Raw genomic sequence first — 56,233 nt, 5'->3', positions numbered from 1 at the left:
ACAGAATGCTACTAAAGGTAAACGTGAACGTGTAGGTCGTATCCTGCAGATGCACGCTAACTCACGTGAAGAAATCTCTACAGTATATTCTGGAGATATCGCAGCAGCTGTTGGTCTTAAAGATACAACAACTGGTGATACACTTTGTGATGAAAAAGTTCAAGTTATCCTTGAATCTATGGAATTCCCAGAGCCAGTTATCCACTTATCTGTAGAACCAAAATCTAAAGCTGACCAAGATAAAATGACGAACGCTTTAGTTAAGTTACAAGAAGAAGATCCAACATTCCACGCGCATACAGATCCTGAAACAGGACAAGTTATCATCGGTGGTATGGGTGAGCTTCACCTTGATATCTTAGTTGACCGTATGAAACGTGAATTTAAAGTTGAATGTACAGTTGGTGCGCCAATGGTATCTTACCGTGAAACGTTCAAAACAGCTGCTGCAGTTCAAGGTAAATTCTCACGTCAATCTGGTGGTCGCGGACAATATGGTGACGTTCATATCGAGTTTACACCTAACGAAGTCGGCGCTGGTTTCGAATTCGAAAACGCAGTAGTCGGTGGGGTTGTACCTCGTGAATATATCCCGTCCGTAGAAGCTGGTCTTAAAGATGCTATGGAAAACGGTGTACTTGCTGGATATCCATTAATCGACGTTAAAGCGAAATTATTCGATGGTTCATACCATGATGTCGATTCATCTGAGATGGCCTTCAAAGTAGCTGCATCACTTGCGCTTAAAGAAGCTGCTAAAAAATGTGATCCAGTCATCCTTGAACCAATGATGAAAGTTGAAATCGTAATGCCTGAAGAATACATGGGAGATATCATGGGTGACGTTACAAGTCGTCGTGGACGTGTAGAAGGTATGGAAGCACGCGGTAACGCTCAAGTTGTTCGTGCATTCGTTCCTCTTGCTGAAATGTTCGGTTATGCAACTAACTTACGTTCTAACACTCAAGGACGTGGTACTTACTCAATGGTATTCGACCATTACGAAGAAGTTCCAAAATCAGTTTCTGAAGAAATCATCAAGAAAAATAAAGGTCAATAACCCTGAAGTTATCTAGTTTGATTTTTACTGTAAAATGATTTATAACTGAGTTATAGCTTTACCTCATGAGGGTGAGAATCCCTCATGAGATATAAATATAAACTTATATCTAAGGAGAGATTTCAAAATGGCTAAAGAAAAATTCGACCGTTCGAAAACCCATGCCAATGTTGGTACAATTGGTCACGTTGACCACGGTAAAACTACATTAACAGCTGCTATCGCAACTGTATTATCAAAAAAAGGTGGCGGTGAAGCTCGTTCTTACGATCAAATCGATAACGCACCTGAAGAAAAAGAACGTGGTATCACAATCAACACGTCTCACATCGAGTACGAAACTGAAAAACGTCACTATGCACACGTTGACTGCCCAGGTCACGCTGACTATGTTAAAAACATGATCACTGGTGCTGCACAAATGGACGGCGGTATCTTAGTAGTATCTGCTGCTGATGGTCCAATGCCACAAACTCGTGAGCACATCCTGTTATCACGTAACGTAGGTGTACCTGCACTTGTTGTATTCTTAAACAAAGTTGATATGGTAGACGACGAAGAATTATTAGAATTAGTTGAAATGGAAGTTCGTGACTTATTATCTGAATATGACTTCCCAGGCGACGACATTCCTGTAATCGCTGGATCTGCTTTAAAAGCATTAGAAGGCGTTGAAGAATACGAAGACAAAATCGTTGAATTAATGAACGCGGTTGATGAGTACATTCCTACTCCAGAACGTGATTCAGACAAACCATTCATGATGCCAGTTGAGGACGTATTCTCAATCACGGGTCGTGGTACTGTTGCGACAGGCCGTGTTGAACGTGGTCAAGTTAAAGTCGGTGAAGAAATCGAAATCATCGGTTTAACTGAAGAGCCATCTAAAACAACTGTAACTGGTGTTGAAATGTTCCGTAAATTATTAGATTTCGCTGAAGCTGGTGACAACATCGGTGCGTTACTTCGTGGGGTTTCTCGTGAAGATGTACAGCGTGGTCAAGTATTAGCTAAACCAGGTACAATCACTCCACATACAAAGTTCAAAGCTGAAGTATACGTATTATCAAAAGAAGAGGGTGGACGTCACACTCCATTCTTCACTAACTACCGTCCACAGTTCTACTTCCGTACAACTGACGTTACTGGCGTAGTTAACTTACCAGAAGGTACTGAAATGGTAATGCCTGGCGATAACGTTGAAATGAACGTTGAACTTATTTCTCCAATCGCGATTGAAGACGGTACTCGTTTCTCAATCCGTGAAGGTGGACGTACAGTTGGATCAGGTGTTGTATCAGTAATCGAAAAATAATTCACATTAGATGAATTTTAAAAGCCGAAGAGGACGCTCTTCGGCTTTTTTTGTTATATTATTTTAATTCAGTGATGTTTTCTATGAGGGCAAGAAAGGTCTGAACACCGTATAGTAAGCCATCTTCATCTAAATCAAAATTCGGATGATGATGTGGATAAACTGCATTTTTATCTTCATTCATAACACCTGTGTAAAAATAAGTGCCCGGTCTCTGCTGCAGGAAATAACTGAAATCCTCCCCTCCTAAAGATGTAGGCTGAATGATTACTTCATCAGCAAAGCCTGCTGACTCTACTTTTTGTTTGAGCCATAGTGTTTCTTTTTCTGGATTAATAAGAGCAGGGTATCCATCTTCATAATTGAAGGTGATGCTGACTTGATAGCCCACTTCTATGGCACCAATCAACTGCTCCATTCTTGTTTTTACCATTTGTTTAGTATAGTCGCGGTATGTTCTGACTGTACCGGATAAGTATGCAGAATCTGCAATGACATTAAAGGCATCACCTGACTTAAATTCACCGATCGTTAAAACTGCTGTCTCAATAGGGTTAACAGAGCGGGAGATGATGGTCTGAAACTGAGCGATAAGCTGACTAGCTGCAATAATGGCATCTTTTGTCTCATGAGGGGCAGCTCCGTGACCTCCCTGTCCTTTAATGTTCAAAGTGAATCGATCGGCATTGGCATACGCAGGACCTGGACAGAAGCCGATTGTGCCTGTCGGTAGGTAACACGCTGTATGCGTACCAAATACATAATCTACATCTTCAAGTACACCTGCTTCGATCATGGACTTAGCTCCACCTGGAATGAGCTCTTCTGCATGCTGATGAATGAGAACAATACGCCCGGCTAATTGATTGCGATGCTGAACTAAGATTTTCGCGGTGATAAGAAGCATAGCTGTATGTCCATCATGACCACAGGCGTGCATGACACCTGCTACTGTAGATTTGTAAGGAACGTCTTTTGAATCCTGGATAGGGAGCGCATCGAAGTCGGCACGCAGCGCTACTGTAGGACCTGGTAATGAGCCTTCTATATAGCCGACTACACCATTGCCACCCACATCTCTCTCTACTTCAATATTCAATTGTTCTAAATAGTCTGCAATATAACGTTTAGTCTTCTCTTCCTTAAATGACAATTCGGGATGCATATGCAGATAGCGGCGTATATCAACTAACTCCTGCTGATAATCCTCTAAATTCCAGTTCATTGATTCACCTCTTGGAAATAATCTTCGACAGACTGCAGAAAAACTTTTACAGCATTCATAAGACCTTGTTCATCGATATCAAACTTAGGATGATGATGTGGAAAATCAGCTTTAAAATTCTCATTTCGTGTCCCTGTATAGAAAAATGCACCTGGTACGCGCTGCAGATAATAAGAGAAGTCTTCACCACCGAGGGCAGGTTCAAGTTCTACTAATTTTGTAATACTGTCTACTTTTTTTGCCGCATCGACAATCATCATCATTTCTTCTGCTGTATTGACAACAGGTGGATAGCCTTTCAAATACTTAAGGTCATAAGTGATTCCAGTAGTCGTCACCAGACCCTCTAGACATTTTTTAAGTTCATTATAGATAAGAGACTGTGTTTCAGCATCAAATGTTCGGATTGTACCGCTGATTGCTGCAGTATCAGGAATAACATTATTCTGTTCTCCAGCCTTCAGCATTGTAATAGACAAGACAGCTGGAGAAGTTGGTTTGACTTGACGTGAAACAATATATTGAAGGTCATTGCACAGTCGGATAGCTGCAGCCACTGGATCGACTGTAGTATCAGGATGAGCAGCATGTCCGCCGCGTCCTTGAAGGGTGATCCAAAAATCATCAGGAATGCCTGTTACGGTTCCTACCTTATAGCCGAGGTGACCGACCGGCAAGCTACTTGAGACATGCTGACCAATAATAGCATCGACACCTTTCAGGCAATCATCTGCAATCATCTGAATAGCGCCACCCGGATCTACTTCTTCAGCATGCTGGTGAATAAAAACCAGATTACCGGGGATAGCATCGCGATGCTCGCTTAATATTTTAGCGGTAATCAGTAGAACAGCAGTATGAGCATCGTGGCCACAGGCGTGCATGACACCGTCGACAGTAGATTTGTAAGGTACTTCTTTTTCATCCTGAATCGGCAGTGCATCGAAGTCTGCACGGATAGCTAGAGTAGGGAGTGAGGGGTCTTTAATCATTCTTCCTACAACACCTCGTCCTCCGACACCGGTTTCTACATCTATATTAAGTTGCCGTAAATAATCAGCTATATAAGCAGGCGTCTTTTCTTCCTGGAAAGAAAGTTCAGGATGCATATGAAAATGTCTGCGAAGTTTAATGAGTTCATCATTATATTGATCAGCGATTTGAATCAGCATTGAGTATACCTTCCTCTTCTAATATAGTTAAAAACATTTTAAGTGTAGTTGCCATCGCGTCCTCATCTATATCGAACATCGGATGATGGTGTGGAGCAGCAGCGGGATGGCCAGCCCCGGTCATAAAGAAAGCACCGGGACGTTCTTGAAGATAATAAGAGAAGTCTTCTCCTACCATAAGAGGTTCCGTTTCAATGAATTTAAGACCAAGTTTTTCGGCCGCTCGTTTCACGATACGATATTCACGTTCATGATTAACAACGGCTGGATAACCATCTGTATAATTGAATTCATAATGAATACCTTTAGCCTTTGCGAGACCTTGCAATTCCTGTTCGAGTGCTGTTTTAATGGTGGCTTTAACGGCTGGATCAAATGTACGAACCGTACCACTACACCGTGCCGTGTGGCTGATGATATTGAAAGCATCACCCGCCTCAACTTTTCCGACTGTGATTACAGCAGCATCAACTGGATTAATCGTGCGTGAGACAATGGTTTGAATCTGATTGATAAACTGTGCCATCGCAACAATCGCATCAATCGAAGTATGAGGTTTAGCACCATGTCCGCCTTTACCAATAAGAGTAATATGGAACATATCGGGACTGGCCATCAAGGCATCCGGTCTTGAATGAATTTCATGGCTATTAAAAGAACTCCATAAATGATTGCCATAAATAACATCGACATGGTCAAGCACACCATCTTCAACCATAGGTTTAGCTCCACCAGGTGCAAGTTCTTCAGCGAATTGAAAAATAATGATAACGTTTCCATTCAGAGAGGATGATTGTTCGCTCAGGATGGACGTTAGGGCTAATAAAGTAGAGGTATGTCCATCATGACCACAGGCATGCATAACACCAGGAACTGTAGATTTATAAGGAACCTCTTTCTGATCTTGGATGGGTAATGCATCAAAATCTGCTCTAAAAGCTACTGTTTTGTCACTAAAACCCTTAATTTTAGCTACAATACCACTACCACCTACATGTTCATATATGTTAAGATGAGGACAAGAACGTAAATGTTCGAGTATGTATTGGTAAGTCTGTGTTTCCTTAAAAGAGAGTTCTGGATGCATATGGAGATAGCGACGTTGTTCGACTAGAGTGGACAACTGTTGGTTTACAACTTCATCAATGTTCATTAAGTCACTCCTTTTCTTTAAAGTGTAGCAGACAATCAGACGTATTGAAACATGACTCGTATAAAACAAGGAGGAACTATTATGTCTAAAGTTTTACAACAGTTTTTAACAGAGAACCTGGATTACTTGAAGGATAATGGTCTATACAATGAAATCAATGTGGTTGAGGGGGCAAATGGTCCGAAAATTAAAATTGATGGCAAGGAACTGATCAACTTATCATCTAACAACTATCTTGGTCTTGCAACGAATGAACGTCTGAAAGAAGTAGCGAAGAAAACAATTGATTCTCACGGTGTAGGTGCAGGTGCGGTCCGTACTATCAATGGAACATTGGATGTCCATGTAGAGCTTGAGAAAAAAATTGCTGAATTCAAAGGGACAGAAGCAGCGATTGCATTCCAGTCAGGTTTCAACTGTAATATGGGTGCCATCAGTGCTGTTATGAATAAGGAAGATGCTATATTATCAGATGAATTAAACCATGCATCTATCATCGATGGCTGTCGTTTATCTAAAGCGAAAATTATCCGTGTTAAACACTCAGATATGGACGATTTACGTGCAAAAGCAAAAGAGGCTACTGAGTCAGGTCTGTACAAAAAAATTATGTATATCACAGACGGTGTCTTCTCAATGGATGGTGATGTCGCATTATTACCAGAAATCGCAGAGATTGCTGAAGAATACAACTTAATCACTTATGTTGATGATGCACATGGTTCAGGTGTCATGGGTAAAGGTGCTGGTACAGTTAAACACTTCGGCCTGCAGGATAAGATTGACTTCCAGATGGGCACATTATCTAAAGCAATCGGTGTTGTCGGTGGTTATGTAGCTGGAACACAGGAACTCATTGACTGGTTAAAAGTAGCAGGCCGTCCATTCCTGTTCTCAACTTCACTGACACCAGGGGATGCTGCTGCTATCACTGAAGCGATTGATATTCTCATGGAATCAACAGAACTTCACGATAAATTATGGGAGAATGGTGACTATCTTAAAAAAGGTCTGAAGGAACTTGGCTTTGATATCGGGCATTCTGAAACACCGATCACACCTTGTATCATCGGTGAAGAGAAAAAAGCACAGGAGTTCTCAAGACGTCTGATGGAAGAGGGCGTATATGCTAAATCAATCGTCTTCCCAACCGTCCCTAAAGGAACTGGGCGTGTGAGAAACATGCCAACAGCAGCACATACGAAAGAAATGCTTGATGATGCACTGAAAATTTATGAAAAAGTCGGTAAAGAATTAAATATTATTCAATAATTTTATATACGGAAGGAAGAAAAGTATGAAACGTATTATGATTACAGGTGCTTTAGGTCAGATTGGAACGGAACTTACAATGAAACTCCGTGAAATCTATGGTACTGACAATGTACTCGCGACAGACTTACGCCGCCCAGAAGAAGGCAGCGCTATTCTCGCTGGACCATTTGAAGAACTTGACGTGACAGATGCAGAAAGAATGGATCAGATTGCCGCAGAATTTAAACCGGATACATTAATGCATATGGCTGCATTATTATCAGCAACAGCTGAAAAAAATCCTGTCTTTGCCTGGAATCTGAATATGGGAGGACTTCTGAACGCGCTTGAAGTTGCTCGTAAATATCAGCTTCAATTTTTCACGCCATCATCTATCGGTGCTTTCGGACCGAACACGCCAAAAGATAATACACCGCAAACAACGATTCAGCGTCCTACAACGATGTATGGCGTCAATAAAGTATCAGGAGAACTTCTCTGTGACTACTATTTCCATCGATTCGGCGTTGATACACGTGGTGTTCGTTTCCCAGGTCTTATCTCACACGTTAAAGAACCAGGCGGTGGTACGACGGATTATGCTGTTGAAATTTATTTCAAAGCTGTGCGTGAAGGTAAGTATACATCGTACATCGGAAAAGATACTTTTATGGATATGATGTTTATGGATGATGCGATTGATGCTATCATCAAATTGATGGAAGCACCGGCTGAAAACTTAAAAGATAGAAATGCATTTAATGTAACTGCGATGAGTATTGATCCTGAAATGGTGGCAGCAAGCATCAGAAAACATATGCCGGACTTCGAACTGGATTACGATGTTGATCCTGTACGTCAAGCAATCGCTGAAAGCTGGCCGAATTCAATCGATGCATCAGAAGCTAAAGCACAATGGGGCTTCAGTCCTAAGTTTGACCTTGATACAATGACTGAAGAAATGCTTGAGGCTATAAAAAAGAAATAAATTTTAGAAATATCTGAAAATTAGTTTGACTTTTATATGTGAGTCATATAATATTCAATTTAACCAAAAAATTAAATAGTTCTTATCAAGAGTGACTGAGGGATTAGGCCCGATGACGTCCAGCAACCTATCCAGTGGAAAAGGTGCCAATTCCTACAGTACATATGTACTGAAAGATAAGTAGAGATACTGATGGCGACGTTTTTCCCTGCGAAGGGAAAAACGTCTTTTTTTCTTGATAAGAATCGAGGGAGCGAAAGATGGATTTTAGTACTTATTTTTTAATGGATGAAGTGGCAGTTGCACAATATGCGAGAGAGAAAATTGATAAGTTTAACGGTAATCAGCTGTCTGTAACTGAAATTGGTGACGGTAATCTCAACTATGTCTTCAGAGTATCAGACGGTGAGCAGTCGGTTATCATCAAGCATTCAGGTGTCACAGCACGCATTTCAGATGAATTCGTTCTGTCAACAGATCGTACTATCAGAGAAGGCAGATTAATCGAAGCACATAGCCGTTATGTCCCCGATCAGCTGCCTGAGATCATCTCGATCGACTTAGTGATGAAATGCGTTGTGATGGAAGACTTGAAAGACTATGCCATATTACGGACAGCGTTACAGCAGGGAGATATATGTCCGCATCTAGGTAAATCACTGGGACATTATTTGTCAGAAACATTGATACGCACTTCCGATTTTGTTTTACCTGCTAAGGAAAAGAAGTCACTTCAAAAAGAAATGATAAATCCAGAATTATGCGAAATCACAGAAGACCTTGTCTATACTGAACCATTTTATAACAACTTCAGCCGTAACGAAATCTCTTCGGAGCTGGAATTGTTTGTGGAGAAATATATTTATGGTGACGCGAGTCTGAAAGCAGCTGTGGCTCAAGCTAAACTGAAGTTTCTGAATAAAGCAGAAAGTCTGATACATGGTGATCTGCACTCAGGCTCAATTTTCATAAAAAAAGACGGACTGAAAGTGATTGATCCGGAATTCGGATTCTTCGGACCCGCCGGCTATGATGTCGGCAATGTTATTGCTCATCTATTCTTTGCTTATGCAAATGCACAAGCATCAGGACGAGAAGAACAAGCGATATGGCTAAAATCTGTAGTAGATGAGATCTTGGCTACATTTAGAGAAGAGGCGCTGACGATTCTTACCGAGAATACATATGATATCGCGCTGCGTGATACTGCTTTATTTGCAGCTTTTATCACTGAAATAGAACGGGATGCTTATATTGTTGCGGGACTCGAACTGATCAGAAGGATCGTTGGTCTTGCCAAAGTATCGGATATCACCCAGTTACACGCTGAACGAGTGAACACCGAAAAGAAACTACTGACCTTTGCTAAGTTTCTCATTCAGCATCCTGATAAAGTGAGGATTTATTCATCATTGTTCAAAATCTATGAAGCTGGTGAGGAACAGGTAGCATGAGAGCAATCAATTATGATGACGGTCAACTGACCTTACTTGACCAGACAAAACTACCAACAGAAACAGTATACAAAACTTATGAATCGGTTGAAGAAGTGGCACGCGCTATCGAAGAAATGGTGGTGAGAGGGGCGCCTGCAATCGGTATTACAGCGGCATACGGCACAGTGATAGGAGCCAGAAAATTTGTGTCAGGTGACTTCAAGGTTTATATGCAAAAAGTGATTAAGCGACTATGGCATACGAGACCGACAGCAGTTAACCTGCACTGGGCACTGGAAAGAATGGAACAAATCATAACAGATGATGTTGACGACAGTATTCAGCTGCTTGAACAAGAAGCGCGCCTAATAGAAGCGGAAGATACTGATATTAATCTTGCGATTGGTAATACATTGAAACATCTCGTACAGGATAAGACGGCATTCTTGATTCATTGTAATCCAGGCCGACTTGCAACTAGTGATTACGGTACCGCGACCGCACCCTTTTATCTGGCGCACGAAGCGGGTGTTAAGTTTAAAGTCTATAGCGACGAAACCCGTCCTAGATTGCAAGGTGCATTAACTGCATATGAACTATCAGATGCAGGGATTGATGTGACAGTCATCACGGATTCAACCGCTGCAACTTTGATGCAGCAAGGGAAAATCACTGCTGTCTTTGTGGGCTGTGACCGTGTTGCTGCTAATGGAGATGTCGTCAATAAGATTGGCACATTGCCACTCGCTATTGCTGCACAGTACTATGGAGTGCCTTTCTACGTGGCAGCACCAACACCGACATTTGATCTTAAGGTAGCAAATGGTGCAGATATCCCAATCGAAGAACGTCATGCGAGTGAAGTCACACATCTAGCCGGCCAATCACTCACGAGTGTACAGTCTGTCTATAACCCGGCTTTCGATGTAACACCACATGAACTGATTACAGCACTGGCAACAGAACATGGATTGATTGAGGCATCTCAAGAAGCAATTGAAGAACTATTTAGAAAAGGGGAACGATAATTGCAGTTTAGAAAAGGAGGTCAACGTATTGTCTGAAATAATAGCCACTTATCATTTTAATAAAGTGATTAATCATCCTGAAGCGTTTGCCGAAAAACTGGCGGTAGGCCTGACAGTGGGTAGCTGGACAGATTTGACAACACTGGATCAATCGCATCTACAGGGTTTTAAAGGACGTGTTGTAAAGACAGAGATATTAGCTGATATCACTGAAGTGACGATTGGTTATCCTGTCAAAAACGTAACCCCGGATTTCTCCTCCATACTGACGACCGTATTTGGTAAACTGTCGCTGGATGGTGAGGTGAAGTTAGTGGAACTCGATTTAGGTGATTATGCTACTTATTTCCCGGGTCCTGCTTTTGGGGTGCAAGGTGTTAGAGCACTTCTTAAAGTTGAGGAACGTCCACTTGTGATGAGTATTTTTAAAGGAATTATCGGCCGGGATGTGACTTTCTTTCGTCAGCAACTGAAAGAACAGGCGTTAGGTGGAGTCGATATCATTAAAGATGATGAGATTCTGTACGATGTGCCGGAACTTCCTTTTGAAGAGCGTATTCAGGCAGCGGCGGAAGTGCTGGAAGAAGTGCAGCAGGAGACAGGTAAAAGGGTGCTTTATGCAGCTAACTTATCGGGTCCTGTTTTTCAGCTGCCAGAGAAAGCCAAGCGTGCTAAAGAACTAGGTGCGACTGCATTGCTGTTCAATGTTCATGCTTACGGGCTGGATGTATTGAAAGGGCTGCGCGAACTGAATCTCGGCTTACCCATAATGGCGCATCCTTCATTCAGTGGAGCAATCTCTGGAAGTCCGAATTATGGATTAAGCTATGGTCTGCTGCTCAGTAAATTGACTCAACTAGCTGGCGCTGACTTTATTCTTTTCCCGGCACCTTATGGCTCCGTACCTATCAGTGAATCTGAAGCAAGACGGATCGTCACCGAATCATCTGAAGCATTTCCAGTACCTTCTGCAGGTATTCATCCGGGACTGGTGAAGCGACTGATAGATGATTACGGCCGTGATATCGTCATTAATGCTGGTGGGGGTGTTCATGGACATCCGCGTGGTGCAGCTGCGGGTGGTCAGGCATTTATTGAGGCAATAGCTGCTTATGATGGAGAAGAACCAGGCATAGCCTATAAGGAGGCAATTAAATTATGGGGTACATCATAGCCTGTGACTTTGATGGCACTGTAACATCGAGTGATACGATTGTAGCGATTATGAAGCGCTTCGCACAGCAGGACAGTGAAGCAGTTCTGCAAGGTATACTCGATCGTCGTATCAGTATACAGCAAGGTGTGACGACGCTCTTTCAAATACTAGAGAGTTCAGATAAAGAGAGAATCATTGATTTTGTTCTATCTGAAGTTAAAATTCGACCAGGTTTCCAGCAGTTACTTGATACGGCGAAGGCATTAGATATTCCTTTTTATATCATCAGTGGAGGGATGCATTTCTTCATCGATCCCATTATTGCTCAGTTTAATGGTATTAAGTCCGTCTACGCGAATGATGTTGATTTCAGCAGTGTCCACATGCAGGTAGAATGGCGCTATCCATGTGATAAGTTATGTGAGTCCGGGCAATGTGGGACGTGCAAACCTTCTATTGTCAGAACGCTTAAAGATGATCGTGTCATTGCCATTGGTGATAGTATCACTGATATAAAGTTGGCAGAAGTGGCAGATGTCCTCTTTACGACGGATAAGTTAACCTCATATGCTGAAGATAATGACATTCCGCATATCGCTTTTGAGACATTTAGAGAGATAGCAGAACGTTTAAAGGAGGTCACCACATGACATGCGACGTCAGACATAACCTATCAATCGTCAAAGAACGTTTAGCAGCTAGAAACCTTTTTCCTGGAACGAGCGGTAATCTAGGTATCAGAAATGATGACAATACATTACTTGTGACAACAAGCGGTGTAGATAAATACATCACGAACAATCAGAGTTTTGTTCACGTCTCAGCGACGGGCGAACCGCTTGAAGAATTGAAGCCTTCACTTGAGACGCAGCTGCATGTCGAAATATTCAAGAGGACGAAGGCGAGAACTTCTATTCATATTCATACAGTCAGCAATAATGTTATTTCAGAAATCTATGGTGATTGTGGCTCTATTGAATTCCGCCATCAGGAACTCATCAAAGCGTTTGGGTTATGGCAGGAAGATGATGTCCTTCGTATTCCGATTATTGAAAATCCCAGTGATATCAATCAATTGGCACATCTACTTGTACCGCATATTCAATCGGACTATGGCATTGTCCTGATTCGTAACCACGGTGTCAACGTCTGGGGACGGACGAGTACAGAAGCGTTGAAATTATTTGAAGCAGCAGAATTTTTATTTGAATACCAGCTGCAGTTAAATGCAGCGAGACATTATATAAAGGGAGAGATGTAATATGGCTTATTTAATTTTACAGAGCACACAGGAAAGAATTGAAAATCAGCAGGATATTAAAAATTATCTGGAAAATAATAATGTGATCTATGAACACTGGGATACTTCGCGTCTGCCGGAACATTTACAAGAGAATTATGCTCTGACAGATGAAGACAAGCAGAGAATTTTAGATGCCTTCGAGCCGGAGATCAAGGCCATCAGTGAACGACGAGGTTATCAGGCTAGTGATGTAATCAGCTTATCTGAAACGACACCAGACCTGGACCAGCTGCTGAATAATTTTCAACGTGAGCATCATCATACAGATGATGAAGTGCGTTTTGTTGTGAGTGGTAACGGTGTATTTGTCATTCAAGGACAGGAACAGTTTTTTGAGGTCCATTTAACACCGGGCGATCTGATTTCAGTTCCACCTAACGTGAGGCATTACTTTACTCTCGATACGAGTCGTAAAGTGGTAGCTGTTCGTATTTTTGTAGATGAAGCAGGATGGGTACCTGTCTACGATAAAGAATAATCATGGAAAAGGCATGCAAACTGAGTTTGCATGCCTTTTCTATTGCTCAACATTTGCATCTCTGTCATGAAATACTGTTATTATTTGACTCATGTTTTATGAGGTATAGAATGAATATAAATAAAAAAGAAAAAGGATGATCAAGATGAAGAACGCAGTAGAAGTAATTCAACGTGAGCAATTAAAGGAAAAACCGACAGAATCATTAGGTTTTGGCCAGCATTTTACCGATTATATGTTTGTGATGGACTATTCGGTAGATAAAGGGTGGCATAATGCTGTCATTCAACCTTATCAAAACATTGAAATTTCTCCGTCAGCACAAGTTCTTCACTATGGTCAGGCAGTATTTGAAGGAATGAAAGCTTATCGTCAGGGTGAGTCGATTGTACTTTTCAGGCCTGAGGAGAACTTCAAACGCATGAATCGTTCCAATGCGCGTTTGAATATTCCAGAAGTGGATGGTGAATGCCTACTTGAGGCATTGAAGCAGCTTGTTGCACTTGAAAAAGACTGGATACCTGAAGGTGAAGGAGAATCGCTATACATCCGTCCTTTCGTGATTGCCACTGAACCTCACCTCGGTGTGCATGCAGCACTGGAATATAAGTTTATGATTATTTTATCTCCAGTCGGTGCTTACTACGGGGATGAACAGCTGATGCCAACGCGTATTTATGTAGAAGATGAATATGTGCGAGCTGTAAGAGGAGGCGTCGGTTTTGCTAAAGCGGCAGGTAACTATGCAGCAAGTCTTGCCGCACAGACAAGAGCTTCTGAGCTGGGTTATCAGCAAGTGCTCTGGTTGGATGGTGTAGAGCAGCGTTATATAGAAGAAGTAGGTAGTATGAACATTTTCTTTGTAATAGATGGCAAAGTTGTGACCCCTGAACTGAACGGAAGTATTCTGCCGGGTATTACCCGTAAATCGATCATACAGCTTGCGGAGCATCTGGGCTATGAAGTTGAAGAACGCCGTATTTCTATAGAGGAAGTACTCGATTCAGAACATATTTCAGAAATATTCGGTACAGGCACAGCGGCTGTCCTCTCCCCAGTCGGCTTTATTAAATATAAAGAACGTGAAATTAAAATTAGCGGTGGGCAGACCGGTAGCATTACTCAGCATTTGTACGACCAGTATACTGGCATTCAGGCAGGTACTATCCCTGATCCATTCGGCTGGCGCGTTGAAGTTCCTGTGACGGATAAGGTCTAATCAATGGCTAAGTTAATTGTATTTGATAAAGATGGAACGCTTATGGAACTCGGCAGTTTCATAGTTAAGCTTGCTGATGATTTAATCAATGAATTTTCATCACGTACAGATATTCATGTCCCTAAATCAGAAATTAAAGATGCATTCGGTATAGTGGATGATAAGCTGGATCAACTTATGCAATCTACAAGTGCTAAATCGATAGTCAATAAACTGCGTCTGTTACCGAACGGGGACCAGCTGGCTGACTGGACGAATCAGAAGATGGAATATCTATCCTCTGATAGTGAACTCACTGATATTAAAATTATCGCAGGCGTGCCTGATTTATTGAAACGTCTAAAGCAAGCAGGCTATCAACTTGCGATTGTCTCAGCAGATGATACAAAATCCATGGATTTATTCATCGATAAGTTCGATATCCGGTCATATTTTGATTTAATTGTGACAAGCGATAACTCATCATATCAAAAACCTAAAAAAGCACTGATGGACGAAATTCTGTTAAAGCTAAATGTCAGTGCTTCTGAAACGGTGATGGTCGGTGATACGGAGATGGATGTGCAGTTAGGACGAAATGGCCAGGTTTCTCAAGTAATCGGTGTTTTAAGTGGTTCGGGCGATGAACAGGATTTAAGAGATGCCGATATGATACTGGACAGTGTGGCTGATATTAAAATAGAACAAATAAAATAGACCGCTAAAGACGGTCTATCGTTGTTGAGAGGCGCGGTGCGCAGCAATAACTTTAGCGATTTTATCTATAACTGGATCAAGTGAGTCAATATCATTGAATACATCGTACTCATTGATATGAATGCGGACAACTGGACAGGCATTGAAGCCGTCAATCCATTTTTCATAACGAGCAAATAAGGCGCGCCAATAGGCTTCATCCGTTTCAATCTCCATCTGCCGGCCGCGTTCTGTTATACGTTTAATCACAGACTCGTAATCACATTCTAAGTAAATCAGACAGTCAGGGCGTGGGAAATAGGGTGTCATGACCATCGCCTCGTAGAGCTGATAATAGGTCTCGAAATCTTCAGGCGTCATTGTACCGCCCTCTTCATGCATCTTGGCGAATATATCGACGTCCTCATAGATTGAACGGTCCTGAATAAAACCGCCACCGTATTCAAACATTTTCTTTTGTTCTTTAAAGCGTTCTGCTAGAAAGTAAATTTGCAGATGGAAGCTCCAGCGGTCAAAATCCTGATAGAACTTTTCAAGGTATGGATTGTTATCTACTTTTTCAAATGATGTCTTGAAGTTCAGTTTCTCTGCTAAGGCTTTAGTTAATGATGACTTGCCGACACCTACTGTGCCAGCAATAGTGATAATCGCATCGTTTGGAATTTTAGGCATGTGTCTCTCCGATCAAATTCATTATTTGTTTCAATATTTTCTCGTAGTCTTCAGGGTTATGGACGAAATCAAGGTGTGTAGTGTCTATATAGAGTGCTTGCGGCGTTGACTGATAGATAGACTGATAATCCTCTGTCAGTTTCAGTAAATAATCATCTGCAATCGCTTCTTCAAAATCTCGTTTACGCTTATGAATACGCTTTTTCAGTACGGGCAGCTCAGCCGATAGAAAAATAGTGATATCCGGTTGACGTAAATTTTCTGTCATAACCGCATAAATTTTCTCGAATATTGCATATTCCTTAGCATCAAGTGTGTTACGCGCAAATATTTTATTTTTCAGGACATGATAATCACTGACGACTGAGCGATTGCCTAAGTCGTTAATCTGCTTATAGCGGTTGCACAGAAAAAACATCTCTGTCTGAAAGCTCCACTTACTGATATCTTCATAAAAATCGCTGAGAAAAGGATTTTCTTCGACTATTTCGAATAAGGTTTCCATCTTGAGCGTATCGGCCAGCATATGAGTAAGTGAACTTTTACCGACACCTATAGGCCCTTCAACTGCAATATATAATGACATAATTTTCTCCTACCGATAAAATGTATATGTTATTGTATCACAAATAGAAATAAGGTGGATTAAGATGAACCATGAAACTTTTATGAAATTAGCACTGGAAGAAGCAAAAAAAGCTGAAGCAATCGGTGAAGTGCCCATTGGTGCTGTTGTTGTACAGCACGGAGAAGTGATCGGACGAGGGCACAATTTAAGGGAGACGGAGCAGAATCCTACTTATCATGCCGAGATGATTGCTATTAATCAGGCAGCAGAGCATCTAGGCTCATGGCGTCTTGAAGACTGTGTTCTCTATGCGACATTGGAACCATGTGTCATGTGTGCCGGGGCAGTTGTGATGAGCAGAATTCCGGTCGTCGTATATGGTGCAACTGATCCAAAAGGTGGTTGCAGCGGCAGCTTGATGAATCTGCTTAGAGAAGAGCGGTTCAATCACCGGGCAACAGTTATCAGAGGCATCTGTCAGGAGGAATGCAGTTCAGTTCTCACAACATTTTTCAGAAACATACGCAAAAACAAGGCGGCGAGACATAAAGGTGTAGTAAACTTGAAAGTGGAATCAACAGAAGAGGAGATGAAAGAATGATCAGACTTATCGCAACAGATATGGACGGAACATTGCTTAATTCGGCTCATGAAATTTCACAGGAGAATATCGATGCGATTCGTTACGCTCAAAGTCAGGGTGTGACAGTTGTTATCGCTACAGGACGGGCCTTTTATGAGGCGAATATGCCGGTTAAGCCGACAGGACTTCGTGTACCTTATATTTGTCTGAACGGCGCGGAAGTAAGAGATGAAGAATTTAATATTACACATACTTCACATTTGAATCAGCACCAGATTAAAGAAGTGACAAAGATTTTACGTAAGTATGATATTTTCTACCAGGTTTATACGAACTTTGGTATTTATACAGAAAATAAAGAGAAAGATCTTGAAATTTACCTTGATATTTCGATTCAGACGGGTAATGCCCCTGATGAGAAGAAAATCCGTGAAGGAATTGAGAGACGTCTCGCACAGGGCACCTTGAAGGAAGTTGATGACTACAGCATCATCTACGAACGTGATGGTGAGATTGTGATGAAACTTCTTGCTTATTCAAATGATCAGGATAAACTTGAAGCGGCAAAAGCAGAATTGAATGAATTTCGGAGTATCGCTGTTTCGGCATCCGCACGTAGCAACATTGAGATCACACATGCTGAAGCACAAAAAGGTGTCGCACTGGAGAGTATTGCAGAGCACCTGAATATCCCGCTGTCGCAGACGATGGCATTAGGGGATAATTTAAATGATATTTCTATGCTCACAAGTGCAGTCTTCTCGGTGGCAATGGAAAATGCTGCACCGGAAACTAAAGCAGCTGCAAAATATTTAACTGCAACGAATGAAGAAAGCGGTGTTGGGAAAGCCATTATGAAATTGTTAAAACAAGAGAATGAATAAATATGAAAACAGACATTTCTGAATCTCAGAAATGTCTGTTTTTGTATCTCATATTAAACTTCGATTACTTGGATGACACGTGCAGGCGCACCTGCCACCACTACATTATCCTGGACATCTTTTGTAACAACACTTCCACTGGCAATCACCACATTATCACCAATTGTAACGCCTGGATTAATAATGGCACGACCGCCTATCCAGCAATTATGACCAATTTTAACAGGCTTTGCAAACTCAAGCCCGCTATTACGTTCCTGTGGATGCACAGGATGTGTCGCTGTATAAATATGGACGGAAGGCGCAATCATGCAGTTGTCACCAATCTCTATAGCTGCCACGTCCAGTAAAGTTAAATCGTAGTTCGAATAAAAATTTTCACCCACATGAATATTATAACCATAATCAACTCTTAGGTTACTTTCAACATGAATGTGTTCGCCAGTCGAACCGAAAATAGTTTTGATTCTTTTCGTTCGTTCTTCTTGCAAGTTTTCTGGTACTGCATTGTAGCTGCGAATGGCCAGCTTAGCCTGAAGACGATCGCTTACAAGCACTTCATCCTGGGGATCGTATAGCTCACCTTTAAGCATCTTTTCTTTTTCAGTCATAAGTTGCTCCTTATTTACTGTATTTGAGGCGTGCAAATGCATCGTGCTGGTGAATAGATTCTTCATTTCGACATTCGATTTCAAATCCTTTGATGAAAGGAATTTCAACTAAATCAGCTGCAATTAAGCGAAGTAAATCTTCAACAAAACGTGGATTTTCATAGGCACGTTCTGTCACTGATTTTTCATCAGTGCGTTTCAAAATCGGATAGAGCATACTTGATGCGTTGATTTCCATCGCTTCAAGGATCTGCTCCTTATAATCAGTAGGCAATGAATGTTCAAGGTAGGCTTTGACAGTAATAACACCACGCTGATTGTGTGCGGAGTATTCACTGATTTCCTTTGAACATGGACAAAGTGTTGTGACTTGCGCCTTAATCGTCACTGATTGACTGATGATTTCTTCATCGGCAACCATCATCGCAAATGTTGTATCAGCATGACCGACAGCTTTTAAGTTTGTAATCGGACTATAGCGATTGAAGAACCAGATGCCCTCTACTTCGACAGAGGCATTTTTTTGTTTCATCGCTGTCTGCAAAGTGATCAGTACTTTTTTAAGTGTATCAAAATCAAGCGTCAGTCCATTGTCATAATGCGATTCCACTGATTCAAGTATACGACTCATATTGATGCCTTTTTCATCTTTAGCCAGGTGAGTAGACAGGCTGAAGTTACCGACTGTCTGAAAATCACCGATGCGTACCGGATAAGTTAAATTTTTAATGCCGACATGATCAATTTCAAATAAAAAATCTTTTTTAGAGCTTTGTAAGTCTGTCATCAGCTCTTTTTCTGTAGGTTTAGTGCCTTTGATAGGATCAACGGAGCCGAAATGTCTCCAACGGCCTTCTCGGGTATTTAAATTATATTCATTCATTTACTAGTCTCCTAAATTCTTTATAAAGGGTAGCTGTAGAAACTTTCTGTCTTCATCCACATATCATGTGCTGCTTCCGCCTGTTGTGAATCTGCAGCAAGACTTGCGAGCATGGGACCTGTCTGTGAAGCATGAGCTTCCAGTACCTTCATTTTTCTTTCTTCGTAACCTGTAATATCGACTACTACGTCAGGTGCGCCTAATTCATCTAATGTGTCGTGGCTGAATGCGACAAGATGCAGTTTAGGTCGGTCTTCGTCAGGTAAGCGGCGAACAGCTTCTACGACTGCATCTGCCGTTGCTTCGTGGTCCGGATGGACGGCATAGCCGGGATAGAATGAAATGATCAGTGAAGGTTTCAGTTCATCAATTAATGCACCGACCATATTAGCTAAGTCTTCTGTTTTCTCAAATTCAAGCGTTTTATCACGATATCCCATTTTACGTAAATCTTTGATTCCGATTGCTTCTGCTGCACGTTCCAGTTCTTTTTCACGAATGAACGGCAGTGATTCGCGTGTGGCAAAGGGAGGGTTGCCTAGATTGCGACCCATCTGTCCAAGTGTCAGACATGCATAAGTGACAGGAACGCCTGCATCTGTAAACTGTGCAAGTGTGCCTGAAACACCGAATGCTTCATCATCGGGATGGGGAAATACAACTAATACTTGTGATTCTGTCATGTTCGTGCACCTCTTATATATGAAATGGTGTTCTGCTGATTTCCAGAGCGGCAGCTAGTTGACCGTCATAATTATGTCCAGCCATCAGAAAAGCACCATCTTCAGCGATTTCGTAATGCGTGAGTCCTTGAACGTATACCCAGCCACCTTCAAGTTTGAGACCAACACGGTAAGGATCTTTCTTACCGCCTGTAATCTTACCTTGAATATAAGTGACTTTAATATTGCGTAAAAATGTTCCTGCATTGAATACCTTTTCGTCAAAATGAGAAGCATAAGCACCATTCGTCGTTTCGACATGTAAATAGACAGGTTCATCCGCAAAGTCATTAAGAAGCTGTTGTACAGCTTGCTCATTAATTAATTCCATTGAAATTACTCCTTAATAGTGTCCTTCTATTAGTTTACTAAAATATATGCACGAATTATAGATATTTTATTTACAAAGAAGAGTGCACCATATGGTCCACTCTTCTTTGTAGTCATTTTACACTTCTTTAGTCTGAACGTCGATTTTTTCGACTTTGTTGTAAGCGCCATGTTGAACAGGTCCTACAAATTCATTCATTTTCCAGCCGTGCTTAATTGCAGATGCTACAAAGGCTTTAGCGTTAATCACTGCTTCGCGAGGTGATAAGCCATTAGCTAAGTGAGCTGTAGTAGCTGCTGCAAATGTACAACCTGCACCATGATTATAAGATGACTGGAACTTGTCAGTCGTCAGAAGAGTATAAGTCGTACCGTCAAAGTATAGGTCGAGTGCTTCTGCACCTTCCAGCGCTTTGCCGCCTTTTATGACGACATGCTGAGCACCACGCTCATGAATGATACGTGCTGCCTCCTTCATTTGATCGACTGATGTCAGTTTACCGAGACCAGAAAGCTGACCCGCTTCGAATAGATTAGGAGTAACAACTGTCGCCAGCGGTAATAATTCTTTAATCATAGCATCAGTATTACCTGGGTTTAAGACTTCATCTTCGCCTTTACAAACCATAACGGGATCCACAACGAAGAATTCTGCGTCTGAATCTTTAAAAGCCTGTGCTGCACGACCGATGATTTCTTCAGTTCCGAGCATACCCGTTTTAATAGCGTCGGGTCCGATAGATAGAGCGGTTTGAATCTGTTTATCCAGTAACTCAATTGGTAAAGGCGTTACATCATGACTCCATGATTCAGGATTCATAGTAACCACCGCTGTCAGTGCGACCATACCATAAGTATTCAGTTCTTGAAATGTTTTTAAGTCGGCCTGCATACCAGCGCCGGCACTTGTATCAGAACCTGCAATTGTAAGTGTTTTTTTAAGTGACATTTTACATACCCCATTCTTTTTTCTGATTATTATTATCATAGCATGAAAGCGGGTATGACAAAATAAAATGCTTACATTTTATGCTACAATTCAGAGTGAGGTGAGGAGAATGAAGTGGGAGACCATTTTTAAAGAAATTAAAGAAAAGCATGATTTCTCAGCTATGGATGATTTTCTGGAGAATGCTTATGCAACTAAAGAAATTTATCCGGCACGGGACAATATTTATAACGCCTTTAAATATACGCCTTTTGATCAAGTGAAGGTTGTCATTCTAGGACAGGATCCTTATCATGGCCCGGATCAGGCACATGGGATGGCCTTTTCCGTAAAAAATGGTACTAAAATACCGCCATCTTTACGGAATATGTATAAGGAACTGGTAGATGATGTGGGCTGTGAACGTCATACTGGTGAGCTGACAGGCTGGGCGGAGGAAGGAGTCCTTCTTCTTAACACTGTTATGACTGTAGAAAAAGGACAGGCCAATTCTCATAAAGGAATTGGCTGGGAGACCTTTACAAATGAAATTATTCAAGCTGTTTCAGATTACCGGGAAAATGTTGTATTTATATTGTGGGGTAAGCCGGCGCAGTCTAAAATACCGTTGATTGACACGGCAAAACATCATATTATTAAAAGTGTACATCCAAGTCCGCTTAGTGCATTCAGAGGTTTCTTTGGTTCAAAACCTTATAGTAAAACTAATGACTATTTAAAGGCACATCATATTGAACCGATTAACTGGTGCAAGGAGGTTGTAATGAATGAAAGCTCAGATCATTAATCAGATCATGACGGAACTTGAAAAAGCACGTACATCAGAAGATAATGAATTTAGTAAGCACATGTATGCAATACAGACGCTGGCTTCATTGGGTAGTTGTCATACGTATCAAAATGAAAACCCTGGTATAAAAGCTCATAAAGAAGAGATTTCGCCTGCAGAGCTAAAATTGATGGGTGGACAACCGCTCAAATCGATTAAAGCAGAAACAGATGATGGTCTTGGAAATGGCAAATCATTATTTGATTTTTAGGAGGAAAATATGAAGACGTTTTTAATTATCGGTGCACTGAATGCAATGTTAGCAGTAGCCCTCGGTGCTTTCGGTGCCCACGGGCTGGAAGGTAAGTTGACACCGAAATATCTGGATATCTGGAATAAAGCAACAATGTATCAGATGTATCACGCTCTCGGTTTAATATTAATCGGCATTTTAAACGGTACGACATCGCTTAATCTCAATACGGCCGGCTGGCTGATGACAGCAGGAATAGTGCTATTCAGTGGATCACTGTATATTCTCGCTGTAACACAGATTAAAGTACTCGGTGCTATTACACCGATTGGTGGCGTACTCTTTATAGCGAGCTGGTTCCTGCTCATACTCGCAGCATGGAAAGCATAAAAAATAGACACCCTATAGGGTGTCTATTTTTTATTTATTGTTGTTGCTTGAATTGTTACGTTTGTTCAGTTGACGTTGTAAAATCGGTAAAATAATTGGACTTAATTTGATTAATAATTGGATAAAACGTTTCATAGTGAATTCTTCCTTTCAAGAATAATTAGTTTTCTTAATTATATCCTGTTCTAATGAGTGTTAAACATGCTTTTTAAGCATGAAGTAGAATGGAATACCGACTGCCACAATAATAAGGGAATAGAGCGCGCCTAGGAAATCACTTTGAAGCGTACTGACGATGATGAACAGACCACCTAAAATCGCAACAATTGGAACGATAGGATAAAGTGGAACTGAATAAGCACGCGGTCCTTTAATACGCTTCCGCAGAAGGAATAATCCAATAAAGGCCATGATATAAAAGACATAGATGACAAAGATACAAATCTCTGATAAATAATCGGCATTGACTACTTTAGGAATAGCGAGTGTTAATAACACAAGCAGTACGCCTAGAATATAGACGATGCTCAGTGCGCCGACTGGTGTATTTGTTTTAGGACTGACATAGCCGATGATTTTTGAAAAAGGTAGCATGTGGTCATCAGCCATTGCAAATGGCACACGTGGGAATGTCATGATTTTCCCGTTCAGACAACCGAAAATCGAGATAATAACACCGATATTGACAAACTTCGCGCCGATTGGACCGAACAGCAGAGCGGCAGCTTGAGCCGAACTTGTATTACCCATACCGATGAGTTCGGTAGCTGGAATCACATGAAAAACGGCAATATTGATAAAAACATAGGCTAATGTGACAACAGATAAACCGATTAACATAGCGAGTGGCAGGTTACGTTTTGCGTTTTTCATTTCACCTGTTAAGTTCGTCAGCATAATCCAGCCGTCATAGGCAAATAAAGTAGCGAGTACAGCGCGACCGAAATTGACTTGTCCGTCTTCTTTAATTAAATGTGTCACATCCTGATTGAAGATATCGGCCTTTCCCCATAATAAACCGAAAATGATGATTGCGAAGACGGGAATGAGCTTGGCAATTGTCGTGATATTCTGCATCGCCCCTCCGAGCCCAGTCCCTAATATATTCAGTACGACCAGGAAAGTCAGAGATGCCAGACCGATCCATACACCGAGACTCTCATTTAAGCCAAAAAAATTAGAAACTAAAATACCGAAAAATAATGTGAGAGAAGCGATGATGGCGGGACCATAGATGACAGTTTGTACCCAGCCGGTTAAAAAACCCCAGAACTGACCATAAATATCACGAATATAGGCATATAATCCACCCGTCTTTGGAATTTGTGCGCCGACTTCTGCGATAGTAAGGCCGGCTGCCAATGTTAAAATCCCTCCGACAACCCAGGCCCAGATTGCCATGTTACTGGAACCCGCATGACCGAGAACGACTGATGGTTTTACAAAGACACCCGAACCGATAATGGTACCGATAACGATAGTAATCGCCGTTAACAGACCGATAGATTTCTTAAGTGACTCTTGTTGACTCATGATGATACCCCCTTTTATAAATCTTTCATCCTAAATATAGCATGAAAAAGGGGAGTTAAATACTCTTTTTGAATACGCATACATAAAAAAACACTTTTAAATAAGAAGTCATCACTTGTTTTAGAAATAAATACAGAAAGTTTTATGAAAAGGGTTGAACTGGATAAAAACTTTGTTATGATTGTAATTGATAATGGTTATCAATTAAAGAGGAGTTCTTGTTATGAAATTGCGTTATTTAGTTCTGTTACTCGTTGGGCTGTCTGTTTTCTCCATCTTTATCGGAGTTGTTGATCTTGCACCTAAACATCTGCTTAACCTGACAGCCAACGAAAAAAATATACTCATCAATAGTCGTCTGCCTAGAACCATCTCTATTATTTTAGCGGGCACTGCACTTAGTGTAGCAGGTCTGCTGATGCAGCAGTTGACGAGAAATAAGTTCGTCTCGCCTACCACTGCAGGTACGATGGATTTTGCCAAACTAGGAATATTAGTAGCGATGATTTTCTTCGCTGATACGCCTATACTTATTAAGCTTATTTTTGCTATTACGGCGGCCGTCATTGGAACGCTGGCATTTATGTTTATTGTTAATCGTATTAAGTATAAGGATGCAATATTTATTCCACTGGTTGGTTTAATGCTCGGTAACATCGTATCCAGTTTTGCAACTTTTATGGCGCTCCGTTTTAATGCTATGCAAAGTATCGGTAATTTTTTTGTGGGTGACTTTTCAATGATTACTTCAGGTCGATATGAGGCTCTTTTCATCATTATTCCGATGGTTATTGTCATTTACTTTTTTGCGCATCATTTCACTATTGTCGGAATGGGCGAATCGTTTAGCCGGAATCTGGGGATATCGTATGACAAAATCATGAATATCGGGGTAGTCATCAGTGCGATTGTATCGGCAACAGTGGTGGTTACTGTCGGTGTACTCCCGTTTCTCGGCTTAGTCGTACCTAATATCGTCTATCTCTTTGTCGGAGATCACTTGCAGAAGACGTTGCCTTTTACAGCACTGCTTGGAGCCATTCTCGTGATGGTAGCTGATATTTTCAGTCGTATCATTATTTTTCCTTATGAGATTCCGATTGGTCTGACACTAGGTATTATCGGCAGCGTATTATTCATGTGGCTGCTTTTGAAAAGGAGAGCTGATTATGTCACCAAAATCTAAGAAGGTATGGACCTTATTGCTTGTTGCGGTGATTTTAATCGGTCTTTATATTCTGATTCAACTCAACATGAATGCACTAGGGTATGTGCTGCCTGCACGTCTGCGCAAAATAGCAGCGATTGTGCTGGTTGGTGCAGCAATCGGAGTTTCATCACTGATATTTCAGACGCTGACTGAGAATCATCTGCTTACACCGTCAGTGATCGGTCTTGATGCGGTCTACTTGTTTCTACAGACGGTCATTATCTTTTTATTTGGAGCAGTCAGTTCACTGCTGATGAACACTTATGTTAACTTCTTTCTTTCTGTTCTGCTCATGATTATCTTTACACTTGGACTGTTCAAGCTGGTTTTCCGGAAAAATACATCGGTCTATTTTATCTTATTGTTCGGTCTGGTCATGGGAACATGTTTCCAGAGTCTGTCGAGCTTTATGCATATGGTGATGAATCCGGACGATTTTTTAATGCTTCAGGACAAGATGTTTGCAAGCTTTAATACTGTGAATGACAAACTGTTGGTTCTCTCAGCACTGCTGATTGGCATACTGTTATTGATAATATATCGCAAGAGTGCAGAACTCGACGTACTGAGCCTCGGGAAAATCCATTCTCTTAACCTTGGACTGGATATCGATAAGCTGACGCGGATGATGCTGCTGATTATAGCTGTACTCGTCAGCATCTCGACAGCACTAGTAGGACCTATTACATTTCTCGGCATTATCGTCTGTAATATCACTTATCAGTTCATTCGTACTTATGAACATCGTTTATTAATCGTGAGTACGATACTGATTTCAGTGATTACACTCGTTATCGGTCAGATGATGACGCAATATATCTTTGATGGCACAACTGAAATTACGATTATGATTAACTTTGTCGGCGGTCTCTATTTTATTTACTTGCTATTTAAGGAGGGTGCACATGATTAAAATCAATCAATTAAGCATCGATATCGGAAAAAAACACATTATCAATAATGTCTCAACAGAAATCAAAAAAGGGGCTATTACCGCTATCATTGGGCCCAATGGTGCAGGTAAAAGTACACTGCTCAATGCAGCCACGCGGCTTATCGATGTAACAAAAGGAACGGTCGAGCTGAATGGCACGGAAATTACTAAGCTAAAAAGCGATCAAGTTGCACGGCAATTAGCGGTGCTCAAACAAAGTAACCATACAAATCTTAAATTGTCTGTCAGAGATTTAGTCAATTTCGGACGATTCCCATACTCAAAAGGACGATTAACGCAGGAAGATATAGGGATTATTGATGAGTCACTTGATTATATGGGACTCACCAGTCTGCAGGATACCTATCTGGATGAGCTATCAGGTGGGCAGAGACAGCGTGCTTTTATCGCCATGACACTCGCTCAGGATACAGACTACATTTTTCTGGATGAACCATTGAACAATCTGGATATGAAGCATTCTGTTCAGATGATGCAGCTGCTTCGCCGGCTAGTGCGCGAAAAGCAGAAGACCATTGTCATTGTCATTCATGATATTAACTTTGCTTCTTGTTATGCAGATTATATTGTGGCGATGAAGGACGGAGAGATTCTGCTGGACGGGCCGAAGGATAGTGTTATCACGCCGGAAGCACTCAAAAAAGTATATGACATGGATATTAATATTGAATGTATATTTGGTCAGCAGATCTGTGTCTATTTCGATGATGAGAAAACTGTTGACGACTTCGTGAGAGAAGCGCAGCTGATTTAAAAATAAAACATTGAGAGGAGTGGTGCCGGGGAATGCATATTCAGATTTTTACGGGCAGAACTAATTCGGGGAAAAATACAAAATAAGGAGATTACCATGAAGAAATACGCATTGTTATTACTTACTTTTACATTTGTTTTAATTTTAGCAGCATGTGGAACTAAACAGGAAACATCAGAATCAACAGAAGAAAAAGCAGCAGGTGACAGCACTGTCGAGATTACAAATGAATTTAAGATGATGGGCGAAAAAGAAGATGGCAGCGATGCGAAGGAAGTATCGGAAAAAGTAACTGTGCCAAAGAACTCAGAAAAAGTGGCTGTCTTTGATTATGGTACACTCACAACTATGAAGGAGCTGGGATTATCTGATCATGTAGTAGGTCTTCCTAAAGGTGAAGGCAATCGCTCAGTCCCTGAATTTCTGTCAGATTTTAAAGACGATAAATATGCAAACCTCGGTTCATTGAAAGAACCTAACTTTGAGAAGTTAGCAGAACTGAATCCCGAAGTTATTCTGATTTCAGGACGTCAGGCAACAGCAAAAGTGATGGATGAAATGAAAAAAGCAGCACCTGACGCGAAAATCGTCTATATGGGCACAAATGATACAGCTTATATTGATAGTGTAAAAGCGAATACAGAAAACTTAGGGAAGATGTTCGATAAAGAACAGGAAACAACAAAGCTCATTAAAGACTTAGATGATAAAGTTGCTGAAGTGAAAAAAATGACAGCAGACTCAGATGATAAAGGTCTTTTCGTATTAGCAAATGAAGGTGAATTATCAGTGTTTGGTAAAGGCGGCCGATTTGGATTTATCCATGATGTACTCGGCGTTAAAGAAGCGGATAAAAATATTAAAGCAGAAGGTCATGGTCAAGTAGTGAACTATGAATACTTCAATAAAACAAATCCTGATATTATTTATGCGATGGATAGAGGCGTAGCAGTAGGTGGTAAATCTTCAAGCAAGCAGGCTTTATCTAACGAAGTCATTAAAGAAGTGAATGCAATTAAAAATAATAAAATTATAGAACTTGATCCATACTTATGGTACTTCTCAGGTGGAGGTGTAACTACAACTATCAAGCAGATTGAAGAAGTGGAAAAAGGCTATAAATAGACTTTAAATATAAGAAGACCGGGAAATTCAGATGAATTTCCCGGTCTTCTTATACTTAGATTTAAACTTCGAATAGTGGCGATAAATCTTCCTGCTGTAAAATGTTGCCGACGAAGAATTCACCAAATTCGCCGTAGCGTGCTGATACTTCATCAAAACGCATTTCGTAAACTAATTTTTTGAACTGAAGAACATCATCAGCGAATAGTGTCACACCCCACTCATGATCATCAAAACCGACTGATCCAGTGATGAACTGTTTCACTTTACCTGCGTAGCCACGGCCAATCATACCGTGTGAACGCATTAAGTCTTTACGATGGTCCATCTCAAGCATATACCAGTTATCATTGCCTTCACGACGTTTATCCATCGGGTAGAAACAGACATATTCATTACGTGGAATTTCAGGGTAGAGACGCGCGCGCACATGAGGATTCTGGTATGGATCTTCATCTGAATCGCCTGCCAGGTAGTTACTGAGCTCGATTACTGATACGTAAGAGTACGTCGGAATCAGATAGTCACTGATTGAGAGTTTATTAAATTCTGTTTCCAGCGCTGTTAATTGCTTCATTTCAGGGCGGAGCATCCAGAGCATGAGGTCTGCTTTTTGTCCTGTAATATTATAAAAAGCATATGAACCTTCTTTTGCTTCGTGGTTCGCTTCAAGCTTCGTTAAATATTCTTTTAATTCTGTAATCATCTGTTCACGGTCTTCTGCTTCTACTAACTTAAGACTTGTAAAGTCGATTGCATAGAATAAGTGTAAGCTATACCAGCCGTCTAAAGTTTTTGCTGCTTCAATCATAGTATCTCTCCTCATTTTTTATTCCTCTTCACTATAACATAATTAGCGGAAAATTCTGCCTTCATACTTTTACAAATTGATGACGTGAATTCTCTATACAAATGTTCTATAATAAGAATGTAAATTGTATGAAACAATACTAGGAGGCTATTATGGCTAATTTATTAGACGTATTAAAAGAAAAATTAGAAGGTAAAAATGTGCGTATCGTATTTCCTGAAGGGAATGACGAGCGTGTTCTTGCAGCAGCAGTTAAGCTGAATGAAACAGCATACGTAACCCCTGTTGTGTTAGGAAATGCAGATGAATTAAAAGCAACTGCTGACAAAGCAGGTGTGTCTGTAGCTGGACTTGAAATCATCGACCCGGCGACAAGCGAATTACGTTCAGAACTTATCGCTTCATTCGTTGAGCGTCGTAAAGGTAAAGCAACAGAAGAACAGGCAGAAAAAATGATGAACGATGGCAACTACTTTGGTACGATGCTTGTTCATACCGGAAAAGCAGCAGGTCTTGTGTCAGGCGCTGCGCATTCAACAGCTGATACAGTACGTCCTGCATTACAAATCATTAAAACGAAACCAGGTGTCGCAAAAACGTCTGGCGTCTTCTTCATGTTACGTGATGATGAACAGTATGTATTCGGAGACTGTGCTATCAATCCAACATTAGAGGCATCTGATTTAGCTGAAATTGCTGTTGAAAGTGCTAAAACAGCACAAAGCTTCGGTATGGATCCTAAAGTGGCAATGCTGAGCTTCTCAACAAAAGGTTCAGCTAAAACCCCTGAAACAGAGAAAGTAGCTGAGGCTACTCGTTTAGCTCAAGATAAAAAAGCTGAAGCAGGTCTTGATAATGTTGTAATCGACGGAGAGTTCCAGTTCGATGCTGCATTTGTTCCTTCAGTCGCTGCTAAAAAAGCACCTGAGTCTCCAATTCAAGGGGATGCTAATGTTTTCGTATTCCCTAGTCTTGAAGCAGGTAACATCGGTTACAAGATTGCTCAGCGTTTAGGTGGATTCGATGCGATCGGTCCTATCTTACAAGGTTTAAATGCACCTGTTAATGACTTATCACGTGGCTGCTCAACTGACGATGTTTACGATTTAGCAATCATCACAGCAGCTCAAACGCTTTAATGTCCAAGTTTCAGGACGAATGGCAATATATTGATCACACGACAGGACTGCAGCCTATGCAGTCCTTCAGTTTTGATGACACCTTCTGTCATTTAGTCGGACAGCAGGACTGGAATAGCGTTGTGCGAACATGGGTGCATCAGCATGTCGTTATTCTAGGTATTCATGACAGCAGGCTGCCTTACTTGAAAGAAGGTGTTGATTATCTGATTGATCAGGGGTATGGCGCCATCGTCCGTAATTCCGGTGGTCTCGGCGTGGTTCTCGATGGAGGAGTCCTCAATATCTCTCTCATCTTTAGGGGAGGACAGTCTTTTTCTATAGATGGTGGCTATGAACTGATGTATGAGCTGATCAGGGAGATGTTCAAGGATTACGGCGTGGTTATTGAAGCGAAGGAAATTGAACATTCATATTGTCCGGGTAGCTATGATCTGAGTATTGATAATAAGAAATTTGCCGGGATTTCACAGCGTCGTGTGCGAGGCGGCGTAGCTGTACAGATCTATCTCTGTGTAGAAGGCAGTGGTAGCGAGCGAGCGCAGTTGATGAGAGAGTTTTATCAGCTGGCACTGAAAGGTGAATCAACTAAATTCATTTATCCCGATATTCATCCGGATGATATGGCAAGTCTAAGCGAACTGCTCGGTTTTGAACTCACTGTTGAGGAAACACTTTTTAAATTACTTGCTGCTATGAAGGCACTGAATGCAGAATTATCAATGGTAGAGATGACAGATGAGACTTGGTCGTTGTATAATGATTACTTTGATAGAATGATTGATCGCAATAAAAAAATGATAAAAAATATGGAGGACGTGAATAACAATGCGCAATAAGTTTCAAGTCTGTGATGACTGTCAGGCTGTTAACCTGCGAACGCTTTTACCTAAACTCGAAAAAATCGATCCAGATGCTGAAGTAGAAGTCGCATGTCAATCCTACTGTGGTCCCGGACGAAAGAAAACATTCGCATTTGTGAACAATCGTCCATGTGCTGCTCATACAGAAGAAGAATTGATGGAAAAAGTCAAAAAACGACTTGCACAAAAACGCGATCCGGAAGAAGAAGCACGTCTTGCTAAACGGAATGAAGAGCGTAAGCGTCGTATGGAAGAACAGGAAGCTAAAATTAAAGCGAAACGTATGAAATAAGAAGAAGACCTGGTCTTCTTCTTTTTTTGTCCTTTACAATTCACTACATTTTCTTTAGCGCAAATTTACAGCATCTTTACATCTCGTTGCTATAGTGAAAGAGAAGATACTATGAAGTGAAGGGTGGATCCGGATAGATGAAACGTATTTTGATGACAGGTGCCCGTGCTCCGATTTCTTACGCAGTCGTTCAGCAGCAGGTCGCATTAGGTAATCAGGTTTATCTGACAGATTCAACAACGAAGGTCAGCATCAAGAACTCTAAGTTTATTGAAGCATTCATTGTCACAACATCACCACGCTTTTCAACGCAGGAATATATTGCAGATATCAATGCGATTATTCATGAACACGATATTGATTATATTCTTCCTTTGAACGAAGAATCATTTTATTTATCCTACTGTAAACATCTGCTTGCCGCACCTGTATGGGTAGAGGATATCGATAAGATGCTGTCTGTTCACAATAAGTTTAACTTCACACAGCTGATCAGTGAGATGGGTTTCAAAGTGCCTGATACGGCCTATGTATACACGAAGAAAGAACTGACAGCTTTTATAACGAAGTATCCCGCGGAACAATATATCATCAAGCAGCCATTCGGTCGTTTTGGACAATCCGTTCGCAAATTATCACGGTATTCACTTGAATTTGGGAATGAGGCAGGATTTCCATTTATGATTCAATCACTTATCTACGGGACAGAATGGTGCTCATACTCTATGGCTTACGAAGGTAAGGCCCTTTCAACTTCACTTTACTTATCTAATACGCACGAGAGCTACAACTGTTCCACTCATTTCCAGTCGCAGCGGAATGCTGAGCTTCAATCTGTCATTGAAGCGGTCATCAGTAGGCTCAACTGGTCTTATCAGATTGCATTTGATGTTATCCAGTGCAATCATACAGGTGACTTCTATTTCATCGAATGCAATCCACGTGCAACGAACGGGGCACTGTTTATGCAGCCAGCTGTCTGGAACCTGGAAACTTGCACACCGACGTATGAGACACGACAGCTTATCTTTGTATCATTATTCAACTGGATGAAGAAACCGAAGAGAGATACATTTGAAAAATTGAAGTATGGAAAAGATGTTTTCTGGCACCCGAATGAAAAAGTGATTTTCTTTGAACAACTGATCAGCGGTGCCCAGTGGTGGGTATCTGCTAAACGTCAGAAGGTAGCGGTTAATACCATTACAACATATGATATTGAATGGAATGATGAACTGATCAGCCTGTGAAATGAGGGATTTAATGTTTTATACGAGATTTGAAGCGATTCCATTTGATCAGGTGATTGACTCACCTGTAGAAAAGGATTATCTACATTATAAAATGCAGGGTATTGAACGAGGTATTACCAATGTACATGCAAAAGTGGAAGTCATGATATTGAACAGTCAGCTTATCCCTTATAGTGTAAAGTCAGGTAGTTATCAGGATAGCTGGATTCATTCTTTTACAGGTCAGTACATTGAAGAGATGTTCAGTGAAGTAGAACGGATGAAGATGCCTGCTGTGATAAAAAAGGGAGCCAGTCTTTTACTCGGTGTGGGCAGGTTATTACTTAAGGGCACACGCGAGAAGACAGTGACAATCTATCCATCATTTATGTCGACTACGCTTTATAGGGAAGGACAGTTTGAACAGATCAGTCAGATGACTGAAGAGTTAAAGCGGCGTTACCCACGGCATGCACTTGTATTTCGTACCATCAGTGAAGATCATCTGAAAGAAATACTGAAAGCATCGGGCTACGAACCACTTATTTCCCGAGCGATATATATATTCGATCCAGCGGAAACACATAGTAAAAATGAGCGCAAAGATTTAAAGAAAGACCTGAAAAAACTTGAGAAGAGCGGTCTCTCAGTCAGTGATGTATTTTCTGAAGATGATTTCGCGCAGCTGCTGCCACTCTATAATCAAGTCTATTTAGATAAGTATTCTATACATAATCCCCATTTTACAGCTGACTTTTTCAAGTTCGTTTATCACAATCTGCCACTTAAATGGTTTATTTTGAGAGAAGGGGAACGCATCGTCTCTTTTATGGCTGTTCAGCAGAAAGGAGACATGCTTTTTCCTGCCTATTTTGGAATGGATCAGTCTTATAAGGGATTATACTTTATGACAAGTGGCCTGTTATACGAATATGCCAAAGAACAGCAAATGAAGGTGAATAATAGCGCAGGAGCTAAGGATTATAAGCTTGCGCGTGGCTCAAGACCTTATCTGGAGTATCACTTTGTCTATGCTAGACATTTACCTGTTGAACAGCGTATTTTCTATATCTTATTTATTAAGGTGGCGACTCCATTAGGAGAGCTGCTACTGAAAAAACTGCAGTTTAAATAAAGTTTAGTTATTATTCTGATAACTTTGGGGTATAATCAAGTTATAACAATGACCGGAACAGTCGGACTGACGTCCGTCTTTTCTTTTTTTATTGAGAGGTGTATAAAATGGTAAAGATAAGAAGAGCAACATTAGAAGATATTCCAGCGATTCGTCGTGTCGCCACAATGGCATGGCATGATACTTATCAGAACATCGTCGCTGCAAGTACGATTGCGCAGTTTCTGACAGCTGCATACAGTGATGAACGTCTTGAAAAGCGTCTCGATAGTTCACTGTTTTTGATTGCTGAGGAACAGAAGCAAGTCGTCGGATTCACCAACTTTATCAATGGAACAGAACTATATTTAGCGGCTATTTATGTCATTCCAGGTTTTCAGCGGCAAAATATCGGCGGACAGTTAATTGAAGAAGGATTAAAGATTTTTGATCATTATAAGGAGCTGTTTGTGGAAGTCGCGAGCGATAATCATGCCGCACGTCGCTTCTATGAAAAATACAACTTTATACTGGTTAGAGAATATGAAGAAGATCTTTTCGGTGAAAAAGTTACGACCGGACTACTGAAGAAGAATCTTCAATAGCTCTAAGAAACGCCATACGAGAGCGTTTCTTTTTTTTATGGTAAAATTAAGCCATACTATGCTGGAGGAAACGAATGAGCTATCAATTTCAGAAAATGCCTGAAGAAAAAGTTTTCAAAGATCCGGTCCACCGCTATATTCATGTCAGAGATCAGTTGATCTGGGATCTTATTAAGACTAAGGAATTTCAGCGGTTAAGACGTATTAAACAGCTCGGCACACTCTACCTATCATTCCCGTCAGCTGAACATTCAAGATTCACTCATTCTCTCGGCGTCTATGAAATTGTCAGAAGAATGATTGATGAAATCTTCAGAAATAGACCTGCCTGGCATGATGAAGATAGACCGCTTGCATTATGTGCGGCGCTCCTTCATGATTTAGGTCATGGTCCATTTTCTCACTGTTTTGAAAAAATATTCGGTACTGATCACGAAGCCTATACACAAGCGATTATCACGGGTGATACTGAAGTAAATGCGGTGCTGTCCCGGGTTCATCCAGGTTTTGCACAGGAAGTGGCAGATGTCATCAATAAAACGCATCAGAATAAACTCGTAATCTCTATGATTTCTTCGCAGATTGATGCAGACCGTATGGATTATCTGCAGCGGGATGCTTATCATACTGGTGTCAGCTACGGTAGCTTTGATATGGAGCGTATATTAAGACTGATGCGTCCGACAGAGGATGAGGTTGTGATTAAAGAAAGCGGCATGCATGCAGTAGAAGATTATCTCATGAGCCGCTATCAGATGTACTGGCAGATTTATTTTCATCCGGTCAGTCGCGGGGGAGAGGTGCTATTGAATCGCTGTTTTAAACGTGTAAAAGTCTTATATGAAACAGGCTATTCATTCAATTCAGTACCGCGACATCTCCTGCCATTTTTTAGCGAGGAAGTGTCTGTTCAGGATTATTTAAGACTTGATGAAACTATTTTATTTTTCTATCTTCAGGAATGGATGGAGGAAGAAGATGCAATATTGAGTGATTTATCACGACGTTTTGTCAATAGAGATCTCTTTAAGTATCTGCCTTTTGACGGGTCTGTCATCACGATCGGAGAGCTGACGGATCTGTTCACTCAAGCAGGGATTGATCCTGAATATTATTTTGTCTCTGATGCATTCAGCGATTTACCTTATGACTATGATAGGCCAGGTTCCAAAAACAACCGAAAGCCGATTCATCTGCTGACACGTCAGGACATAATAAAGGAAATCAGTACACAGTCAGTTATTATCAATAGTATTACAGGGATTAATCGGATGGATTATAAGCTGTACTATCCAAAGGAAATGATTGTGAACATCGAAGATCCAGAAATTAAAGGTTCGATCATCAACTTACTTAATGAATTAAATTAGAGGTGAATATAATGGCACAGTTTCAATTCAATATTATAAAAAATGATCCGCTTGATGGGCATAAAGGAACGAATGCAGGTTCCATCAGTCTTGAAAATGTGGCCCCTGTTTTTATAGATGTACTTGAACAGCATGCATTTATCGATATAGGTGCGATGCATGCAAGAAGTGAAGTAGAGAAGCGGGTCAAATGGATAGACGATGAAGAGGAAGTGAAAGGCCCGGATGCAAAACCATACTGGCTGGTCTGGGTGACAACTGAACGAGGCGCTGAAGGACCTTACTATGCCGGTGTCACAGCTTGTTATATGCTCGTTAATAAAACGAAGAAGCGTGCCTTCAAGCGGATGCATGAGCATGTCAATATGATGGATAAATCAATGAAGCATTATATTATTTTAGAGCAAATTGGTGGTGATAATAAAAAAATTCTCGCTGATTTTCTCAAGCAACACAATGCTGAGATGTGGAATAATGCGCCAAGCGAACTGAAATCGCAGTTAAATGTGTCAGAACAGTGAAGCAACTTGAATTTTTAAGCTTAGAGTCGTAAGATTAATATAGCTATAAAAATAGCTAGGACAATAAAGAAAGCAGGTCTCTGTACCTGCTTTCTTTATTTTTTGTTATACTGTTAGCAGGTGAATAATATGGATATATGGGTATCAACTGAGCAGAAAATTAAACAAAATAATGAAAATCTTAAGTTCAAAGGTGAAAGTATCGGTAAGCTGATTGAAAAACGCGTGCCTTATCTTTTGTATAATGAACAAGTAGACGATGAAATAATAAAGGTAAGGGTTAAGCTCGAACCTGGTGCGATCAGGATTTCACGCCAGGGCGCTATCAATATGGACTTTTTATTTGTCGAAGGCAAGGTCACACAAAATATGTATGAGACACCCGCAGGTCGTACAGTGATGGATGTTCATACCACTAAACTTGAATATAAGAAATTATCTGTCGGAGGACGTCTGGTCATTGAATATGAGCTCAGTGAACGAGGTGTCAGTCATGGAGAGTTTAAATATCAGCTAGATTATAAGGAGAGAATGCAATGAATATTGTCAATCAGCTTAAAAATACTTTGATTGAAGAAATTAAGACAGCAATTCTGCAAGCAGGTCTTGTAGAGGACGTACCGGAAATTAAGATTGAGACACCGAAAGATACAGCTAATGGTGACTATTCATCTAATATTGCGATGGTACTCACTAAACTGGCGAAACGTAATCCACGTGAGATAGCACAACTTATTGTTAATCATCTTGATGCTTCTAAAGCGCATGTTGAAAAAGTTGAAATTGCCGGACCGGGTTTTATTAACTTCTACATGGATAACAGCTATTTAACAGAAGTAATTCCACAAGTATTAAAGCAGCAGAATCAGTTTGGTCATCAAACTGATAAAAAAGCAAAGAATATCCTGCTTGAATACGTATCGGCGAATCCGACTGGAGATCTGCATATTGGTCATGCGCGTAATGCTGCGGTAGGTGATACGCTTGCCAATGTTCTTGCAGCGGCTGGTTATGATGTTCAACGTGAGTACTATATCAATGATGCAGGAAAACAGATTGAAAATTTGGCGTATTCCATCGAAGCGCGTTACCTGCAGGCGCTAGGTGAGGAGGCCGAGTTACCTGCAGACGGCTACCATGGTAAAGACATCATTGGTATTGCAGAAGATCTGGCGCGTAAAGATGCGAGTTACAAAGAGATGGATAGTACAGAACGTATTAAAGCATTCCGTAAACTTGGACTTGAATATGAAATGAGAAAACTAAAACAGGATTTAGCTGATTTCAACGTCCATTTTGATAACTGGTTCAGTGAGACATCACTCTATGAGGCTGGTAAAATCGAAGCGGCGCTTACAAAATTAAAGGATAATGGTTATCTTTTTGACCAGGATGATGCGACATGGTTACGTACGACTGATTTCGGTGATGATAAAGACCGGGTGCTTATTAAAAATGATGGCACTTATACTTATTTCTTACCAGATATCGCTTATCATTATGACAAAATTGAGCGTGGCAATGATACGTTGATTAACTTGTTTGGTGCTGACCATCATGGTTATATCCCACGTCTGAAAGCTTCACTCGAAACATTAGGGTTTGATGCGAAGCGTCTGGAAGTACAAGTTATGCAGATGGTGCGTCTGATGAAAGACGGTCAGGAGATGAAGATGAGTAAACGGACTGGTAATGCTATCACACTTCGTGACATCATGGATGAAGTCGGAATCGATGCTGCTCGTTACTTCTTGACGATGCGTAGTGCGGATACACACTTTGACTTTGATATGGAACTCGCAAAGAGTGAGTCGAGTGATAATCCTGTTTATTATGCTCAATATGCTCATGCACGAATTTGTTCTATTATCCGTGCTGCAAAAGAGCAGGGAATTGAAGTGTCACAGGATGCTGACTTCAGTCTGATTACAAATGACAAAGCATTCGAACTGCTTAAACGCGTAGCAGATTTCGAAGGTACGATTGAATCAGCTGCTGAAAGTCGTGCACCACATCGTATTACGAACTATATCCAGGACTTGGCAAGCCATTTCCATAAGTTCTATAATGCTGAGAAAGTGCTGACAGATGATAAAGAGAAATCAAAGGCACATGTTGCGATGATTGAAGCGGTTCGTATCACTTTGAAGAATGCACTGACTCTTGTAGGTGTATCTGCACCAGAAAAAATGTAAGTCATAGCGGAACTGCTCATCAGTTCCGCTATTTTTTTAGCATAAAGGAGAAGATGATGAAAAAGTGGATTATTGTATTGCTGCTGCTTCTATTGTCTGGGTGTCAGGCACATCAAGATTCAGAACGAATTGTCAGTCTGATGCCGAGCAATACTGAAATATTATATGAGATGGGGCTTGGTGACAAAGTCGTAGGTGTTACGACGAACGATGATTATCCTGCTGATGTTCATAATAAAGAAAAATTTGATGGTTTTAACCTTAATAAAGAGCAGCTGCTGCGCGTAAAACCATCTCTTATTGTGACACATGAGTCTGCCAGGACAAGTCAGCAGAAAGTCCTTGATGCGCTTGAAAAGAAAGGAATCAAAGTAGTCTATATTAAGGAAGCCAAAAGAATAGAGGATATTGATGACACTATTATGCAGGTTGCTGAAGCAGCGGGTCATAAAAAGGAGGGTCAAAAAGTAGCAGAACAACTGAACCAGGAGATTGCTGCCGTGAAGCAGCATTTTCAACATCTGGTAAAAAGAAAAATATTTATTGAGGTGTCCTCTGAACCGGATATTTATACGGCTGGACGTGAGACTCTGTTTGATGATATGCTGACGCAACTTGGGATGGAGAATGTCTTTCACGATCTTCATGGATGGCAGCCGGTTGCACTTGAAACGGTCGTGAGAAGACAGCCGGATGTAATGGTGTCAACTACAGGTATTTCTAAAGAAGTATATGTCAAAAAGGTCAAAGGACGCCCAGGTCTGGATAAAACAAAGGTCATCACACTTAATGATGACTGGATAACGCGGCCGGGACCGAGAATGGCAAAGGGGTTGGAGGAACTTGCAAAGGCACTTGATGATTAAACTGCTTATCATATTAAGTATAGTGACATTCTGTCATCTATTTTTTGTCAAAGGTCATCTTTGGCCGGCTGATGCATTTGACTGGATGATTATACGTGATATTCGTTTACCTCGTACATTACTCGGACTGCTTGCAGGTTTTATTCTGGCGGTAACAGGACTGGTTTTCCAAACGGTATTTGGCAATAAGCTCGCAGATTCCTTTACGCTGGGTCTTGCGGGTAGTGCGAGTCTAGGGAGTGCCTTAGGTATTATTCTCGGTATATCAGTAGTGATGGTGAGTATCATGATGAGCCTGCTAGCATTGTTGTTCATTATCTATCTTACGCATACTTATTTCAGAAGGAGTCAGAGAATCGGTATGATTTTATTCGGTTTATTCATTAACTTTTTCTGTTCAAGTGCTTTATACGGCCTCGTTGTATTATGGCCAGGACGTTCGAGACAGCTGATGAACTACTTATTTGGCAGCATTGGCACAGCAACATGGACTGATATAGGACTGCTTATGCCCCTTACCCTGGTAGGAACAGCAGGTCTATTCTGGCTGGCCAGAGCAATCACTATTGTAGCAAGTGGAGAGACACTTGCACGTGGCGTAGGCATCAACGATCAGATAATTATTTACATATCACTCAGTATTGCATCAGTTATGACAGCTGTTCTGATCAGTACAACAGGTATAATCGGTTTTGTAGGACTTATTATTCCGCAACTATTCAGCGGAATGAAGCAGTTCTGGTCAGTAGGAATAACAGGCAGCATTGCAGTTATGAGCGCTGATTTCCTGGGTAATAACTTATTGGCGCCTATTCAGCTACCTGTCAGTGTTCCTTTATCGCTGGCTGGTCTGCCGTTATTGTTGCTGATGATGCTGAAAAAAGAAGCACGAGGAGGACTGAAGTGAACATGATTTATCATTATTTTGAAGGTAGCTGGACTCGATATCAGGACGTAACGGACGCGCTCAATCATCTGCATTATCCATGGACCGGGCAGATGACAGAAATCAGTCAGCTAAGAGATAATATATTAAAACTTGAAACACGTGAGGATTACGAATCTATATGGGGTTCTCACATTTATTATCAAAATCTTGAGGATGAAATGGATTATGAAGATTTTCAGTTCTATCTGGATGATCAGCACCTTATGCTGATGGATATAGATGTACCAAAAATGCTCCAATATTCAGAGGAAGAATTATTAAGAGATAAGAGTAAGCGTTCAGCACTGGATACTTTCTATATCATTATTAAAAGTACCACTTATTCCTATATGAATCAGATTGATGAGTTTGAAAATAAACTTCACTCTATTCTGTGGGAAGTAAAGAAGCGCAATAATATTAAAATTTTAGATCAAGTAGCAGAAGCTGATCATCAGTTACTACTCTGTAAGTCTCAGATTGTAACAGTGACTGAACTTTTTATGATGACAGAAGAGGCATTTGGCAAGGAAATTAAAGAAAGTAAATATTATCACCAGATGGAAGCGCGAGTAAAACGTGCACGTTTTCTGATTAATGCCTATGAAGAAGAAATCGATGCCTTACTCGATTTCGAGAATCTCGTCTCTTCATATCGAGGAAATGAGATTACAAAAACACTGACAATATTTACGGCTTTATTTGCGCCCGCCACATTACTGGGTGCGATATGGGGAATGAATTTTAAGAATATGCCTGAACTTGACTGGCAATATGGTTATCTTATCGCAATTCTCGCAATGCTCGGCGTCACTTATGGTATTTTTGTTTATCTGAAAGGCAAGGGATGGATGGGAGACTTGCTGGATAATAAAACAGATCGCAAAAATAAATTTTTCTAATAATATAATTGATATTGATACAGAGATGCAAGGTGAAGTGCATTTTGTATTTCGCCGCTGCGTATAGCTTTTTTCACTTGCTCTTCAGTCATTAATAGAGTCTCGATTGTCTCGAATGTATCGGGAGAAGACTGGCCTGTATCGCAAGTTTCTGGAATGAGTACTGTATGACAGCGATTAGTCTGTATGGCTGGGTTAGGTATTAGAGTCCCGATGAGTTGCCCCCGTCCGCTATAACCGGTTTCTTCAAGGAGCTCACGTTCGGCAGCTTGTACGATATCTTCATTCTTTTCAATGATGCCGGCAGGCAGTTCGAGAACCTGCTCTTCAACTCCGATGCGGAATTGTCGTTCCATAATCAGCTGCCCTTTATGAAAGGCGATAATATTAACCCAGTCAGGAGGAACAATCTGATAGAACTGACCTACTTTATCATTGAGCGACATCTGTATAGTGTTAATTTTAAAGATATTATAATCATGCTGATCGATATGTTTTTTCATTTAGTATCCTCCTTTATCAGTCGTTACTATTTTAGCAGAATGGGTATAACATAAAAAACAATACAAAAGGCTGTGAGTGCATATGAATATTCAGCAAGGCGGGATTTTTGAGTTGATTAATGTAGAAGAACCTACTACTTTTACGTCAAGTGTAGAAGCAAATGAATTGAATGTGCGAGAGTCAGCAACTATTGAAGGACGTCTCAATGCACCTTATATCACTAACTCAGGGGTTCTTAGCATACATTCTACATTAGAAACTCAGGAGCTGGTGAATGACAAAAAAGGACGTCTGTTTGTTGAGGAGAATGTAATAGGTTCAAAAGTCAGCAATGAAGGGCTGATAGAACTGAAAAAAGATTTAAAGGCAGAGCATATTGAATCATCTGGTGAAATCATCAGTTCAGGACGAATTGAGGGCCAGACTTTATCTTTTGAAGGATCATTTAAAGTAAAAGATATAAGAGCAGAGCGTCTGGATTTTATTCTCACAGATGACTGCGAGGCGTCAAGCATAACTGCTAATGATATAAAGGTAGATGCTAAAAGACAGGCGTTGATTTTTAAAGATAACGATCACCTGCTTAAAGTAGACCATATAGACGGCGGCACTATATATCTGGAAAATGTGATCGCAGAACTGGTACGTGGTGATGAAGTGACGATTGGACCTAATTGTACAATTAAGATTCTGGAATATACAAAAGACTATAAGCTGGATAATAGGTCAGATGTGCTGGAGCTCGGAAAAATTACAAGAGACTAGGAGTATATGATGAATATAATAGTAACGGAAAATGATATTGCGATTAACTATGAAGTAGTTGGAAAAGGTTATCCTCTTATTATGTTGCACGGACAGTATATGAACACAACGATGTTCAATGAATTTGAGACAGCATTAAAGGAAGACTATCAGTTAATCAAGATTGATCTTAGAGGTCATGGTTATTCTGATAAGCCGTTTAAGATTACAGTATATGATTATTTAGAAGATGTACTTGCCGTTATGGATGAGTTAATGATTAAGCAGGCTCACTTTATGGGCTATGGACTGGGTGGCATGATTGCGTGTACACTTGCAGCAAGTTACCCTGAAATCATTCAGCGTCTTGTGTTAATCAGCGTGGGAACAGAACCCTTCAATGTCTCTGAAGACCGGTTTCTTGCTCAATACTCGAATATATTGAGAACCGTTAAACCAGAAAAACGTAATAAAATAATGGAACAATATATGTACCATGATGCTAAAAAAGTAGCAAAATGGAAAAAATCCTTGCTCGATACTGAAAAGGGAACGACAAAGCTGGAAAGAAAAGCGATTAATCGTTCTACTGAAGAGATTGATTTAATGATAAATGCACATCAGATTACAGCACCGACATTAATTATCAGCGGTGAGCATGATGAGCTGATAAAGCCGGATAACGGAAAAAGATTGAGTCAGGAAATACCGAATAGTTATCATTTCTTATATGAAAATAGTGGCCATGCTCCTATGATTGAAGAAAAAGAACGCTTCCTGGAAGATGTTCAAAAATTTCTTTCTACTGAAACGAAGGTCTAAGAAACACATTGTGTGTTTCTTTTTTATTTACAATAATATCGTTATAAATTTAAAAATCGGGTAAAGGAGTAAAAAGGAGGAGCTTAAGATGAGTGTATTTAAATCGTCAGACGGTACTAAAATAAACTATGAAATAACAGGCTCCGGTGAACCACTCATCATGATCCACGGTATGAACGGGAATATGAGAATGTTTGAATATAATAAAGAGCAGCTCTCTGCAACGTATCAAGTTATCACCTATGATGTACGTGGTCATGGCCAATCTGATCGTCCTTACAGTTATACAATCGATGATCATATTGATGATTGTCTTGAACTGCTCTCTCACCTTCAACTGAAAAAAGCACACCTTCTTGGCTATTCAATGGGTTCATACATAGCACTCGGTGTGACTTCGAGATACCCGAGAAAAGTTGATAAACTTATACTGGTAGGTGCTAAAGCGCATGCTACTGTCAGTTCATTTGCAAGACTTATGATGGAGCACCGGAATGAAATTAAAAATAAACCTAAAGAAGAAGTTAAAAAAATCCTTGATCACCATATATACTATAATCAGGAAAAAGTGCGATCATGGCAGCAGTTAGTGAATGATTACAGTCAGCTGGATGCTAATGAAGAAGCTGCTGCTTCAAGAAGCATTACGGGCTTTGACTATAGAGAGACATTGAATAAATTGCCGAATGAAACTCTATTAATTGCAGGAAGATATGATAATCTGAATGCACCTGAGGAGAGTCAATATATAGCGGAACGTATTCCGAATGGTCGTATGGTATTGTTTGAGCATTCCGGTCATGCGCCACTTGTTGAAGAATCTGAGCGTTTTGCTGAAGAAATCAAGATGTTCTTAGCCTAGTGACAGAATTTAGGTATTAAAGGAGATAACTATGGCGAACCATGATAGAAATATACAGATAACATCATTAGATGAAGATATATATTTCAAGATGATGCCCGACCTTGAAGGTACACATGTACTCGACCTTGGATGTGGTGATGGACGACATTGTAATTATGCCGTAGAACAAGGAGCGAGCCATGTAGTAGGTGTGGATTTATCAGAAAAAATGCTGACACTTGCTCTTGAACAGCCGCATGCCGATAAAATTCGCTTTTTACAAGGGTCTATTGACCAGCTCGATGAACTGAATTTTGAAGCGCATGAATTTGATATCGTCATCAGTTCACTGGCGCTTCATTACTTACCTGATTTTGAAGATGTAGTAGAAGCGGTAAAGCATATTCTGACTATAAATGGGACATTCCTTTTTATGATTGAGCATCCTATCTATACTGCACATGGTTCCCAGGACTGGGTCTATGATGCTGAAAATAATCGTATACATTGGCCCGTTGATATGTATCATCGTGAAGGAGAACGACAACAATCAGATGGTGTGATCAAATATCACCGCACACTCAGTCACTATTTAAGTGTGCTGATTGAAGAGAACTTTGTCATTAAAGGCATTAATGAGTCTCTCTCTGCCGAAAGAAATAGAGATGACGATCCGGACATAAAAGATGAATTACGTAGACCTAAGCATTTAATTATATCAGCCAGAAGAAAGTAAAACCTTGTGAATGCAAGGTTTTTTATGTTCGGAATATAAGGTCCTATACAAGGTGAACGAAGTTTCGTTATAATAGCAGTAAGTGAAATAAGATGATTGAGGTGTATTATGGCAAGTAAATTAAATATTAAGACGATGACAGAAGAAGAAATCAGACATTTTGAACAGCCGCTTTCATATTTCCTATGGAATGAAAAGTTAGAGACATTGAAGAAAATCTGTAAGTTCTATGAGATTAAAGGTTATTCAAATAAGAAAAAAGAAGATTTGATCCATTTAATTGTGACACATATTTTCAAGGATCTTTCAGCTGCAGATAAGATGTTTGATGTTATGTCTGTTGAAGATTACAATGTGCTGAACCATCTGTTAATTGCTGACACATATTCAACGGCCTTTACAGGAAAGATGCCTGTTCAAAATCTTATCTTTATCATTGAAGAACATGCATTTATTCCTTCAGACGTAAAAGAATACTTACGCCGTTATGTAGTGGAAAAAAGTCAGGCTCAGGAACAGAGTGATGAAGTGAAATTACTGGTCAGTGCAGTGAACCTTTATGGTTACTTTTCTCTTTCGCAGTATCGCTTAATGGCAGAGCGCTTTTTAAATCGTAGACAGACTGAACAGCAGCTAGAACAGGAATTACAAGGGATTGCGACTGTTAAAGATGGCTTTGTCCTCAATCCTTTAATTGAAGCTGCACAGTTTCATGGCGCAGGTATTGAAGAGAAACGTCAGTATTATATTCCGTCATCGTGGGAGGATTTTCAACGTTATTTTGCGTTTGAATACCATGAACCTTCTGAAGAATTAGATGCGCTCATTTCATATTTATCGCCTTACATGAATGATATTAATCAGAAAAAAGATATTCGAGACACGATTACAGTGATGATGAAAATGATTGATAATCCTGATAACTTGATGTCAATTATTAACGATATGATAAATGAGAAAGTTCTTGCACCTGTTAAAATGGATGAAACAGCTGCTTATATGATAAATGCTTATCGTACTATACGTAACTGGCATTTAGGCGGTCACAAAATGAACGAAATTATGCAGCCGGAACGCCGCGTTATTAATAAGCGTGTGGAAAGCAGGAAAAAGAAACGCAAGAAGAAAAATATAAGTCGAGTCAAAAAATAAGCTGTCCTAAGGGGCAGCTTATTAATTTTCATTGACGACTAAAAAGGTAACCGTGTCATCTGAGTGATTATACCAGTAATGAGGCTTAGTAGCTTCGTACATTAAAGATTGCTGTGGCTGCAGATGATAGTTTTCATCGGCCACTACCACAGTCAGTGTACCTGATAAACAATAAACAAATTCAGCTCCTTTATGAGCGATAGGTTTTGAAATTTGCTCATTCGGTTCAATGGAAACTTTTAAAGGTTTAAAAGCCCCTGCTACTTGCTGGCTGAGATCATAGTAAGTGAAGAGGTTATTGTTCTGTGCAGCAGGCTGTTCAGCTTCATTATAATCAAAAAAAGCACTGGGATGAACATTGAGTACATCAGCAATTTTGCGAAGAGAACCCATTGTGGCATTACATTTATTCCTCTCTAGCTGAGAGAGAAATGGGATAGAGAGATCAGTTTGAGACGCGATTTCTTTCAATGTTAATTTTTGCATCAATCGTATTTCACGAATTTTTTGTCCGATAGACAAGCCTTTCCCTCCTTATTTGAATTCTGATTATTCAAATTATAACACGATTATTAAGTATTAAAATATACATATTTTATATTATTAGAAATTATTGATGAAGATATTCTGCATTTTAATATTAAGCAATTTAATAGGGGCAACAGTAATAGGCTGATATAATAAAAGGAAAAAGAGCAAAAGGAGTCAATTAAATGACAATTTATGAATATCAGGCAAAGCTTAACAATGGAGAATTATATCAGCTTGACCGTTATAAAGGACAAGTAGTACTGATTGTGAATACAGCAAGTAAGTGTGGCTTTACGAAGCAGTTTGATGGTCTGGAAAAAATTTATCAGCAATATAAAGAACAAGGCTTTGTTGTCCTTGGTTTTCCGTGCAATCAGTTTGGAAATCAGGAACCGGGAACGGCAGAAGAAGCTGCTAACGAATGCCGTCTGAACTATGGGGTTACTTTCCCTATGCATGAGAAAGTAGAAGTGAATGGTGATCAGGCGGATCCTCTCTTCGATTACCTGAAAAAAGAAACATCGGGTCTCTTAGGGAGTGCAATTAAATGGAATTTCACTAAGTTCCTTGTAGATCGTAATGGCCAAGTCGTAGAACGTTTCGGACCGCAAAAGGAACCTGAGAAAATAACCAAAGACATTGAAAGATATTTATAAGAGCCCATCATTCCGCATTAACTCATGATGGGATGAAGGAGGTAATAATGAAGGGAAATAAAAAAATAGATATTAAATGGAATACGTTATATCGTGTTCTTAATATTTTAGTCATCATTCTCATATTTGCACAATTTACTATGGAGCGAAATATTTCATTATATATCGTTCTGACACTTGCTGCGTTATTTATCGTCGGTCTTCTGGATAGTATTGATCATCAACGATATAAAGAAAATAAATTACGTCATCTATTTGATGGTATCATCTTAGTGCTTTACACCGCTTTAACGATGTTGTGATGATGCTTTTTATTTATATTGAGTTTGCTCATATAGAGGAACTTGCTGATCAGGATTGATGTTCATAATATAATCAGAACTGATATAATAAGGATTTTTTTCTTCCAGTGCTGTTTTATTGAATAAAGTGATGAAATGCAGAACACGTAGTAAAGTATGCTGATTATTGGCACTATCCAGTATTTTATCAAAATTAGATGCGCGGCACTGTAGTCTCATGAATGACGGAGCATGTCGATATTCATTATTCTTAAATATAGTACAAGTCCAGCGCTGATTCAAACTGTCGAATATTTCATGTGTATGCTCAATATTTTTGATAAAAACACCTCCAGAATATCATTATTTAGAGAGTACCATTAAATATGAAAATTTAGTATATATTTTTATATTTAATGGTTATACAAATTGAAAGTATGAATACATTAATTACGGGTAGAGCATACTATACTGATATGAGGTGATAAAAATGAAGGTTGAAGTAAAATCTTTTGGAATAGTAGAGGGACAGACTGTACACAACTATACAATAACCACTGATACAATGTCCTTTTCATTTATAGATTATGGAGCAGCGCTACAGAGTATACAGATGCCTGATAATAAAGGGCAACTTACTGATGTTGTCATTGGATTTAATACCATTGGAGATTATTTGCAAAATCCTAATTACTTCGGTATGTCTATCGGACGTGTTGGTGGAAGAATAGCAGAAGCTAAATTTGACTTGAACGGTAAGCAATATGAACTTGAGGAGAATCTTCCGCCGCATCATATTCATGGTGGATCAAATGGACTTAGTTTTAAAGTGTTTGATACACAAGTTCTTGAAAATCCGGATGGTCAGGAAATAGCCTTGAAAATGACAGCACAATTACAGGAGCATGATGATTATTACCCAGGTAATATGCGAGTCCAGATTACTCATACTATTAGTGCAGACAATAAATGGACGGTTCATTACTATGCTATTACCGATGAAGATACATTATTCAATCCAACTAATCATACTTATTTTAATCTTAACGGCGGAGCGTCAGATGTAACGGACCATTTTCTAATGATTAATAGTGACCAGATTGCTCAGACAGATGATGATCAAATTCCGACAGGGAATCTTATTGAAGTCAATGAGGAATTAGATTATCGTCAAAATAAGAAAGTCAGTCTAGGATTAGATCATCCCTATATGCTGTCAGGAGAACCTGAAGATAAAAGAATTGTACTGAGTCATCCTGATTCTGGTCGTCAAATTGTTATTCAGACAAGTGCCCCTGCCGTTATTGCATATACAGGTGGTGGACTAGATTATACATCACAAGATGGCACATATTACGGAGAAGGGGCAGGTATTGCACTGGAGACTCAGAGTATGCCTGATGCTATTCATCATCATAAGCTTGGAGATATTCGTTTGATGGCTAGCGAGACATTCCAGGCAACAACCATCTATGACTTCTCCGTTATTTAATATGGGACGCATTGCCCTTTTTATTAACGCAATTCTCACTTATAATAGAGGAAAACAGATATAGGGTGATATTATGGATTACAGAGAGGCGTTACTCAACTTAAATGAAGTTGATTTAAAATACATTTATGAACAGTTGCTGCATGAGAGTGCAGCTGATTTGCACTCGATTGAAATGATAGAATCCATTCGGCATAAAGTTTTAACAAAAGAGTATCTGGAACGTACGTTACAGGTCATGCCATCTGATGAATATGATTTGTTTATGCAGGCAGTTCAAGCAGGTCATGAATTTATTCCAGTACCAGAAAGCCGCGTATTCTTTTCACTGCAGTCACTGTTAATGTTCGAAACGAAGCAAGGCATGATCATACCTTTTGATCTGGCTGATGAGATTAAAACGTTGAACAAGAATAACATTGAAGCTGAAAGACAGCAGCTTGAACAAGATTTACTCTTTATGACGGGTGCTCTCTTTCTATATGGCTATGTCCATCGACAACATCTTGATAAAATGTATCGCCATTATTTTAATGAGGCGTTGTCAGAAAAAAGACTTGTTCATATCATTACCTTGCTAGGAATTGAACCGCTTGAGGATTTAATTGTTTTACCAGTCATTCATGAAGGTTTTACAGGACAGACATTACCTGATTATGATGTGTCTCATTATTATATGCCTGAGTCATTTGAAGAACTGAAGCAGTATGCAGGTGCTGATCATCATTGCAATGAAGAAGCACTGAATGCATTGCTGGATTTTGTGGGAGAACATAGTGAGGACAATACCGATGAGCTACTTGATACCGTCCGTTTCCTAGTCATAGCTAGCAACGATGCCAATTTGACCATGGAAGAAATGATTAAGTTATTTGCTAAAAATCTATCAACACCTGAATTCGAAATGTTTGAACGATTGTTTATAAAAGCATTAGAGGAGACTCGTCTCTGGATATATGGTGGGAAGAAACTAGGAGAAATGAAAGAAGAAATCCAGCATCAAGAGCAAATTGAAGAAAATGAGAAGGAAAAAAAGGTTATTAATCTTGAGGTCTTTCGTAAAGGCTGATAAAGGATGAAGAGAGATGAAAAAACTAGGCGGTATAATTTTACTAACACTTACTCTTGTGGGCTGCGAAGAAAGGATCGCTGAACAAGAACAAGTACAGCAAGTGGCATCTAGTGAGGAAATCAATTACTCAAATCTTGCTGAGCAACAACTCACTGCGTATATGCAGCAGTCACCCTCAGCATTTAACACACGCAGCATAAAACAACTAGAACCATATGTGGCAAAGGGTTCAGAGGCTGATCGATATTTGAGAAATAAATTACCATCTGGTCATTTTGATCGTTACAAAATAGATGACTTTTCAATTGATCAGATGAAGTCTGAGAAAACGATACAGCATATTGTCACGACACGTATTATGTCTTCGCAGGCAACAGGGGATCAGTGGAAGAAAGTCATCACTGTCTATGACCTTGTCTATAATCCAGTTAAGAAAACGATGTTGATCACTGACTTTAATGATAAAGTCATCTATACGGTTGATAGAAAACAGGAGCAAGCACTTAGATTAATTGAAGATAAGTATAAAAATAGAACTGAGAAAATGGCTGGTGGCCGAGTACAGTTTGTAAAGGCTGATCCTGCTATCGAAAAGGATGTTAGGGGTACATATTATCGCTTTAAGTCAGTAGATAAGAATAATAAGTTGATTTCTTCCTATAAGTATTATCAAAAAACAGGAGAAATAATTGCTGAATGAGACAAAAGAGGAGATTCCGTCTGGAATCTCCTCTTTTGTCTCATTCACCACGTCCGTCAGCTTCTTCGTCTCGTGCAGGTTTATCCTGTTGCTCTGTCTGAGGATTAGATAGCTGTTCCTCGTTTTTGTCGATACCATCAATACTTGAATCATAGTTTTTAGCGTCTGTCATCGTTATCTCTCCTATTCATCGATTTGATTGTTAAACGAATGAGTTCCTGCTGCTGCTGAATTATAGTTTTCTGCTGGCGAAGGTGATGTGAGAGCTGACCGATTAAAATAGCCATCATGATTACTATTAATATGAAAGGGGATAGCAGCATGAATAATGTCATGCCACTAAAATTGAAAAAATCAAACATTATTCGTCATCTTTTTCAAGCATTTTCTTATCAGTTGGGGGATGAGGGTCAAGCTCTTCGACTCCAGCATCTGGCGCCACGCCTAAACCATCGTTGATGAGTGAAGCTTCTTTTTCGTCCCTTATTTCTGAATCTTGATTTAAATACTCTTTATCTGTCTCAAGTCCAGCGTAATGTTCTTTAGTCATTATAATCATTTCCTTTCAATTTGTAGGATAAAAAGTACTTTCAATTTACCCTTTAAATGTAGAGTAAAACGCTTGATTGTTACGTTTATTTGACAATCTCTCAATAAAATTATAGAACTTGAAAGGAAACTGTAACATGTATTGTAATTTGTATATGTCATAATAGAGATATTAATAAAGACCTGGAGGATATTGATATGAGAAAGAAGGTTTACGCATTAACGGCAACAGCTGGTGCATGTGCACTCTATTCATATACGGCAGATGCAAGTGAGTATACTGTCAAACCGAATGATTCATTATGGCAGATTGCAATGCAGTACAATACATCTGTGACCGAACTTAAAACATTAAATAACTTGTCATCAAACCTGATTTTTGTAAATCAGAAATTACAGTTACCTGGAACAACTGGAATGTCTAGTTCAACTACAGTACGTACACCTACAAACACTACATCGACTCAGATAAGTGGTTACCATACTGTACAGGCAGGAGAGAGTCTTTCTGTTATTGCTGCTAAGTATGGCACAACATACACTAATATTATGCGCCTTAATAACTTGAATTCATATTTGATTTTCCCAGGTCAGAGATTAAAAGTTAGTGGTACATCAATAACGCAGTCTCCTGCAAGTGTACCGTCACGAACGACTACACCGGTTATTTCTTCAGCACCGACAGGAAAATATACAGTTAAATCTGGTGATAGCCTATCATTGATAGGGAGCATGTTTAAAGTATCTGTAGCAGATTTGCAACGCTGGAATGGTCTTAATTCTTACTTGATTTTTCCGAATCAGCAATTAATTGTATCAGGAGGTACAGCTACAACTTCTACACCGGTAACGCAGACACCTGTTCCTGTTCAGAATACAGTAGTAACGACAGGACCGGTTTTTAATCATCCGAACTTATATGATTATGGACAATGTACATGGCATGTGTTCAATCGTCGTGCGGCAATTGGTAAAGGTATTTCGACGTACTGGTGGAATGCGAATAACTGGGCAAATGGCGCGCGTAATGACGGTTATGTCGTCGATCATACACCAGCTGTCGGTGCTATTGCACAGACGACAATGGGGCCTTTAGGACACGTTGCATTTGTAGAGCGTGTTAATCCAGACGGCACTATCCTTGTGTCAGAGATGAATTATCTTACGGTTCCGACAGTAGTTGGATATAGAACACTTAATGCTTACCAGATGAGTCAGTATGTCTTTATCCATTAAGTCATTAAAAAAGGCGTTGTTTCAACTATGAAACAACGCTTTTTCTATAGACCTATTTTTTTAACTAGGCGATCCAGCAAATCATCTACAAGTTCATAGAGTAACTGTCTGATTTTTTCAACGACATCTACCTCTTTCTGACGTTCAGCTTCTGTAGAGTTGAACCCTTCACCGTCTTCATTGACAAAGCCGTCGAGAGACCAGATTTTTAAACTTTTAGTTCGGGCCTGACGTTCAGCTTCTTTCAGTTCAGTCAGATGATCTTTTTGCTGATAAATATAACCGACACGAGCGTATCCTTCTCTAACTAATATTTCATTAACCATCTTATCATCACAGTAAAGATAAACGAGCTCTCGCTTATAACGATCATAGCGACCTTTTGAATCATGTTCTATAATCAGATTGCAACTTGAAACAAGTGATTTAGTAAAGTCGGCCGCTTCCAGGCTGTAAGGCTGGACAGGCGTATTTGGTTTTTTAGATTCTGGTGTATCGACCAGTAGAAGTCTGACCGTTTTCTTTCGTCCGCTTTGTTTAACGGAAAGTGTGTCACCATCGATTACACGATCAAGTGTAACGGGTGTTCGCTCTGCAGCAGATGTGGATTGTGGTAAGAGTAACATGAGTAGGCAAGTACTGATTAAAAATTTCATGTCGTCCTCCTTAAATAGATATTATAATATTATAGCATTATGTTAGAATAACATCGAGGTGTCAATATGAAATGGCGTGGAATCGGTTTATGTCTGCTCATTGCTTCAATAGCAGCCATTATAGGTCATTATATACCTGTTATGGGGGCGGCAGTATGCAGTATTATATTAGGTATGTTTATACGTCCTTTCATCGATATGAACAGAGCAGCACCCGGTATCAAGCTCTGTTCTAAGAAAGTGTTGCAGTGGGCCATCATAGTGATGGGTTTTACCTTGAATTTTCGAGCAGTTGCAGAACTAGGATGGTCTTCCCTGCCCCTTACTGTTGTTACGATAACGGTAGCATTGCTGGCCGGATACATCATTGGGTGTATGATGCATATTCATGATAAAATCCGTACATTAATTTCTGTCGGCACAGCTATTTGCGGTGGATCAGCTATTGCAGCGGTCAGTCCAGTGATAGAAGCAGATGATGAAGAAGTAGCATATGCAATCTCAACCATTTTTCTCTTTAATATCATTGCAGTGTTTACCTTTCCGGTTATAGGTCATATGATGAATATGGATCAGACGATATTTGGTTATTTTGCAGGAACAGCTATCAATGATACGAGTAGTGTTGTTGCAGCTGGTTATACATATGGCACAGTAGCAGGGGATACAGGGACTATCGTTAAATTGCTGAGAGCGCTGATGATAGTTCCCCTTTGTTTAATAATTGTCTGGCTGAATAGAAGTCAGGTCTCAGTTAAACGCATTTTTCCATGGTTTATTCTTTATTTTTGTGCTGCCAGCATTTTTGCAACGCTAATACCGATTCCTGAGGTTGTGCTGATTGCAATTAAGAAAATATCTGTTTTTATGATAGCAGTAGCAATGAGTGCGATTGGATTATCAGTCGACTTAAAACAGTTCAGACAATTAGGTTATAAACCTGTCATACTAGGTGCACTATTATGGCTGCTCGTGACAAGTATAAGTCTAATTATTCTTCATTTTAAGTAGGTGAAAGATATTGAAGGAAAAAACAATATTTACATTATTATTATCAATGATTGCTTTACTCTTACAGAAAAATAAAGCGGAATAACAGGGAGGGATATAGACTATGAAATATTTCTGGTTAAATTGCGGATACAATCGTTTTAACCATTTTGAAGACTTGATGGGGCAGGTATCTGTCTTTGATTCATCTGTTCACTTCAATCCATCAGAAGGATATGCCGCATTTAAACGTGCTGAAGTGGGCGACAAAGTTATCTTCTATCAGGTACAGAATAAGATCGGTCTGCTTGGAGCGGGTACAGTCATCAAATATGAAGAACCGAAACGCGGGCAGATTAAAATCCATTTTAAATATGAAGAAAAATTGCTTCCACTGGATAAGGAATATCTGGAACGCAGTGAGCAACTTAAGATTTCATTATTTAGAATGAAAGAACAGCTGCTTAATCAGATCAGTGAGGATGATTATGAATTCATTATGTCGCTAGGCAGAGGTGAGGAGAAAATCAACCGCTATTTCCTGATGAAAGAGATGGAGGATTTTAAGGAAAACGAAAGTTATACGATATATGTAAAGACAGTTAACGGTATTGAGCGTAAAGGTTTCAAACATTATACAGAGATGCAGGAAGGTGATAAAGTCATTATCTACCGCACTGCACCTGAACGAGGCATTTATGGAACAGCTACAATCGAACAGCCGTTGCATAAAGAGCCTATCATTATGGGAAGAACGGATACGACGGCTATTACACTTAAATATGACGGAGATATTCAAGCTCGAACAATTTACGATTTAGACCGTGAACCTATGCTGAGAGCACAGTACTTTGTGGATGAAAACTGGAATGAGTCGGTAACAGAACTTACAAAAATTCAGTATGAAGCCATGCTCAATCCAACAGAAGCGGAAGAAAGTCCTGCCATCACTTCATACGCGGAACAGCTGGCTAAAGCTGCACCGAAAAAAAGTACCGTGATGACATATATAGCAGGACAGTCGAAAAAAAGAGACTATAAGCTTCCTGCTAAACTTCTACATATTGTCATCAATAGTCACTATACACCACAGATACTGGATTTACTACAATTGAGTCAGGATACTAAGCATGCAGTTGCTGATCAGGACTGGACACAAGGTACACTATACGGCCAATGTATTAAAGAAAATGAGATAGTTACTCCTAAAGAAGGCTTAGTGACTGCAGCATTATCACGAGGACAATCAGTAATCATTGAAGATATTGAACAGATAGCAGTCAGACATTTCAAGCCATTGCTTCATGCTGCTGCAGGTAAAACAATTGAACTGGGTATCAATGAGACCACGTTAGGTAAAGAAAATGCAACCTATAATCTCTTTGACGACTTCAAATTAGTAGGTGTGACGCAGATGTCACTCGATGATTTAAAAATACATTTTCCGGAAGACATGCACGCATATATTAAGATATATCAAATGAAATAATATTAACCCCACTATTTGATAATAGTGAGGGGTTAATATTTGCTATACATACAATATGTATTTTTTTAATTATGAAATGTTAAATAAAAATAATAAAATAAATATAATGTTAACAAATAGTTTTCAATTTTATAAACTGGATAAAAAAATTTTATAAAATATATTATGAATAAAAATAAATTATTAAAAAAATAAAAAAGCATATTAATTATTTAATAATCAAATATATTTTCAGTGTGTTACAATTATTAACAGCATTGACGTGGA

Annotated in this window: 66 protein-coding genes and 1 riboswitch (1 of these 67 cut by a window edge); of the genes, 47 read left to right on the top strand and 19 right to left on the bottom strand. The window is 39.9% G+C overall.

The features are described from left to right. Both fusA and tuf read left to right on the top strand, forming a co-directional pair. Nucleotides 1–1,060, top strand: partial view of an elongation factor G gene (gene fusA / locus ERX37_RS10120; RefSeq protein WP_133430563.1) — the 3' portion only. 1,022 nt of this gene lie to the left of the window's left edge; the window shows 1,060 of its 2,082 coding nt (coding positions 1,023–2,082); the start codon falls outside the window, past its left edge; it ends in the stop codon at nt 1,058–1,060. A 127-nt stretch (nt 1,061–1,187) separates the two neighbouring features. Further along, nucleotides 1,188–2,375, top strand: coding sequence for an elongation factor Tu (tuf, locus tag ERX37_RS10115; RefSeq protein WP_133430562.1), 1,188 nt, complete (start codon nt 1,188–1,190; stop codon nt 2,373–2,375). A gap of 58 nt (nt 2,376–2,433) precedes the next feature. Here tuf and ERX37_RS10110 read toward each other — a convergent pair whose 3' ends face one another. From ERX37_RS10110 to ERX37_RS10100, 3 genes are read right to left on the bottom strand one after another with little or no spacing between them, the layout of a single operon-like run. Then, a complete protein-coding gene (locus ERX37_RS10110) occupies nt 2,434–3,600 on the bottom strand; it encodes an amidohydrolase (protein ID WP_133430561.1) in 1,167 nt (388 codons plus the stop codon). Further along, a complete protein-coding gene (locus tag ERX37_RS10105) occupies nt 3,597–4,772 on the bottom strand; it encodes a M20 metallopeptidase family protein (protein WP_133430560.1) in 1,176 nt (391 codons plus the stop codon). Before ERX37_RS10105 ends, ERX37_RS10110 begins: the two co-directional genes overlap by 4 nt. After that, nucleotides 4,753–5,925 carry an amidohydrolase gene (locus ERX37_RS10100; RefSeq protein ID WP_133430559.1) on the bottom strand — a complete coding sequence of 391 codons (1,173 nt, stop codon included), beginning with the start codon at nt 5,923–5,925 and terminating at the stop codon, nt 4,753–4,755. Before ERX37_RS10100 ends, ERX37_RS10105 begins: the two co-directional genes overlap by 20 nt. Nucleotides 5,926–6,006: 81 nt before the next feature. Between ERX37_RS10100 and ERX37_RS10095 the strand changes: the two genes are divergently transcribed. The 10 genes from ERX37_RS10095 to ERX37_RS10050 all read left to right on the top strand — a co-directional run bounded on the left by ERX37_RS10095 (nt 6,007) and on the right by ERX37_RS10050 (nt 15,483). Then, nucleotides 6,007–7,197, top strand: coding sequence for a glycine C-acetyltransferase (locus ERX37_RS10095; RefSeq protein WP_133430558.1), 1,191 nt, complete (start codon nt 6,007–6,009; stop codon nt 7,195–7,197). Nucleotides 7,198–7,222: 25 nt separating this feature from the next. Further along, nucleotides 7,223–8,167: an L-threonine 3-dehydrogenase gene (locus ERX37_RS10090; RefSeq protein WP_133430557.1), complete on the top strand. Its 945-nt coding sequence runs from the start codon at nt 7,223–7,225 to the stop codon at nt 8,165–8,167. A gap of 79 nt (nt 8,168–8,246) precedes the next feature. After that, nucleotides 8,247–8,350, top strand: a riboswitch (SAM riboswitch). Between the two features lie 77 nt (nt 8,351–8,427). Continuing rightward, nucleotides 8,428–9,621, top strand: a complete 1,194-nt coding sequence (gene mtnK, locus ERX37_RS10085; protein ID WP_133430556.1) for an S-methyl-5-thioribose kinase — start codon at nt 8,428–8,430, stop codon at nt 9,619–9,621. Then, on the top strand, nt 9,618–10,631 hold the full coding sequence (mtnA, locus tag ERX37_RS10080) for an S-methyl-5-thioribose-1-phosphate isomerase (protein WP_133430555.1): 1,014 nt from the start codon (nt 9,618–9,620) through the stop codon (nt 10,629–10,631). Before mtnK ends, mtnA begins: the two co-directional genes overlap by 4 nt. Nucleotides 10,632–10,659: 28 nt before the next feature. Further along, entirely contained in the window at nt 10,660–11,805 is a 1,146-nt protein-coding gene (locus ERX37_RS10075; RefSeq protein ID WP_133430554.1) for a 2,3-diketo-5-methylthiopentyl-1-phosphate enolase, read from the top strand. After that, on the top strand, nt 11,790–12,437 hold the full coding sequence (locus ERX37_RS10070) for an MtnX-like HAD-IB family phosphatase (protein ID WP_133430553.1): 648 nt from the start codon (nt 11,790–11,792) through the stop codon (nt 12,435–12,437). Before ERX37_RS10075 ends, ERX37_RS10070 begins: the two co-directional genes overlap by 16 nt. Then, complete coding sequence (gene mtnB, locus ERX37_RS10065; RefSeq protein WP_133430552.1) at nt 12,434–13,048, top strand: methylthioribulose 1-phosphate dehydratase; 615 nt, start codon at nt 12,434–12,436, stop codon at nt 13,046–13,048. Before ERX37_RS10070 ends, mtnB begins: the two co-directional genes overlap by 4 nt. 1 nt (nt 13,049) lies before the next feature. Continuing rightward, the gene (locus ERX37_RS10060; protein ID WP_133430551.1) at nt 13,050–13,568 is read left to right on the top strand and encodes a cupin domain-containing protein; all 519 of its coding nucleotides are present in this window, start codon (nt 13,050–13,052) and stop codon (nt 13,566–13,568) included. 145 nt (nt 13,569–13,713) lie between these two features. After that, nucleotides 13,714–14,787: a branched-chain amino acid aminotransferase gene (locus ERX37_RS10055; protein WP_133430550.1), complete on the top strand. Its 1,074-nt coding sequence runs from the start codon at nt 13,714–13,716 to the stop codon at nt 14,785–14,787. Nucleotides 14,788–14,790: 3 nt separating this feature from the next. Beyond that, nucleotides 14,791–15,483: an HAD family hydrolase gene (locus ERX37_RS10050; RefSeq protein ID WP_133430549.1), complete on the top strand. Its 693-nt coding sequence runs from the start codon at nt 14,791–14,793 to the stop codon at nt 15,481–15,483. 15 nt (nt 15,484–15,498) lie between these two features. Here ERX37_RS10050 and ERX37_RS10045 read toward each other — a convergent pair whose 3' ends face one another. Both ERX37_RS10045 and ERX37_RS10040 read right to left on the bottom strand, forming a co-directional pair. Further along, nucleotides 15,499–16,155: a deoxynucleoside kinase gene (locus tag ERX37_RS10045; RefSeq protein WP_133430548.1), complete on the bottom strand. Its 657-nt coding sequence runs from the start codon at nt 16,153–16,155 to the stop codon at nt 15,499–15,501. Beyond that, nucleotides 16,148–16,741 (bottom strand): deoxynucleoside kinase, encoded by a 594-nt coding sequence (locus ERX37_RS10040; RefSeq protein WP_373282948.1) that lies wholly within the window; start codon nt 16,739–16,741, stop codon nt 16,148–16,150. Before ERX37_RS10040 ends, ERX37_RS10045 begins: the two co-directional genes overlap by 8 nt. 58 nt (nt 16,742–16,799) lie before the next feature. Between ERX37_RS10040 and tadA the strand changes: the two genes are divergently transcribed. Together tadA and ERX37_RS10030 are read left to right on the top strand one after the other, a co-directional pair. Next, nucleotides 16,800–17,324, top strand: coding sequence for a tRNA adenosine(34) deaminase TadA (gene tadA / locus ERX37_RS10035; protein WP_188352371.1), 525 nt, complete (start codon nt 16,800–16,802; stop codon nt 17,322–17,324). Then, the gene (locus ERX37_RS10030) at nt 17,321–18,190 is read left to right on the top strand and encodes a Cof-type HAD-IIB family hydrolase (protein WP_133430545.1); all 870 of its coding nucleotides are present in this window, start codon (nt 17,321–17,323) and stop codon (nt 18,188–18,190) included. Before tadA ends, ERX37_RS10030 begins: the two co-directional genes overlap by 4 nt. A gap of 53 nt (nt 18,191–18,243) precedes the next feature. Here ERX37_RS10030 and ERX37_RS10025 read toward each other — a convergent pair whose 3' ends face one another. The 5 genes from ERX37_RS10025 to thiD form a co-directional block, all read right to left on the bottom strand. Beyond that, on the bottom strand, nt 18,244–18,801 hold the full coding sequence (locus tag ERX37_RS10025; protein WP_229713230.1) for a sugar O-acetyltransferase: 558 nt from the start codon (nt 18,799–18,801) through the stop codon (nt 18,244–18,246). A gap of 10 nt (nt 18,802–18,811) precedes the next feature. Further along, nucleotides 18,812–19,684, bottom strand: a complete 873-nt coding sequence (gene folE2 / locus ERX37_RS10020; protein WP_133430544.1) for a GTP cyclohydrolase FolE2 — start codon at nt 19,682–19,684, stop codon at nt 18,812–18,814. Between the two features lie 20 nt (nt 19,685–19,704). Then, nucleotides 19,705–20,367, bottom strand: a complete 663-nt coding sequence (gene bshB2 / locus ERX37_RS10015) for a bacillithiol biosynthesis deacetylase BshB2 (protein WP_133430543.1) — start codon at nt 20,365–20,367, stop codon at nt 19,705–19,707. A 13-nt stretch (nt 20,368–20,380) separates the two neighbouring features. Continuing rightward, nucleotides 20,381–20,737, bottom strand: a complete 357-nt coding sequence (locus ERX37_RS10010) for a YojF family protein (protein WP_133430542.1) — start codon at nt 20,735–20,737, stop codon at nt 20,381–20,383. Between the two features lie 117 nt (nt 20,738–20,854). Next, nucleotides 20,855–21,685 carry a bifunctional hydroxymethylpyrimidine kinase/phosphomethylpyrimidine kinase gene (gene thiD / locus ERX37_RS10005; protein ID WP_133430541.1) on the bottom strand — a complete coding sequence of 277 codons (831 nt, stop codon included), beginning with the start codon at nt 21,683–21,685 and terminating at the stop codon, nt 20,855–20,857. Between the two features lie 109 nt (nt 21,686–21,794). On the opposite strand from thiD, the gene ERX37_RS10000 reads away from it, so the two are divergent. From ERX37_RS10000 to ERX37_RS09990, 3 genes are read left to right on the top strand one after another with little or no spacing between them, the layout of a single operon-like run. Then, on the top strand, nt 21,795–22,472 hold the full coding sequence (locus tag ERX37_RS10000) for a uracil-DNA glycosylase (RefSeq protein WP_133430540.1): 678 nt from the start codon (nt 21,795–21,797) through the stop codon (nt 22,470–22,472). After that, complete coding sequence (locus ERX37_RS09995; protein WP_133430539.1) at nt 22,453–22,725, top strand: DUF5327 family protein; 273 nt, start codon at nt 22,453–22,455, stop codon at nt 22,723–22,725. The genes ERX37_RS10000 and ERX37_RS09995 overlap by 20 nt, the downstream gene beginning before the upstream one ends. 9 nt (nt 22,726–22,734) lie before the next feature. Then, complete coding sequence (locus tag ERX37_RS09990; RefSeq protein ID WP_133430538.1) at nt 22,735–23,097, top strand: DUF423 domain-containing protein; 363 nt, start codon at nt 22,735–22,737, stop codon at nt 23,095–23,097. A gap of 195 nt (nt 23,098–23,292) precedes the next feature. On the opposite strand, the gene ERX37_RS09985 is transcribed toward ERX37_RS09990, so the two are convergent. Then, nucleotides 23,293–24,630, bottom strand: coding sequence for an APC family permease (locus ERX37_RS09985; RefSeq protein WP_133430537.1), 1,338 nt, complete (start codon nt 24,628–24,630; stop codon nt 23,293–23,295). A gap of 223 nt (nt 24,631–24,853) precedes the next feature. On the opposite strand from ERX37_RS09985, the gene ERX37_RS09980 reads away from it, so the two are divergent. The 4 genes from ERX37_RS09980 to ERX37_RS09965 all read left to right on the top strand — a co-directional run bounded on the left by ERX37_RS09980 (nt 24,854) and on the right by ERX37_RS09965 (nt 28,674). Further along, entirely contained in the window at nt 24,854–25,816 is a 963-nt protein-coding gene (locus tag ERX37_RS09980; RefSeq protein WP_133430536.1) for an ABC transporter permease, read from the top strand. Continuing rightward, nucleotides 25,800–26,753 (top strand): iron chelate uptake ABC transporter family permease subunit, encoded by a 954-nt coding sequence (locus ERX37_RS09975; protein ID WP_133430535.1) that lies wholly within the window; start codon nt 25,800–25,802, stop codon nt 26,751–26,753. Before ERX37_RS09980 ends, ERX37_RS09975 begins: the two co-directional genes overlap by 17 nt. Next, nucleotides 26,746–27,549, top strand: a complete 804-nt coding sequence (locus ERX37_RS09970) for an iron ABC transporter ATP-binding protein (protein ID WP_133430534.1) — start codon at nt 26,746–26,748, stop codon at nt 27,547–27,549. Before ERX37_RS09975 ends, ERX37_RS09970 begins: the two co-directional genes overlap by 8 nt. A gap of 96 nt (nt 27,550–27,645) precedes the next feature. Continuing rightward, a complete protein-coding gene (locus ERX37_RS09965) occupies nt 27,646–28,674 on the top strand; it encodes a ferrated catecholamine ABC transporter substrate-binding lipoprotein SstD (protein WP_133430533.1) in 1,029 nt (342 codons plus the stop codon). Nucleotides 28,675–28,735: 61 nt separating this feature from the next. Here ERX37_RS09965 and hemQ read toward each other — a convergent pair whose 3' ends face one another. Next, nucleotides 28,736–29,485, bottom strand: a complete 750-nt coding sequence (gene hemQ, locus ERX37_RS09960; protein ID WP_133430532.1) for a hydrogen peroxide-dependent heme synthase — start codon at nt 29,483–29,485, stop codon at nt 28,736–28,738. 152 nt (nt 29,486–29,637) lie between these two features. On the opposite strand from hemQ, the gene pta reads away from it, so the two are divergent. The 13 genes from pta to ERX37_RS09895 all read left to right on the top strand — a co-directional run bounded on the left by pta (nt 29,638) and on the right by ERX37_RS09895 (nt 41,512). Then, nucleotides 29,638–30,624: a phosphate acetyltransferase gene (gene pta / locus ERX37_RS09955; RefSeq protein WP_133430531.1), complete on the top strand. Its 987-nt coding sequence runs from the start codon at nt 29,638–29,640 to the stop codon at nt 30,622–30,624. Further along, nucleotides 30,624–31,463 carry a lipoate--protein ligase family protein gene (locus tag ERX37_RS09950; protein ID WP_188352368.1) on the top strand — a complete coding sequence of 280 codons (840 nt, stop codon included), beginning with the start codon at nt 30,624–30,626 and terminating at the stop codon, nt 31,461–31,463. The genes pta and ERX37_RS09950 overlap by 1 nt, the downstream gene beginning before the upstream one ends. Continuing rightward, complete coding sequence (locus tag ERX37_RS09945) at nt 31,453–31,779, top strand: YuzB family protein (protein WP_133430530.1); 327 nt, start codon at nt 31,453–31,455, stop codon at nt 31,777–31,779. The genes ERX37_RS09950 and ERX37_RS09945 overlap by 11 nt, the downstream gene beginning before the upstream one ends. A gap of 137 nt (nt 31,780–31,916) precedes the next feature. Further along, on the top strand, nt 31,917–33,029 hold the full coding sequence (locus tag ERX37_RS09940) for an ATP-grasp domain-containing protein (RefSeq protein WP_133430529.1): 1,113 nt from the start codon (nt 31,917–31,919) through the stop codon (nt 33,027–33,029). Nucleotides 33,030–33,042: 13 nt separating this feature from the next. Beyond that, entirely contained in the window at nt 33,043–34,146 is a 1,104-nt protein-coding gene (locus ERX37_RS09935) for a GNAT family N-acetyltransferase (protein ID WP_165982039.1), read from the top strand. 107 nt (nt 34,147–34,253) lie between these two features. Next, a complete protein-coding gene (locus ERX37_RS09930; protein WP_133430527.1) occupies nt 34,254–34,730 on the top strand; it encodes a GNAT family N-acetyltransferase in 477 nt (158 codons plus the stop codon). 74 nt (nt 34,731–34,804) lie between these two features. Beyond that, nucleotides 34,805–36,100, top strand: coding sequence for an HD domain-containing protein (locus tag ERX37_RS09925; protein ID WP_133430526.1), 1,296 nt, complete (start codon nt 34,805–34,807; stop codon nt 36,098–36,100). A gap of 11 nt (nt 36,101–36,111) precedes the next feature. Further along, the gene (locus ERX37_RS09920) at nt 36,112–36,621 is read left to right on the top strand and encodes a YwhD family protein (protein ID WP_133430525.1); all 510 of its coding nucleotides are present in this window, start codon (nt 36,112–36,114) and stop codon (nt 36,619–36,621) included. A 129-nt stretch (nt 36,622–36,750) separates the two neighbouring features. Next, nucleotides 36,751–37,161, top strand: coding sequence for a YwiB family protein (locus tag ERX37_RS09915; RefSeq protein ID WP_133430524.1), 411 nt, complete (start codon nt 36,751–36,753; stop codon nt 37,159–37,161). Continuing rightward, on the top strand, nt 37,158–38,816 hold the full coding sequence (argS, locus tag ERX37_RS09910) for an arginine--tRNA ligase (RefSeq protein WP_133430523.1): 1,659 nt from the start codon (nt 37,158–37,160) through the stop codon (nt 38,814–38,816). Before ERX37_RS09915 ends, argS begins: the two co-directional genes overlap by 4 nt. Before the next feature lie 56 nt (nt 38,817–38,872). Beyond that, the gene (locus tag ERX37_RS09905) at nt 38,873–39,682 is read left to right on the top strand and encodes an ABC transporter substrate-binding protein (protein ID WP_165982038.1); all 810 of its coding nucleotides are present in this window, start codon (nt 38,873–38,875) and stop codon (nt 39,680–39,682) included. Then, nucleotides 39,660–40,589: a FecCD family ABC transporter permease gene (locus ERX37_RS09900; protein ID WP_133430521.1), complete on the top strand. Its 930-nt coding sequence runs from the start codon at nt 39,660–39,662 to the stop codon at nt 40,587–40,589. The genes ERX37_RS09905 and ERX37_RS09900 overlap by 23 nt, the downstream gene beginning before the upstream one ends. A 2-nt stretch (nt 40,590–40,591) precedes the next feature. Further along, complete coding sequence (locus ERX37_RS09895) at nt 40,592–41,512, top strand: magnesium transporter CorA family protein (RefSeq protein WP_229713242.1); 921 nt, start codon at nt 40,592–40,594, stop codon at nt 41,510–41,512. On the opposite strand, the gene ERX37_RS09890 is transcribed toward ERX37_RS09895, so the two are convergent. Further along, nucleotides 41,509–42,015: an NUDIX hydrolase gene (locus ERX37_RS09890; RefSeq protein WP_133430519.1), complete on the bottom strand. Its 507-nt coding sequence runs from the start codon at nt 42,013–42,015 to the stop codon at nt 41,509–41,511. The two genes, ERX37_RS09895 and ERX37_RS09890, sit on opposite strands and share 4 nt — an antisense overlap. Before the next feature lie 76 nt (nt 42,016–42,091). Between ERX37_RS09890 and ERX37_RS09885 the strand changes: the two genes are divergently transcribed. The 5 genes from ERX37_RS09885 (at nt 42,092) to ERX37_RS09865 (ending at nt 46,314) form a co-directional block, all read left to right on the top strand. Beyond that, nucleotides 42,092–42,781, top strand: coding sequence for a hypothetical protein (locus ERX37_RS09885; protein WP_208001688.1), 690 nt, complete (start codon nt 42,092–42,094; stop codon nt 42,779–42,781). 9 nt (nt 42,782–42,790) lie between these two features. Next, entirely contained in the window at nt 42,791–43,582 is a 792-nt protein-coding gene (locus ERX37_RS09880) for an alpha/beta fold hydrolase (protein ID WP_165982037.1), read from the top strand. A gap of 88 nt (nt 43,583–43,670) precedes the next feature. Beyond that, on the top strand, nt 43,671–44,444 hold the full coding sequence (locus tag ERX37_RS09875) for an alpha/beta fold hydrolase (RefSeq protein WP_133430516.1): 774 nt from the start codon (nt 43,671–43,673) through the stop codon (nt 44,442–44,444). Between the two features lie 31 nt (nt 44,445–44,475). Continuing rightward, nucleotides 44,476–45,162 (top strand): class I SAM-dependent methyltransferase, encoded by a 687-nt coding sequence (locus tag ERX37_RS09870; RefSeq protein WP_133430515.1) that lies wholly within the window; start codon nt 44,476–44,478, stop codon nt 45,160–45,162. A 108-nt stretch (nt 45,163–45,270) separates the two neighbouring features. Continuing rightward, nucleotides 45,271–46,314, top strand: coding sequence for a hypothetical protein (locus ERX37_RS09865; protein ID WP_133430514.1), 1,044 nt, complete (start codon nt 45,271–45,273; stop codon nt 46,312–46,314). Between the two features lie 21 nt (nt 46,315–46,335). Here the strand turns inward: ERX37_RS09865 and ERX37_RS09860 are convergent, their stop codons facing one another. Beyond that, nucleotides 46,336–46,836 (bottom strand): helix-turn-helix domain-containing protein, encoded by a 501-nt coding sequence (locus tag ERX37_RS09860; RefSeq protein WP_133430513.1) that lies wholly within the window; start codon nt 46,834–46,836, stop codon nt 46,336–46,338. A gap of 191 nt (nt 46,837–47,027) precedes the next feature. Between ERX37_RS09860 and ERX37_RS09855 the strand changes: the two genes are divergently transcribed. Beyond that, nucleotides 47,028–47,501 carry a glutathione peroxidase gene (locus ERX37_RS09855; RefSeq protein ID WP_133430512.1) on the top strand — a complete coding sequence of 158 codons (474 nt, stop codon included), beginning with the start codon at nt 47,028–47,030 and terminating at the stop codon, nt 47,499–47,501. 47 nt (nt 47,502–47,548) lie between these two features. Then, the gene (locus tag ERX37_RS09850; RefSeq protein WP_133430511.1) at nt 47,549–47,803 is read left to right on the top strand and encodes a hypothetical protein; all 255 of its coding nucleotides are present in this window, start codon (nt 47,549–47,551) and stop codon (nt 47,801–47,803) included. A gap of 9 nt (nt 47,804–47,812) precedes the next feature. Here ERX37_RS09850 and ERX37_RS09845 read toward each other — a convergent pair whose 3' ends face one another. Further along, the gene (locus tag ERX37_RS09845; RefSeq protein WP_133430510.1) at nt 47,813–48,022 is read right to left on the bottom strand and encodes a hypothetical protein; all 210 of its coding nucleotides are present in this window, start codon (nt 48,020–48,022) and stop codon (nt 47,813–47,815) included. A 250-nt stretch (nt 48,023–48,272) separates the two neighbouring features. On the opposite strand from ERX37_RS09845, the gene ERX37_RS09840 reads away from it, so the two are divergent. The 3 genes from ERX37_RS09840 (at nt 48,273) to ERX37_RS09830 (ending at nt 51,046) form a co-directional block, all read left to right on the top strand. Then, nucleotides 48,273–49,274 carry an aldose epimerase family protein gene (locus tag ERX37_RS09840; RefSeq protein ID WP_133430509.1) on the top strand — a complete coding sequence of 334 codons (1,002 nt, stop codon included), beginning with the start codon at nt 48,273–48,275 and terminating at the stop codon, nt 49,272–49,274. Between the two features lie 73 nt (nt 49,275–49,347). Beyond that, on the top strand, nt 49,348–50,343 hold the full coding sequence (locus tag ERX37_RS09835) for a hypothetical protein (protein WP_133430508.1): 996 nt from the start codon (nt 49,348–49,350) through the stop codon (nt 50,341–50,343). Nucleotides 50,344–50,359: 16 nt separating this feature from the next. Beyond that, on the top strand, nt 50,360–51,046 hold the full coding sequence (locus ERX37_RS09830; RefSeq protein ID WP_133430507.1) for a TcaA NTF2-like domain-containing protein: 687 nt from the start codon (nt 50,360–50,362) through the stop codon (nt 51,044–51,046). Nucleotides 51,047–51,086: 40 nt separating this feature from the next. Here ERX37_RS09830 and ERX37_RS11730 read toward each other — a convergent pair whose 3' ends face one another. The 3 genes from ERX37_RS11730 to ERX37_RS09820 are packed head-to-tail and all read right to left on the bottom strand — an operon-like array spanning nt 51,087 to nt 51,596. Further along, nucleotides 51,087–51,218 (bottom strand): hypothetical protein, encoded by a 132-nt coding sequence (locus ERX37_RS11730; RefSeq protein ID WP_268234331.1) that lies wholly within the window; start codon nt 51,216–51,218, stop codon nt 51,087–51,089. Then, nucleotides 51,205–51,408: a hypothetical protein gene (locus ERX37_RS09825; RefSeq protein WP_133430506.1), complete on the bottom strand. Its 204-nt coding sequence runs from the start codon at nt 51,406–51,408 to the stop codon at nt 51,205–51,207. Before ERX37_RS09825 ends, ERX37_RS11730 begins: the two co-directional genes overlap by 14 nt. Continuing rightward, nucleotides 51,408–51,596 (bottom strand): hypothetical protein, encoded by a 189-nt coding sequence (locus ERX37_RS09820; RefSeq protein ID WP_133430505.1) that lies wholly within the window; start codon nt 51,594–51,596, stop codon nt 51,408–51,410. Before ERX37_RS09820 ends, ERX37_RS09825 begins: the two co-directional genes overlap by 1 nt. A 197-nt stretch (nt 51,597–51,793) precedes the next feature. On the opposite strand from ERX37_RS09820, the gene ERX37_RS09815 reads away from it, so the two are divergent. Then, nucleotides 51,794–52,831, top strand: a complete 1,038-nt coding sequence (locus tag ERX37_RS09815) for a LysM peptidoglycan-binding domain-containing protein (protein WP_133430504.1) — start codon at nt 51,794–51,796, stop codon at nt 52,829–52,831. Nucleotides 52,832–52,875: 44 nt separating this feature from the next. Here ERX37_RS09815 and ERX37_RS09810 read toward each other — a convergent pair whose 3' ends face one another. Continuing rightward, entirely contained in the window at nt 52,876–53,487 is a 612-nt protein-coding gene (locus tag ERX37_RS09810) for a thermonuclease family protein (RefSeq protein WP_133430503.1), read from the bottom strand. A gap of 66 nt (nt 53,488–53,553) precedes the next feature. Between ERX37_RS09810 and ERX37_RS09805 the strand changes: the two genes are divergently transcribed. Then, nucleotides 53,554–54,498, top strand: a complete 945-nt coding sequence (locus tag ERX37_RS09805) for a YeiH family protein (RefSeq protein ID WP_133430502.1) — start codon at nt 53,554–53,556, stop codon at nt 54,496–54,498. 103 nt (nt 54,499–54,601) lie between these two features. Continuing rightward, on the top strand, nt 54,602–55,966 hold the full coding sequence (locus ERX37_RS09800) for a hypothetical protein (protein ID WP_133430501.1): 1,365 nt from the start codon (nt 54,602–54,604) through the stop codon (nt 55,964–55,966). The last annotated feature ends 267 nt before the right edge of the window (nt 55,967–56,233 follow it).

Origin of the sequence: Macrococcus hajekii, from assembly GCF_004359505.1 — a bacterium.
Lineage (GTDB): Bacteria > Bacillota > Bacilli > Staphylococcales > Staphylococcaceae > Macrococcus > Macrococcus hajekii.
This window is presented reverse-complemented; position numbering and strand designations above follow the sequence as displayed.

Excerpts from the sequence above, each read along its gene's own strand:
- ERX37_RS09920 (WP_133430525.1), top strand. The coding sequence starts at position 36,112 with ATGGCACAGTTTCAATTCAATATTATAAAAAATGATCCGCTTGATGGG.
- ERX37_RS09990 (WP_133430538.1), top strand. The coding sequence starts at position 22,735 with ATGAAGACGTTTTTAATTATCGGTGCACTGAATGCAATGTTAGCAGTA.
- ERX37_RS09930 (WP_133430527.1), top strand. The coding sequence starts at position 34,254 with ATGGTAAAGATAAGAAGAGCAACATTAGAAGATATTCCAGCGATTCGT.
- ERX37_RS09995 (WP_133430539.1), top strand. The coding sequence starts at position 22,453 with ATGAAAGCTCAGATCATTAATCAGATCATGACGGAACTTGAAAAAGCA.
- ERX37_RS10040 (WP_373282948.1), bottom strand. The coding sequence starts at position 16,741 with ATGTCATTATATATTGCAGTTGAAGGGCCTATAGGTGTCGGTAAAAGT.
- pta (WP_133430531.1), top strand. The coding sequence starts at position 29,638 with ATGGCTAATTTATTAGACGTATTAAAAGAAAAATTAGAAGGTAAAAAT.
- ERX37_RS09805 (WP_133430502.1), top strand. The coding sequence starts at position 53,554 with ATGAAATGGCGTGGAATCGGTTTATGTCTGCTCATTGCTTCAATAGCA.
- mtnA (WP_133430555.1), top strand. The coding sequence starts at position 9,618 with ATGAGAGCAATCAATTATGATGACGGTCAACTGACCTTACTTGACCAG.
- bshB2 (WP_133430543.1), bottom strand. The coding sequence starts at position 20,367 with ATGACAGAATCACAAGTATTAGTTGTATTTCCCCATCCCGATGATGAA.
- ERX37_RS11730 (WP_268234331.1), bottom strand. The coding sequence starts at position 51,218 with ATGACAGACGCTAAAAACTATGATTCAAGTATTGATGGTATCGACAAA.
- ERX37_RS10045 (WP_133430548.1), bottom strand. The coding sequence starts at position 16,155 with ATGCCTAAAATTCCAAACGATGCGATTATCACTATTGCTGGCACAGTA.
- ERX37_RS09935 (WP_165982039.1), top strand. The coding sequence starts at position 33,043 with ATGTTTTATACGAGATTTGAAGCGATTCCATTTGATCAGGTGATTGAC.
- ERX37_RS10030 (WP_133430545.1), top strand. The coding sequence starts at position 17,321 with ATGATCAGACTTATCGCAACAGATATGGACGGAACATTGCTTAATTCG.
- ERX37_RS09985 (WP_133430537.1), bottom strand. The coding sequence starts at position 24,630 with ATGAGTCAACAAGAGTCACTTAAGAAATCTATCGGTCTGTTAACGGCG.
- ERX37_RS09950 (WP_188352368.1), top strand. The coding sequence starts at position 30,624 with ATGTCCAAGTTTCAGGACGAATGGCAATATATTGATCACACGACAGGA.
- ERX37_RS10010 (WP_133430542.1), bottom strand. The coding sequence starts at position 20,737 with ATGGAATTAATTAATGAGCAAGCTGTACAACAGCTTCTTAATGACTTT.
- ERX37_RS09865 (WP_133430514.1), top strand. The coding sequence starts at position 45,271 with ATGGCAAGTAAATTAAATATTAAGACGATGACAGAAGAAGAAATCAGA.
- ERX37_RS09800 (WP_133430501.1), top strand. The coding sequence starts at position 54,602 with ATGAAATATTTCTGGTTAAATTGCGGATACAATCGTTTTAACCATTTT.
- ERX37_RS09980 (WP_133430536.1), top strand. The coding sequence starts at position 24,854 with ATGAAATTGCGTTATTTAGTTCTGTTACTCGTTGGGCTGTCTGTTTTC.
- ERX37_RS09940 (WP_133430529.1), top strand. The coding sequence starts at position 31,917 with ATGAAACGTATTTTGATGACAGGTGCCCGTGCTCCGATTTCTTACGCA.
- ERX37_RS10110 (WP_133430561.1), bottom strand. The coding sequence starts at position 3,600 with ATGAACTGGAATTTAGAGGATTATCAGCAGGAGTTAGTTGATATACGC.
- ERX37_RS09810 (WP_133430503.1), bottom strand. The coding sequence starts at position 53,487 with ATGAAATTTTTAATCAGTACTTGCCTACTCATGTTACTCTTACCACAA.
- mtnB (WP_133430552.1), top strand. The coding sequence starts at position 12,434 with ATGACATGCGACGTCAGACATAACCTATCAATCGTCAAAGAACGTTTA.
- mtnK (WP_133430556.1), top strand. The coding sequence starts at position 8,428 with ATGGATTTTAGTACTTATTTTTTAATGGATGAAGTGGCAGTTGCACAA.
- folE2 (WP_133430544.1), bottom strand. The coding sequence starts at position 19,684 with ATGAATGAATATAATTTAAATACCCGAGAAGGCCGTTGGAGACATTTC.
- ERX37_RS09845 (WP_133430510.1), bottom strand. The coding sequence starts at position 48,022 with ATGAGACTACAGTGCCGCGCATCTAATTTTGATAAAATACTGGATAGT.
- ERX37_RS10050 (WP_133430549.1), top strand. The coding sequence starts at position 14,791 with ATGGCTAAGTTAATTGTATTTGATAAAGATGGAACGCTTATGGAACTC.
- ERX37_RS09975 (WP_133430535.1), top strand. The coding sequence starts at position 25,800 with ATGTCACCAAAATCTAAGAAGGTATGGACCTTATTGCTTGTTGCGGTG.
- ERX37_RS09970 (WP_133430534.1), top strand. The coding sequence starts at position 26,746 with ATGATTAAAATCAATCAATTAAGCATCGATATCGGAAAAAAACACATT.
- ERX37_RS09840 (WP_133430509.1), top strand. The coding sequence starts at position 48,273 with ATGAAGGTTGAAGTAAAATCTTTTGGAATAGTAGAGGGACAGACTGTA.
- ERX37_RS10025 (WP_229713230.1), bottom strand. The coding sequence starts at position 18,801 with ATGACTGAAAAAGAAAAGATGCTTAAAGGTGAGCTATACGATCCCCAG.
- ERX37_RS09855 (WP_133430512.1), top strand. The coding sequence starts at position 47,028 with ATGACAATTTATGAATATCAGGCAAAGCTTAACAATGGAGAATTATAT.
- ERX37_RS09965 (WP_133430533.1), top strand. The coding sequence starts at position 27,646 with ATGAAGAAATACGCATTGTTATTACTTACTTTTACATTTGTTTTAATT.
- ERX37_RS09835 (WP_133430508.1), top strand. The coding sequence starts at position 49,348 with ATGGATTACAGAGAGGCGTTACTCAACTTAAATGAAGTTGATTTAAAA.
- ERX37_RS09880 (WP_165982037.1), top strand. The coding sequence starts at position 42,791 with ATGAATATAATAGTAACGGAAAATGATATTGCGATTAACTATGAAGTA.
- ERX37_RS10000 (WP_133430540.1), top strand. The coding sequence starts at position 21,795 with ATGAAGTGGGAGACCATTTTTAAAGAAATTAAAGAAAAGCATGATTTC.
- ERX37_RS09925 (WP_133430526.1), top strand. The coding sequence starts at position 34,805 with ATGAGCTATCAATTTCAGAAAATGCCTGAAGAAAAAGTTTTCAAAGAT.
- ERX37_RS09915 (WP_133430524.1), top strand. The coding sequence starts at position 36,751 with ATGGATATATGGGTATCAACTGAGCAGAAAATTAAACAAAATAATGAA.
- ERX37_RS10060 (WP_133430551.1), top strand. The coding sequence starts at position 13,050 with ATGGCTTATTTAATTTTACAGAGCACACAGGAAAGAATTGAAAATCAG.
- ERX37_RS10105 (WP_133430560.1), bottom strand. The coding sequence starts at position 4,772 with ATGCTGATTCAAATCGCTGATCAATATAATGATGAACTCATTAAACTT.
- tuf (WP_133430562.1), top strand. The coding sequence starts at position 1,188 with ATGGCTAAAGAAAAATTCGACCGTTCGAAAACCCATGCCAATGTTGGT.
- ERX37_RS09890 (WP_133430519.1), bottom strand. The coding sequence starts at position 42,015 with ATGAAAAAACATATCGATCAGCATGATTATAATATCTTTAAAATTAAC.
- ERX37_RS09875 (WP_133430516.1), top strand. The coding sequence starts at position 43,671 with ATGAGTGTATTTAAATCGTCAGACGGTACTAAAATAAACTATGAAATA.
- ERX37_RS10055 (WP_133430550.1), top strand. The coding sequence starts at position 13,714 with ATGAAGAACGCAGTAGAAGTAATTCAACGTGAGCAATTAAAGGAAAAA.
- ERX37_RS09945 (WP_133430530.1), top strand. The coding sequence starts at position 31,453 with ATGCGCAATAAGTTTCAAGTCTGTGATGACTGTCAGGCTGTTAACCTG.
- ERX37_RS10090 (WP_133430557.1), top strand. The coding sequence starts at position 7,223 with ATGAAACGTATTATGATTACAGGTGCTTTAGGTCAGATTGGAACGGAA.
- ERX37_RS09815 (WP_133430504.1), top strand. The coding sequence starts at position 51,794 with ATGAGAAAGAAGGTTTACGCATTAACGGCAACAGCTGGTGCATGTGCA.
- ERX37_RS09895 (WP_229713242.1), top strand. The coding sequence starts at position 40,592 with ATGATTTATCATTATTTTGAAGGTAGCTGGACTCGATATCAGGACGTA.
- ERX37_RS09830 (WP_133430507.1), top strand. The coding sequence starts at position 50,360 with ATGAAAAAACTAGGCGGTATAATTTTACTAACACTTACTCTTGTGGGC.
- ERX37_RS10070 (WP_133430553.1), top strand. The coding sequence starts at position 11,790 with ATGGGGTACATCATAGCCTGTGACTTTGATGGCACTGTAACATCGAGT.
- thiD (WP_133430541.1), bottom strand. The coding sequence starts at position 21,685 with ATGTCACTTAAAAAAACACTTACAATTGCAGGTTCTGATACAAGTGCC.
- ERX37_RS09850 (WP_133430511.1), top strand. The coding sequence starts at position 47,549 with ATGAAGGGAAATAAAAAAATAGATATTAAATGGAATACGTTATATCGT.
- ERX37_RS09870 (WP_133430515.1), top strand. The coding sequence starts at position 44,476 with ATGGCGAACCATGATAGAAATATACAGATAACATCATTAGATGAAGAT.
- argS (WP_133430523.1), top strand. The coding sequence starts at position 37,158 with ATGAATATTGTCAATCAGCTTAAAAATACTTTGATTGAAGAAATTAAG.
- ERX37_RS09820 (WP_133430505.1), bottom strand. The coding sequence starts at position 51,596 with ATGACTAAAGAACATTACGCTGGACTTGAGACAGATAAAGAGTATTTA.
- ERX37_RS10100 (WP_133430559.1), bottom strand. The coding sequence starts at position 5,925 with ATGAACATTGATGAAGTTGTAAACCAACAGTTGTCCACTCTAGTCGAA.
- ERX37_RS10095 (WP_133430558.1), top strand. The coding sequence starts at position 6,007 with ATGTCTAAAGTTTTACAACAGTTTTTAACAGAGAACCTGGATTACTTG.
- ERX37_RS09825 (WP_133430506.1), bottom strand. The coding sequence starts at position 51,408 with ATGTTTGATTTTTTCAATTTTAGTGGCATGACATTATTCATGCTGCTA.
- hemQ (WP_133430532.1), bottom strand. The coding sequence starts at position 29,485 with ATGATTGAAGCAGCAAAAACTTTAGACGGCTGGTATAGCTTACACTTA.
- ERX37_RS09905 (WP_165982038.1), top strand. The coding sequence starts at position 38,873 with ATGAAAAAGTGGATTATTGTATTGCTGCTGCTTCTATTGTCTGGGTGT.